This is a genomic window from Labrenzia sp. ATLA3 (assembly GCF_057180185.1).
Map to the genome: position 1 here is coordinate 1 of NZ_JBXUKV010000007.1, position 56,772 is coordinate 56,772.

A 56,772-nucleotide genomic window follows, 5' to 3' on the forward strand; every position below is an offset into this window, starting at 1 on the left:
GCAGGCAATCAATCAAAACCAACCCGACCAGCAGATGCAGACAGTAGCTTAATTTATGCCGAAAACTGTCCAATGATCGGGGAGTAGCTTACCGCTTCACCGCTCGGCAAGGTGCCGCTGCTAAAACTGGACGATGGACGCTATCTCTTTGAATCTGCCCCGATCGTCGAATTTCTGGATGAAACCCAACCCGGCCGGCTTCACCCGGACGACCCGGCAGACCGCGCCCGGCACCGGGCCTATGTGGAATTTGCCTCACAGATCCTGAATGGCATCGCCGCGCTCTACAATGCCAGGGACGACACCGGGTTTTATTCTGCCGGTGAAGCAGTTCGTGAAAAGTTTCGACATCTGGAAGGCGAACTTGATCCGAATGGCCCCTTCTTCGCCGGTAGATCCTTTTCACTTGTTGATGCGGCTTTCGCGCCGGTTTTCCGTTATTTCGATGTCTTTGACGGTTTTGCCGATCTCGGAACATTCGATGCCCTCGACCGGGTCATGGCCTGGCGCGCCAGCCTTTCGGCGAGACCTTCAGTCCAAAAAGCGGTCTCGAAAGACTATCCAAAGCTCCTCACCGTCTTTTTGCAAAAGCGCGGTAGCTGGATGTCCCATATGATTGATCTGCGCAGCCGAGAGAAGGCGCTCCAGGCTGCACACTAAAGTCTTTCGGCGCTGCCGGAGCCGCCCCGTCCACGTCAGGCGAAGGCAGCGCCCAGCTTGCTCAACTCGCCCTTCAGTTCAGCCCATTTGTTCGGCGTGGTCGTCAGCGTCGCCGGATCCCTGATTTCGACCTCATAGCCACGGTTCAACGCCCCCTTTGCGGTCAACTGCACGCAGTGGCAGGCATCAAGACCAACCAGAACCAGCCGGCCAATCCGTTTTTCCTCCAGCCAGGCTTCAAATTGTGGACTGGAAAAGCTGTCTCCAATCGATTTTTCGAAGACGGGGGCGCTGCCCACATCAACCGTCCGGTCGAGTTTCAGTCCGTCGCGCCCGGGTGTGCCGATACCGTCCGCAGCCATCTTCATCGCAGCGATAACCGGCCAGTCCCGAAAAACGTTCTTAATGAAAACCACCTGATGCCCCGCCATCCGATGCGCTTCTACCTGCCGGCTGATTTCAGCCAGTGCCGCATCTCTTTGTGCGGAATCGAATGCGTGTTTACCGCTGTTGCGGGTGAAGTCCTCTTGCACGTCAATCACCACGAGCGCCGTACCCGGCCGTATTGCCTTGTCGATGCGGGTGCCTTTTGTCGGCGTTCCTAGCCGCCTCAGGCAATAGACGACATAGGCAACAATGCCAGCGGCACAGAGACCGCTGACAATCCAGATACCGGTCATGTGACCTCTCCTGTTTGTGACATTATTCAAGCCCCCTGGGGCTGTCGGGGTCGTCCTCAAACGCGGCGAAATGATCCAGCATGGTGCACATGACGCGCTGCGTGGAGCGCAGATCGTCGTCCGAGAAGAGCTCGCAGACGGCATCGATCTCACTGTTCTCCCGCGCCCGGATCTCGCCGAACCTGTCGTGCCCCGCTTCGGTCAGGTCAAACAGCGGTGAGCGTTTGTGTGCCGGATTGGCGTGGCGCTCCACCAGCCCCTGCTCCTCCAGGGCGTTCATCAGAAGCTGGATCTGCTGGCGGGCGAGAAACAGCGCCCGGCCGATGTCAGGCACAGCCATGGGGCCTGCTTCCTCCAGCACTTCCATGACCGCGCGCATGCCAACGGTTACGCCCGTCCCATCCAGCTTCGCTTCCACCGCCCGCGCGAGGCGCCGGTGCACAGGACGTATCAGACGGATGATTTCGTAAAGCTCGACGGACTTCTTCATAGGCACCTCATTTGACAATTCTTATGTCATTTTGACATTTATATTGTCAATATGATTTTGAGTTGTCGACTGCGGAAGTGGCGCGAAAGCATTCGGTAAAGGTGCCGGCCACTTCCAGGTGAAGGGACAAATCGCATCCGTGTCTCTGCAAAAAGCGACGCGAAAACCCGCTCTTTGCTATCGCAGTCGAGCAGACGGTGAGCCGGGATGACGCACCGGTGGTTCGAAAAACAAAAACCCCGGCCGAAGCCGGGGTCTTCAAACACCTACCGATTGTCGCAAACGTTACTCGGCAGCTGCCGGGGTCACTTCGGCCGGAGCCGGTTCGGTCCACTTCAGGACCGGCTTGCGCGCGGCGCTGGTCTCATCCAGGCGGCGACGCGGAGCGAGATACGGCGCGCCGGAGAAGCGTTCCGTTTCACCGCGCTTGGCGCTCATGACGAGATCGCGCATGGTGGCCACGAAGAGGTCCAGCGCGGCCCGGCTTTCCGATTCAGTCGGCTCGATCAGCATTGCGCCGTGAACCACAAGCGGGAAGTACATGGTCATCGGGTGATAGCCCTCGTCGATCATCGCCTTGGCGAAGTCGAGCGTGGTAACGCCGGAGTCCTTCAGGAAGCTGTCGTCGAACAGCACTTCGTGCATGCACGGACGTTCGCCGAAAGGAAGGCTCATCAGGTCCTGCAGGCCGACGCGGACATAGTTCGCGTTCAGCACCGCATCTTCCGACGCCTGCCGCAGGCCGTCGGACCCGTGGCTCATCATGTAGGACAGCGCCCGCACATACATGCCCATCTGGCCATGGAAGGCGGTCATGCGGCCGAAGGGCTGCTCACCGTCCTTGGTAGCGGCTTCGGTTTCGACCAGTTCGAGGCCCTTGTCCGTCTTGCGGATGAAGGGCAGTGGCGCGAAGGGCGCCAGGCGCTCGGACAGGACCACCGGACCGGACCCCGGACCGCCGCCGCCGTGAGGCGTCGAGAAGGTCTTGTGCAGGTTGATGTGCATGGCGTCGACGCCGAGATCCCCCGGTCGGGCCTTGCCGACGATGGCGTTGAAGTTGGCGCCGTCGCAGTAGAAATAGGCGTCCGCCTTGTGGATCAGATCGGCAATCTGCTTCACGTCCCTTTCGAACAGCCCGCAGGTGTTCGGGTTGGTCAGCATGATGCCGGCAATATTGCCCTCGTGTTCGGCAATGGTCTTCTTCAGGGCTTCCAGATCGACAGTGCCGTCGTCCTTGGCCTCGATGCTGACGACCTTGTAGCCAAGCAGTGCCGCCGTTGCCGGGTTGGTGCCATGGGCGCTTTCGGGAACCAGCACGATCTTCGGATCGCGGCCGGCCGCCGTATGGGCCGCCTTGATCGCCATCATACCGCACAGTTCGCCATGAGCACCGGCCTTCGGGCTCATTGCAACAGCAGAGGTGTTGGTTGACACCATCAGCCAGTGGGCGAGCTCATCGATCAGGTCCAGCGCGCCGGGCACGGAGGAGACCGGCTGCAGCGGATGGATGTCGGCGAAACCCGGCAGGCGGGCCATCTTCTCGTTAAGGCGCGGATTGTGCTTCATGGTGCACGAGCCAAGCGGATAAAGACCGCTGTCGATGGCATAGTTGTTTCGCGACAGGCGCACGTAATGGCGCATGGCTTCCGGTTCGGCGAGACCCGCCAGACCGATCTCCGCGGTGCGCTTGAAGTCGCCAAGCTCAAACTCGGCGCTTTCGTCCTCGTCCAGATCGACACCGGTGGTTTCCAGCGAGCCGAATTCGAAGATCAGCGGCTCTTCCATGTCGAGACCACGGTTGCCGGTGAAGGTTTTCGGCCGGAAGGTCTCACCGACGTCGCCCGCTGCTGTCGGACGGCCTTGCGTGTTCATGCTCATGCCAGCACCTCCTTCAGCGCGTCCACAAAGGCCGCGCGGTCTTCATCCGTGTTGACTTCGGTCGATGCGACGACCAGCAGATTTGCCAGATCCTTGTTGCCCGGTTCCAGACGCGAAACCGGCAGGCCGGCGAGGATGCCGCGCTCGGCCAATTGCTCGACCACATCTTCCGCCACTTTCGGCAGGGCGATGGTGAACTCGTTGAAATAAGCAGAGTTCAGCACTTCAACACCGTGCACACCGGCAAGCAGTTTCTTCAGCTTCACCGCATTGCCGTGGTTGATGCGGGCGAGCTTGGTCAGCCCCGCCTGCCCCAGCAGCGACATGTGAATGGTAAAGGCAAGGCAGCAGAGGCCCGAGTTGGTGCAGATGTTCGACGTTGCCTTGTCGCGGCGGATATGCTGCTCGCGGGTGGACAGCGTCAGCACGAAACCGCGCTTGCCTTCCGCATCCACCGTCTCGCCGCAGAGCCGGCCTGGCATCTGGCGAACGTATTTCTGACGGGTGGCGAAAAGGCCGACATAAGGCCCGCCGAAATTGAGACCGTTGCCGATAGACTGACCTTCACCGACCACGATATCCGCGCCCTGCGTTCCCGCTGGTTCGATCAGGCCGAGCGAAACCACTTCGGTAAAGACGGCGATCAGCAGTGCCTTGTGCTGATGCGCCTTTTCCGCAATCGGCTTCAGATCGATCAGCTGGCCATAGAACGACGGCGACTGGACGACAACGCAGGACGTTTCGTCATCGATCTGGGACAGGATGTCTTCCGTGCCCGTCGGATCTGCCGGCAGGCTCACGACCCGGTCGCCCGCCATGTTGGACAGGCCTTCAACCACTTCGCGGTACTGCGGATGAAGCCCGCCGGAAAGCACGGCTTTGTTGCGCTTCGTCACCCGGTGCGCCATCAGCACGGCTTCACCGGTGCCGGTGGAGCCGTCATACATGGAAGCATTGGCGACATCCATGGCGGTGAGGCGCGCGACCTGGGTCTGGAATTCGAACAGGTACTGCAACGTGCCCTGCGTGATTTCCGGCTGGTACGGCGTATAGGAAGTCAGGAACTCCGATCGCTGGATCAGATGGTCGACCGTTGCCGGCACATGGTGCTTGTAGGCACCAGCTCCAACGAAAAACGGTACGGAACCGGCGGCCGTGTTTTTGGAGGCCATGGCGGAGAGCTTGCGCTCCACTTCCATTTCGCTGGCTCGTTTGGGAAGGTCGAGCAGACCTTTCATGCGAACGTCTTCGGGGATATCCGCAAAGAGTTCGTCGACAGATTTGACGCCGACGCGCGCAAGCATGTCGCTGCGGTCGGTATCGTTCAAAGGCAGGTAGCGCATCAGGCAGCTCCCAAGGGTTGATCTAAAAACGGACCGGCATGAACCACGATCTCATTTCATCATCCCGGGTGAAGGGAATGCGATCCTGGACCAGAGAGCCGACAGGCTCCCGGATACGGGTTCCCCGATCCCGGGTCGGCGCCATTGCGCCATCCGGGTGGACGGAGAAGAGAACTGGTTGCCATCCAGAGCATGGAACCGGCCACGACAGCGTGCGGCCGAGTCCGCAAATTCACGGTGCGACGAGGCGGAGCGGTTCGGGTTCCACAACGATCTCGCAGTTCACGGAGTTGGCGATGAAACAGACGTCATGCGCCTTTTCATGCAGATCCGTCAGCCAGGTCGGGTCCGGATTTTCAGCTGCAACCAACGTGATTGCAGGCCGCAGCACCACTTTCGAAATCGCCATCTTGCCCCGTGCCACGCGGCTCATCTGGCCCTGGGCCTGGTCGCTGTAGCTGGCGACGACGAAATTCGCCCGCCGCGCCAGATCCAGAAAGGACAGCATGTGGCAGGACGAGATAGCGGCGACGAAAGCCTCTTCCGGATCGACGGCGGCTTCTATGGCGTATGGCAGGGGCACGACTGTAGGCGACGCGCTTGCCGGGATCTCCAGACCACCGTCAAAACGCCAGATATGTCCTCTGGAATAAGCGTTTGCGGCATAGTCGCCGTCGCATGCCCATTCCACCTGTGCCGTGTAGTAGTGCCCTGCCATGAATTACAACGTCTCCACGTACGCCTTGTAGGCTGCCTCGTCCATGAGGTCGGACAGCTGATCCGAATTGCCGACGGTCATCTTGATGAACCATGCGGCGCCTTCCGGATCTTCGTTGACTTTGGCCGGTTCGTCCACCAGTGCCTCATTGGCTTCGACAACTTCGCCATCGATCGGCGCGTAGACTTCGCTGGCAGCCTTGACGGATTCGACGACTGCAGCTTCATCGCCCTGCGACAGTGCCTTGCCGGCTTCCGGCAGTTCCACGTAAACGACGTCGCCAAGCTGTTCCTGGGCGTAAGTCGTGATGCCGATGGTGGCGGAGCCGCCGTCAACGGCAATCCACTCGTGGTCTTTGGAATAATAGGTGGTCATTTTATGCGTCCGTTATCTGGAAAGAGTCATGCTTTGGGTTTGCGGTAATAGCGGTTCGGAACAAACGGCGTGTCCGCAACGGTGGCGGGCAGGCGCTTGCCTCTGACGATCAATTCAAGAGGCGTGCCGGTTTTGGAATGCTCAGTCGGCACATAGCCCATGGCAATCGGTGCGCCCACGGTCGGCGCGAAGCCGCCGGAGGTGACAGTGCCGACCACCGGCCCATCGGGCAACGCGATCTCGGCCCCTTCCCGCGCAGGTGCCTTGCCCTCGAGGCGCAGGCCGACGCGGACACGGCCCGGTCCGTTTTCAAGCTCTGCCTGAATGCGTTCGTCTCCGGGAAAGCCACCTTCTTCGCGCCGGCGTTTCTGCATGCAGAAAGTGATCGCGCCTTCGACCGGCGACGTCGTCTCGTCAATGTCGTGACCGTAAAGGCAAAGCCCGGCTTCCAGACGCAGACTGTCGCGGGCGCCAAGGCCAATCGGCTCGACCCTGTCGTCGGCCAGCAGCGCGCGGGCAATGGCTTCGGCGGCCCCGGCAGGCACGGACATCTCGACGCCGTCCTCGCCGGTATAGCCGGCACGGGCGACGTGACAGTCGATGCCGTCAAATTCCATCGGTGCCGCGGACATGAAGCCAAGGTCAGCCGCTTGTGGGGCATGTGCGGCGACGGCGGCGACGGCCTCCGGTCCCTGAACCGCAATCAGCGCACGGTCTTCAATCACGTCCAGTGTCACGTTTTCAGGCAATCTGTCGCGCAAATGGGCGTAGTCGACATCCTTGCGGGAGGCATTGACCACCAGCATCAGCTTGCCGTCCTCGTCTTCGGACAGCGGCCGGGTGACCATCAGATCGTCGATAATGCCGCCTTCGTCGTTCAGCAGCACCGTGTAGCGCTGACGGCCATGACCAAGTTCGACGAAGTTCGAAGGGGTAAGTGCTTCCAGCGCCCGGGCCGTCGTTTCGTGATCGGGGCCCGTCAGCAGGGCCTGGCCCATGTGGGAGACGTCAAAAAGGCCGGCCTTCGTGCGCGTCTGCTGGTGCTCGGCCATGATGCCGGCCTTGTATTGCACGGGCATGGAGTAGCCGGCGAACGGCACCATGCGTGCACCCAGTTCCACATGAAGGTCGTGAAGAGGCGTTTGTTTCAGATCTTCGTCTGCAACGGTTTCCGCCATGAACGGTCCTCGTATTCGGGGTTGCGCAGTCCCGAATCGGCCTCTGCAGGTCCTGATCCGTCTGCACCCCCTCTGTCCGAGTACCTGAGAGATTTCCCGCACGGCGCCTCAAGCACCTTGCGGTTACTCCTTCGGTGAGCAGTCCACAAACTCACTTGCGGAGCACTGCTTTCCAGAGCGTTGCAGTTCATGCGGTCCTTTTGCCTGAGAGTTTCCGGGGCGGTTGCTCCTTCGGCGCCAGGATCCTTTCACCCGGCCTCTCCCGCATAAACATTGACGTGTTTCCACGCCAATCGGGGGACGACCCCGATTAAGGCCGGATTGTGCGAGTCGGACATAGTCTTGTCAATATGCGACATGTGGCCCCCGCAATTTTGCCGGTGCAAATTTTAGGCACCGCCCTTCAGGCCACACGCGCCCGTCGACCCGCCGGTTTCAGACACCCGGGCGGGACCAGATCAAGCACCAGGGATGCGTGCGCTGTGCTGCCTTACCGGCGGCGGCCTTCATCAAAGCCAAAGATGACCTTGGCTTCCGCACCTGCCGGTATGGTGAATTTATCTTCGATCAGCGTCCAGGTTTCACTGGGGGAATTGGCCCCGAGCGTGACCGGAATTTTCAGGACCTCGGAACTGATCGGCTTCGCCCCGCTGCCACCGGGCACAATGGCGACACGGATCGGCAGGACCACTTCACCGCCTTTCCAGGCCGGACCGGACGTGACATCGCCGGACAGGCCCAGCTTCATGCGGCGGCTGCCGTCAGGCTGCTGCGTGCAGGTGTTGGCCCAATCCTTGACGGTTGCCTGGTACAGCAGCCCTTGAGGGTCGTTATCCTTGCCCCGGACATACTTGCGGATCAGATAGGTGTTGGATTGAAGCTGCAGCGAAGGACAGGTAACGGGCGGCGCGAACGTATCGGGCGAAATCTCGATCGGCTCCTGACCACCGGAAATCACTTTGCCCGCAACACCGTCAGCGGCGCTCATACACCCCGCCAGAGCCACGGCGGACAGGCCCACGGCCAGAATTGTCTTCAGGGTCTTGCCGGAGACGGCGTGAATCGCACTGATCATCTTCATTCCATAAAATGCAACACTTGTCGGCGGAGCTTCATAGCAGGTGCGGAATTGCTTGGCGAGGCTTGTCAAACGCAAACCTTCAAGCAGCTCATTGTGGCTGAATTGGTTCAGCTTGCCGCACATCCCTTGACACGACGCGACTGCAAGCCCTTATTGCGCTCAGAAACGTTCCTCGAAAGAGCATGATGACCGAGAGCAGACAGGAAAAAACACCGCTTGCCATTCACCTGTGCGCGCCCCGCGGGTTTTGCGCCGGCGTTGACCGCGCGATCCAGATCGTGGAACTCGCCCTGGAGAAATACGGCAGTCCGGTCTACGTCCGTCACGAAATCGTGCACAACAAGTTCGTCGTCGACGGGCTGAAGGCCAAAGGTGCTGTCTTCGTGGAAGAGCTGGAGGAAATTCCGGCCGGGGATAGAGACAGGCCGGTTATCTTCTCGGCGCACGGTGTGCCGAAATCCGTGCCGGAAGACGCCCAGAACCGCAAGATGTTCTACCTGGATGCCACCTGCCCGCTGGTGTCGAAAGTTCACAAGGAAGCGGAAATCCATTTCCGGCGGGACCGGGAGATTCTGCTTATCGGTCACGCAGGCCATCCCGAAGTGATCGGCACCATGGGCCAATTGCCGGAAGGCACCGTCAGCCTGATTGAGACAGAAGACGACGCGCGCGCCTTCACGCCGAAGACCGACCGCCCCCTCGCCTACATCACCCAGACCACCTTGTCCGTGGACGATACCGCCGGCATCGTCGCCGTGCTGCAGGATCGGTTTCCGCAGATTGTCGCTCCGCACAAGGAAGACATCTGCTACGCAACCACCAACCGGCAGGAAGCGGTCAAGCATGTGGCGCCCAAGGTTGATGCGATGATCGTTGTCGGTGCCCCGAATTCGTCAAACTCCCAGCGCCTGCGCGAAGTTGCGGAACGGGGCGGCTGCAAGACGGCCGTGCTGATCCAGCGCGCAAGCGACATTGACTGGCGGAACTTCGAAAACATCACCTCGTTGGGTCTGACAGCGGGTGCATCGGCCCCCGAGACTCTGGTAGAGGAAATCATCGCGGCCTTCGCCGACCGGTTCGACGTCAAGGTCGAGACGGTTCGCACTGCCGAAGAAACGATTTCCTTCAACCTGCCGCGGGAGCTGCGCGACATGATCGACGCCTCCCAGGCCGCCGCCGGATAACCCCATGGCTGTTTATACCGAAGTTACCGATGAGGAACTGAACGACTTCATCGGCAGCTATGATGTCGGGCGCCTGCTGTCCTTCAAGGGCATTGCCGAGGGTGTCGAGAACAGCAACTTCCTCGTCCACACCGATAAGGCGTCCTACATTCTGACGCTTTACGAAAAGCGCGTGAACCCGGACGATCTGCCGTATTTTCTGAACCTGTTGCAGCATCTGGCTGCAAAGGGTCTGTCCTGCCCGACCCCCGTCCCCTCAAGGGACGGCAAGCTTCTGGGCACGCTCGCCGGACGGCCGGCGGCACTCGTCACCTTTCTGGACGGCATGTGGGTCAAGCGGCCCAGGGTCGACCATTGTGCCGAGCTTGGCAGGGCCATGGCAGAACTGCATCTGGACGGCGCCGACTACGACGGCTTCCGCAAGAATGCGCTCGACGTCAGCGGCTGGCGTCCCCTTTTCGAGCAATGCGGTGTGCGCAGCGATACGGTTCATCCCGGACTCGGCATCGAGATCGCGAGCGAACTGGCTCATCTTGAGAAGGTCTGGCCGAAGGATCTTCCGGGTGGCGTGATCCATGCGGATCTGTTTCCGGACAACGTGTTCTTTCTCGGTAACGAGCTCTCCGGGCTGATCGATTTCTATTTCGCCTGCAACGACGCCTTCGCCTATGACATTGCCATCTGTCTGAACGCCTGGTGCTTCGAGCTGGACATGTCGTTCAACGTCACCAAGGCGAAGGCGCTGCTCAAGGGGTATTCCGCTGTGCGGCCGTTGAGTGAGGCCGAATATGATGCTCTACCAACCCTTTGCCGCGGCGCTGCACTGCGCTTTCTATTGACGCGGCTTTACGACTGGCTGAGCGTTCCGGAAGGGGCGCTGGTGACGCCGAAGGATCCGATGGAGTACCTGAAGAAGCTTCGCTTTCACCAGAGCGTTTCCTCCGCCGAAGCCTATGGGTTGGAGCGATGACGGAAAACACCAATCGGGTCACGATCTATACGGACGGCGCCTGCTCCGGCAATCCGGGGCCTGGTGGCTGGGGAGTGATCCTGCGGTTCGGGGAGCACGAGAAAGAGCTTTCCGGCGGCGAGGCGGAAACCACCAACAACCGCATGGAGCTGATGGCCGCCATCGAGGCACTGAATGCCCTCAAGCGCCCCTGCGCGGTCGACCTTTATACCGACAGCACCTATGTGCGCAGCGGCATCAAGGAATGGATGTATGGCTGGAAGCGCAAGAATTGGCGCACGGCTGCCAACAAACCGGTAAAGAACGCGGATCTCTGGCAAGCCCTTGACGCTGCGAGGGAACGTCACGACGTGACCTGGCATTGGGTCAAGGGACATGCCGGTCATCCGGACAATGAACGTGCGGATGAACTGGCGCGCGGCGGAATGGCTCCGTATAAGAACGGCGCATAAACAAATCCTGTCTCATGTGCAGAGGATTTTGAGTGAGACTTTTCGGGTGGTCCGGCGCAGCAGCAGTGCGCACAATGGTTCCGGATATGGCCGGAAAGGTGCTGATTATTGCCAATCCGACCTCGGGTGGCTACAACGCCGAGCTTCTGGATGACGTGCGTAACCGGCTGGAAGATCTCGGCTGCAAGACCGAGATCCGGCTGACCCGTCGCGCCGGTGAAATCGGCGACATCTGCTCCGATCCCTCATTGCCCGTGCAGACGCTTGTGGTCGCCGGAGGTGATGGCTCCGTCAACGAGGCATTGACCGGGTTTCAAAACCATCCCGCCCCGCCACAATTGGGCATCATCCCCTTTGGCACCGCCAACGTGCTGGCGCTGGAACTTGGCCTGCCACGCACCGCGAAAGCGATCGCTGCCTTGATCCGGCGCGGCAAGACCCGGCAACTGCATTACGGTCTCGCCAACGGCAGGCCTTTCGTCCTGATGGCGTCCGCCGGATTCGATGCGGAAGTCGTGCACGCCGTGCCGTTGTCGCTGAAGCGGCGTCTTGGCAAACTCGCCTATGTCATCACGGCCCTGCGCACCGGTTTCAAGCGCAAGAGCGCTTCGCTGAAAGTGGTCCTGGATGGCGAAGAGCTGACCGGCAAGCTGGCCGTTGCCAGCAATGCCCGCCACTACGGCGGCCCTTTCATCATTTGCCCCGGCGGGGCGACAGATCCGGGCCTTCATATGCTGGTTCTGGAAAGAGACGATCCCTGGTCGTCCTTCTGTTACGGCGTCGCGCTCCTGATGGGCCGCATTCACAAGGCGAAGGGTGCGCTGGTACGTCCCTTCACATCCGCATCCATTCTTGCAACAGGCGCCGTCGCCGCGCAGGTGGACGGCGATCCCTTCGGAGCGACGCCGCTGGAAATCCGCCAGACGGACAAGACAGTGCCCATTCTGGCACCTTGACGCGATAACCGCGCGGCAACGTGCCCTCGGCTTCCAAACCCCACAGTACCAAACCAACTCCGCCGTGATTGCAGGGCTTGACGCTGCTTATCCATCCCATGACCGCCCCTACCCGAGGCCTCAGCCAAGGGAGAGCCAATGGCATCAAGGAGCGAGCGGAATGCAGGTTCGCTCGCAATTGTTCCAGAAGGCACTATTACCCGAAGAAACAGATGCCGGGGAACATCAAGCCGTTTCGGCTTGCGCCGGCATCTTGCGCAGGATCTTGGTGGCTTCCGCCGCCGTTACCGCTTCACCGAAATAGAAGCCTTGAGCGTATTCGCAGCCGAGCTGGTAAAGCTCCAGCGCATCATTCTCGCTCTCCGCTCCTTCGGCGACAACCGACATGCCCAGGTCGTGGCCCATCGCGACGATTGTCCTGAGCAGCACGGGCCGCGCGGACGAGCCGTTCGGTTTCACGAAGGACTGGTCGATCTTGATCGTGTCGAACGGGAAACGCTGCAGATAGGACAGCGAGGAATGCCCGGTGCCGAAGTCGTCCAGCGACAAGCCCGCACCGAGCCCGCGCAGGCGCTCAAGCACCTTGGCGGAATATTCCGGATTGGACATGACCAGCGATTCCGTCAGTTCCAGCTTCAAGGTGCCCGGAGTAAGTGACGTCCTCGACAGGACCGCCTTCACGTCGTTGATCAGATCCTGCTTCAGCAGTTGGCGGGACGAGAGATTGACCGACGCAAACAGCGGCTGCGGCATCGGGAACTCGCGTTGCCAGAAGGCCAGCTGCTGCGCGCCCTTGTCGAGCATGTAGATGCCCAGCTCGTTGATGAGGCCGGACTGTTCGGCGACCGGAATGAACTCCGACGGCGAAATCTTGCCGCGCTTTGCGTGGTTCCAGCGCGCCAGCACCTCGAAACCGGCCACGGACTGGTCTTCCAGCCGGATGATCGGCTGGAAATAGACACCAAGCGTTTCCTTCTTGATCGCTTCACGCAGATCGGCTTCCAGATCGATGATGTTCTTGTCCAGCGGGCGGAGGATCGGACGGAACACTTCCTGGCGATCGCCCCCCAGACGCTTGGCGTGATTGAGCGCGATCTCCGCATTGGTGACCATGTCCTCCACCGCCTGCTTGCCGCCCTCGAAGAAGGCGATACCAACGGAGCAGGTCAGGAAGATTTCGCGGTCGCCGAAGGTGATCGGAGCACGGACTGCCTTGCGAAGCGAATCCGCCAGCGCGACGATCCGGTCCGGCTCCTGCTCGGACAGGAGAACAAGGCCATATTGGTCGCCGGACAGGCGGCCGAGCGTGTCCTGCTGACCGATGAGGCGGCCGAGCCGACGGGCGACCGTCAGCAGAATGCTGTCACCGGCGGACAGACCGATGCTGTCGTTGACCTGCTTGAACCGGTCCAGATTGAGCACGAGCAAGGTCGGCTTGGTGGTTTCCTCCGCTCGCGACCGGATGACGCTGGTGCGCAAACGGTCAACGAACAGCTCCCGGTTCGGCAGGCCGGTCAGATTGTCGTGGACGGCGTCGTGCAGCAGGCGTTCTTCCGCCGTGCGTTCCTCGGTCACGTCCAGCAGCGTGCCGACGCAGCGGATCACCTCGCCATCGGAGCCGATAATCGGACGGGCCCGCAGGCGGAACCAGCGGAAATGGCCGTCCTCGGAACGCAGGCGGAAGGTTTGCGTTACCTTGCCACGGCGCTGATCGATGACCGCGTCCAGCGTTGCCCGGAACCGGTCGCGATCCTGCGGATGGAGGATATCCAGCCAGTCGCGCGCAGGTCCTTCCAGGGTGCCACGCTTCAGGTTGAGCAGGTCCTCAACCTCATTGCCCGTGTAGATGCGGTCGCGGTCGATGTCCCAGTCCCAGATGATATCGCCAGCCCCAGTCAGGGCCAGGGCCTTGCGTTCGACATCGGAAATCAGGCCTTGCGCAATCGCACCACCGGCAAAGGCGTGCTGCATCACCGTGAAGCCGATCAGCAAGACGATAAGGACGAGTCCCCCGCCAAGGGCCGGCTGAACGATGTCGTTGGACAAATATCCGGTCACGGTCATCGCCGCCCCGACCAGCCAGGCCATCAGAAGGCACCAGGTTGGGATCAGAAGAATGGCGCGGTCGTACCGCTGGAAGGCAAGCACGGCGATGGTGACGAAGCCGAGAATGCCGATCACAGCGAGTGCCAGACGGGCGATACCGGCGGCAATCGACGGGTCCCAGACGGCGACGCCCAGCAGACCCAGAATCAGGATCAGCGTCGTCAGAGCCAGATGAGAGTAGTGAATGTTCCAGCGGTTGAGATTGAGATAAGCGTAGAGAAAGATGATCAAACTGGCCGCGAGCATGACCTCGGCACAGGCGCGCGCAAGCTGGCTGCCGCCTCCTTCCAGATTGAACACCATGCCCCAGAAGCCGAAATCAATGCACAGATAGGCCAGAACCGACCAGGCAAGCGCCGCGGTGGCCGGGAACATGACCGTGCCCTTGACCACGAACAAGATGGTGAGGAACAGGGCCAGAAGTCCGGAAATGCCCAGAATGATGCCCCGATAAAGCGTGTAGGCGTTGACGGTTTCCTCGTAAACGTCCGGTTCCCAGACCCTGATTTCCGGCAGGTTCGGCGTCGTCATTTCCGCAACGAAGGTGACGATGGACCCCGGGTCGAGCGTTACCAGGAAAACATCGGCTTCAAGACTTTTCTGGCGTTCCGGGGCGATGCCCTGGCTCGGTGTGATCGCCAGGATGCGCGAGGAGCCAAGGTCCGGCCAGAACAGGTCGGAGCCAACCAGCTTGTAGTTGGGGGCAACGATCAGCCGGTCGATCTGTTCATCGCTGGTATTGGCCAGCGCGAAAACCGCCCAGTTTGTGTTGGTGCCTTCACGCGATGGAACCTCGATGCGGCGTACGATGCCGTCCGCACCCGGCGCAGTCGACACCTGCAGGCGGGTTCCGGCCTCGCGATGCAGGTCGACGGAATTGGTAATATCCAGCGCTTCGACATCGATCGGAACAGGGATCGGCTCCAGCGCCCGCGCGGGCAGGCTGCCAAGCAACGTTGCAAACAACGCCAGAGCAATGACAAGGTTTCTGAACACGCTTCTTATCGGATCCGGTATCATAATCGACATGGGGCGAAGAAGTACCGGGTTGTGGCGCATGTCACAAGAATTCTTTCAAGATTCCCTCGACGCTCGGTGCCACCTTTTCAGGTCGTGACGCATGGTCTTCCGCCAAACAGGCAAACAGCAGGTGATCCTGCCAGGTCCCATTAATTAACAGATAGTTGCGTGCGTAGCCTTCCCGGTGGAACCCGGCATTTTCGAGCAGACGGATGGACGGCATGTTGATTGGCAGACAGGCCGCTTCAATACGATGAAGGTTCAAAACGTCGAAACAAAACGGCAAGATCATGGCAACAGCCGAGGACATATGTCCTTTTCCCGCGTGTCGTTCTCCCATCCAATAGCCGAGTGTCGCAGTCTGGCTGACGCCCCTGCGGATATTGCTGAGGGTCAGGCCGCCGAGGATCTCGTTTGTGCGGGCGCGGAACAGAAGAAAGGACAGGCTGCGGCCTTCCTTGCGATCCTTCGCGTAGCGGCGCAAGCGGCGGCGGAAACCGGTGCGGGTCAGGTCGTCGGATGGCCAGAGCGGTTCCCAGGGTTTCAGGAAGCCCCGGCTTTCGCTGCGAAGTTCCGCCCAGGGCTTGAAATCGTACATGATCGGCGGGCGGAGGTAATAGCCTCCCGCCTCGATCAGAAGTTCGGCGTCAGGTGATGCTCCCGGCCGTAACAGCGCCATGCCCCACTCTCCGCCTTGCTCTGCCTGCCTTACATGGACGCAGCCCGCAGGACCGGGCTTTGCTGAAGCCGTCCGGCGAGTTCGTCCGCAGTCATGATACCGTCTACCGGGCCAATCGCCGTCAGCGTCGGCACCGTGCCTACAAAGGTCTTGTGGGCGACCCTGCGGATATCGGCAGCCGTCACGGCTTCGATCTTCGAGGAAATCTCATCGGGAACGAGCACACGGTTGTGCACCAGGATCTGGCGGGCGATCTGTCCGGCCCGTGCAGCCGGGCTTTCCAGCGCCATCATCAGGCCGGCACGAATCTGCGCTCTGGAGCGGGCGACTTCGTCGTCGGTAATCGTCTGCGTCGCGGCGATCAGCTCTTCCACGATCATCGGCATCAAAGCTGCAAGGTCTTCCTGGCTGGTGGCCGCATGCAGACCGAACAAGCCGGTATCGGAGAACGCCCAGTGGAAGCTGTAGATGGCGTAGCACAGGCCGTGTTTCTCGCGGATTTCCTGAAACAGGCGAGACGACATGCCCCCGCCCAGAACGGACGCGAGGATCTGGATGGCGTAGTAGTCCTCGGATCTGTAAGGCTGGCCTTCGAAACCGATCAGGACCTGCGCTTCCATCAGATCCTTCGGCCGAAGGATTTCCCCGCCCCGGTACCGCGCTTCCGATTCCGGCGCCGCCGGTTCGGAACTGAAGCCGCCGAATTTTTCACGCGCCAGAGCCACGAGCTCGTCGTGATCGACCGCCCCGGCAGCGGCCAGAACCATGTCCGGCGCCCGGTAGCGATCTGCGAGATAGGCGTTGAGCGCGTCCCGATTGAACCCCTGCACCGTTTCCGGCGTTCCAAGGATCGGACGCCCGATCGCCTGCTCCGGCCAGGCGGTTTCCTGAAACAGATCGAATGCCTGATCGTCGGGTGAGTCGTTGGAGGCGCCGATTTCCTGAAGGATCACATGCTGTTCGCGCGTCAGTTCCTGGGCATCGAACGTGGAATTCTGCAGGATGTCGGCGAGAATATCGACCGCAAGCGGCGTGTCTTCGGCCAGGATACGCGCGTAGTAATTGGTGTGTTCGATGCTGGTGGAGGCGTTCAGCTCACCCCCGACGGCCTCGATCTCCTCGGCAATGCCGCGGGCCGTCCGGGACTTGGTTCCCTTGAAGGCCATATGCTCCAGCAGATGGGTTATCCCGTTCTGATGCACCGCTTCCGCACGCGAACCGGTGCGCACCCACACGCCAAGAGCCGCCGTTTTCAAATGAGGCATCTGGTCGGTGACGACCGTCATCCCGTTGTCGAGAATTGTTGTTTGTACTTTCATATGCTCACACCCCAGCAGTAACGGCCCGGGCGTGATCTTCGATGTATCGCTCCACCACGCCCTGTTCCGCCGCCAGAACCTGCTGGCGCTCCTCCGCATTCATCATGTCTTTCAGGTTGTCCGGCAGCTCCGGCCGGTTTCCTGATGCCTTTTCCACCGCATCCGGGAATTTGGCCGGATGGGCGGTGCCCAACACCACCATCGGTGTCTCGCCCGTATCCTGGCTTTTCGCCACATGAACGCCGATTGCCGTATGCGGGTCCAGAAGATAGCCAGCCTCGTTCCAGGTCTCGGCAATGGTCGCTGCCGTTTCGTCCTCGTTGCAGCGCCCAGCCCCGAAGATCGCACGCATCTCGCGGAGCGGGCCTTCTTCTATCTCGAAACTGCCGGACTGGTTCAACTGGTTCATCATCCGGCGAACAGTCCCACCATCGCGGCCGCAGACTTCGGCCAGAAGCCGTTCGAAATTGGAAGAGACCTGAATGTCCATCGACGGAGAAATGGTCGGTGTCACGCCGCGCTTTTCGTAGCGGCCGGTTTCAAGTGTCCGCGCCAGGATGTCGTTGACGTTGGTTGCCACCACCAGCTTTTCGACGGGAAGCCCCATCTTCATGGCGGCATAGCCGGCGAAGATATCGCCGAAGTTGCCGGTCGGCACCGTGAACGAGATCTTCCGGTGCGGCGCGCCAAGGGCAGCGCCTGCAACGAAGTAATAGACGATCTGCGCCAGAATACGCGCCCAGTTGATCGAATTGACACCGGACAGGGCCACCCTGTCGCGGAATGAAAAATGGTTGAACATGCCTTTCAGGATCGCTTGGCAATCGTCGAAATTGCCGTTCAGAGCCAGGGCATGGACATTCTTTTCCGCCGGTGTCGTCATCTGGCGGCGCTGCACGCTGGAAACGCGCCCGTCGGGGAACAGAATGAAGATATCGGTGCGCTCACGCCCGCGGAAGGCTTCGATGGCTGCACCGCCGGTATCGCCCGACGTCGCGCCGACGATGGTCGCCCGCAGGTCGCGTTTGCTCAGGACATAATCCATCATCCGGCCGAGCAACTGCATCGCAACGTCCTTGAACGCCAGCGTCGGCCCGTGGAAGAGTTCCAGAATGAAGGTGTTGGATGCCGTCTGGACCAGCGGTGTGACGGCCGGGTGGCGGAAGCCCTCATAGGCTTCTGCGATCATGGACTTCAGATCGTCTTCGGGAATGGCAGTGCCCACGAAAGGCGAAATGACCTGAAAGGCAACATCCTGATAGGGCTTTCCGGCGAAAGACGCGATGGTATCGGCATCAAATTGCGGCCAGGTTTCTGGTAAGTAAAGTCCGCCGTCGCGTGCGAGCCCCTGGAGCAGGACATCGGAAAATTCCAGAACTGGTGCTTCACCACGCGTACTGATGTATTTCACCGCGCAACGTTCCTCTTGCTTTTTTTTGTCGCGGGACGCCCGCGTCCCCTGCCTGCTTGCCAGACCTCTGATGCGAGAAAGATCAGCCTACTTGAATTCCAGCAAATTTGAAACAAACCATGCCATTGATGCGACTTACGCGCCATAACATTCAAGCGCAAGTCGCTTTTGGTTAAAATGATGACCTCGGAGAGACAGTTTCCCGAAACCGATCACGGGGCTGACGCGCTCAGGCGTGCCCGGCATCGGCGTAGAGCATGGCAGGGTCGATCCCCATGCTGGTAAGCGCGCGATGCCATTTCTTGTCGGAAGCCCGGTCGAACAGGATTTCGGGATCGGCCGGTGCAGTCAGCCAGCCGTTGGCCTGGATTTCGGTTTCAAGCTGCCCCGGCGCCCACCCGGCATAGCCGAGCGCCAGCATGGCCTGGGCCGGGCCCTCACCTTGTGCGAGCGCCCGCAGGATCTCCAGTGTGGCCGTCAGGCAAATGCCGTTGTCGATGGTCAGGGTCGACTGGTTCAGCATGAAATCGTCGCTATGAAGCACGAAGCCACGCTCGACCTCGACCGGCCCGCCCTTGTGCACGCTCATGTCGCGAACCTTCGGCGGCAGGCGAATGGCGCCGTCGTCGTTGACGATATCAAGCTGGATCAGAAGCTCTTCCAGAGAAAGGTGACGCGCCACCTGGTTCACCACGATGCCCATGGCACCCTGCTCGGAATGAGAGCACAGATAAATGACAGAGTGTTCGAACCGATTGTCTGACATGCCCGGCATTGCAATCAGAAACTGACCTTCAAGGGATTCTGTTGCTGCTGCTTCGGACATGCAAACCTCGTTTTCTGTTGACGCTCTTTGCCTTGGAAAAAAGCATAGCTCCTTTAAGAAGCTTTGTTAATGTCTGTTTGTGCCTCCGCATGGCGTCCGGCTCAACTCACCGTCACAAGGATATGACCTGAATTGCCCGCCCTGACCGATGACGCTTGCCTGAAACTCGTGTAGCAGAGAGGACATGAAACGCTCTGTCATCGCCTTTGCGCTCGCTCTTGCCGTCCTTGCCCCACCCGCCCATGCCGCCATGACCGGCTGGACGGAAGTCCAGGGAGGGGCCGTCAGGCTGATCGCATCCGGTCCCATGAAGGACGGCCACTATGAAGCCGGGCTGGAATTCATGCTCGAGCCGGGATGGCACACCTATTGGCGTTATCCCGGAGAAGCGGGCATTCCGCCGCAGATAGACACGTCGGCAAGCGCGAACCTCAAGTCAAAGGAAGTGCTCTTTCCCGTGCCGGAGCGATATGACGACGGTTTTTCGGAATCGATCGTCTATCATAACGGCATTGTTTTGCCGCTACGGATCGAACCGGAAGCCCCGGACCAGCCGGTGACGCTGTCGCTGGATGTCTTTTTCGGCATCTGCAACGAGATCTGCGTCCCCGGAGACGCGACCCTGACGCTGGATCTGGCACCCGATGGCGAGACCGACAGTCTTGCCCAGACGCTGATTGCGCGGGATCTTGACGCCGTACCAGACGCCGCCCCTTCAGAGGACCTTCAGATCAAGTCCGTCACGCTGTCAGCCGACGGCGATGCGCTGGACATTGAGGTTCAGGCACCTGAAAACACCTCTCCCGATCTTTTTGCAGCAGCTCCCGAGGGGTCCTACATCGGCCTGCCGAAACACACCGGGCAGAGCAGCGGCAGTCATGTCTGGCGCCTTTCGCTCAAAGGCATGAAAACGACGGATAGCGATGCCGACTTGCGCCTTGTGCTGTCTTCGGATGGCCGCGCGGTCGAGCAGCTTTTTGCAATAGACCCGGATTGGCTGAACTAGGCTTTGGTTCCTGGAACGTCCAAGGCACCTACTGCACCACCGAAACGCTTTTGCCCGAACCTCCCTCGACGGATGGCCTAACAAGCCCTATCTGTGTCGCGAGGCTGCCATGTCGTTGCAGCCGGACAATCAAGGGATATTCATTATGACACTTTCTGTTGGGGATCGTCTTCCTGAAGCAACGTTCAACATCATGACCGCGGACGGCCCCGGCGAAATGTCGACCGGCGACCTGACATCCGGCAAAACCGTTGTTCTTTTCGGTGTTCCCGGAGCCTTCACCCCGACCTGCCACATGAACCACCTGCCCGGTTTCATCGAGCATGCGGAAACCCTGAAGAACAAGGGCGTCGATACAATCGCGGTCCTGTCCGTCAACGATGTGTTCGTCATGGATGCGTGGAAGAAGGCCTCCAATGCCGGTGACAGCATCACCTTCCTGTCCGACACGGGCGCCGCTTTCGTGGAAGCTGCCGGTCTGGGCCTTGGCCCGGCACCGATTTTCGGTCACCTGCGTTCACAGCGCTTTGCGCTGATCGCAAAAGACGGCGTCGTGACCTTCATGGCCATCGAAGATGAACCGGGCGAAGCCGTGAAATCCGGCGCTGCCGCTATTCTGGAAGCACTTGGCTAAGCTTGTCGCAAGGCTTTCAAATGAAACGACGAAGGGCCCTGCGGGGCCCTTTTTTGCTTCCCCTCCTCAGCAGGCCATCCCGGACACAGCGACCTGGTGATCCGGTTTGACGACGGAGAGACTGGCTTTTCTCCAACCGCCGGAGCCGCATTCTTTCGCGTCAATACCCCACCAGCACCACCAACTTGGTCAACTTTTCACGCGCCTATCGTTTGCGCGGCCACAGGATGCTTGCAGCGTAGGTCAGGTAGACACCGATCAGCGTCGCGGCGAGACCGAACCAGGTCAGCGCGTAGCCAAGGTGGTCGTTCTTGAAGCGAACGATGGTTTCACCCGCCTGAGGCAGGCCGGAAGGCGGCGTGAAGGAAGCGTCGAGATCGATGCTGTAGGGCGCCAGTTTCGTCGGATCGAGCCCCAGTTCGGCAGCCATGGCGTCCGTGTCGCGCGCGAACCAGATACGATCTTCCTTGCCCGGTTCCGGCGTCGTCCAGTTGGGCTTTTCGCTTAGCCGCAGCAATCCCGTCAGCTCCCATGCGCCATCCGGCGGCACGATAGCCTGCTGGCGCAAGGACTTGTCGAGACCTTGCGGCAGGAACCCGCGGTTGACCAGGACAACCCACTCCTGATCCGTTTCAAAAGGTGCATAGACCATTACGCCCGGACCACCCACGGCTCCGGCCGGTTCGCTCAATGCGGTGTAATAAAAGACCGCACCTTCCAGGAAACGACCGCTGAGCCTGACGCGCTCATAGTCGTCCGAGGACGAAAGGTTCGCCCAGTTTTTGGGTTCGGGTGCGGGCTTCGGCGGGCTCGTGAGGCCGGCCTCTACCTGGTCGATCAGGTTTTCTTTCCAGGCCAGCCGGTCGAGCTGCCAGAAACCCAGATTGAGCAGAACCGCCAGTGCCGCGATGGCGGCAAGCGTCGGAATAATGAGTTTACGCATGGGATTGTCTTCCCGGGTCCAGCCCGGTCAGGTGTTGTCCTTGCCGTTGTCCAGTTGGCCTTCGGCGGCCTTGTGGCGGAACTGAAGCGCGATCATCAGGCCCTTCAAAGGCCGCAGCACGCCGCCGGCCAGAATGACCGTAAGCGGCAACCAGAGGATCAGGTGTACCCAGATCGGGGGCTGGTAGGACAGCTCAACGAAAAGCACCAGGCCTACGACGATGAAACCGACGATCATGATGACAAATACCGCCGGGCCATCGCCACTGTCGGCAAAGGAATAGTCAAGTCCGCAAGCCATGCAGGATTTCTTGACGCTGAGGAAACCGTCAAAAAGCTTGCCCTGGCCACAGCGCGGACACTTGCCCGACAGGCCTGCAGAAACCGGATTGACCGGTGGGAAATGCGCCTTGTCTTCCATGGTGTGCCTCAAGCTTCAGCGAAAATGGAAACGCCCGATCCGGGGACCGGATCGGGCGTTGTTCGTGCCGATCTGGCGCGAACCTAGTGAGCGGCCGGTGTGCCTGCGCCCCAGATATAGATGGAGACGAACAGGAACAGCCAGACGACGTCAACGAAGTGCCAGTACCAGGCAGCTGCTTCGAAACCGAAATGCTTCTGGACGGAGAACTGCCCGGCCAGAGCGCGGAACAGACAGACGGCCAGGAAGATGGTTCCGACAATCACGTGGAAACCATGGAACCCGGTCGCCATGAAGAAGGTCGCGCCATAGATGTTGCCGCCGAAGTCGAATGCAGCGTGAGTGTATTCGTAGACCTGGCAGATGGTGAAGAGAACGCCGAGCAGAACCGTGAAGGTCAGGCCCCATTTAAGACCTTCGCGGTCATCGTGAAGCAGGGCATGGTGCGCCCAGGTGACCGTGGTGCCGGAGCACAGCAGGATCAGCGTGTTGAGCAGCGGCAGGTGCCATGGGTCGAAAGTCTCGATACCCGCGGGCGGCCAATGACCGCCGGTCGCCTCAACGCGAGCATACTGGATGGCTTCGCCGGTGAAGAGCGAGGCATCGAAATAGGCCCAGAACCAGGCAACGAAGAACATCACTTCAGAAGCGATGAACAGCAGCATGCCGTAGCGCAGATGCAGCGAGACCACACGCGTGTGGTGACCCTGAGCGGATTCGCGAATGGTGTCGCGCCACCAGCCGAACATCACATAAAGGACGATCAGCAAACCGATGGCGAAAAGGCCCCAGCCGGTAAGATTCATGCCAAGCAGAACGAATTCGGTTCCCTGAGCATATTTCATGAAGCCGATGGCACCCAGCGCCATGACGAACGCACCGACAGATGCGATGAACGGCCACGGACTTGGTTCGACCAGGTGATAGTCGTGATTTTTGGTATGTGCCTCAGCCATCGGCAAGCTCCCCAAAGACATTCATTTCAGGCGCGGCTGCGCCAATCACTCAATTTTTGTTTCAGCTTCGGCCTTCTCGGCCTTTGCTGCAACAGGGCGTTCCGGTTGTTCTACCGGGAAGAAGGTATAGGACAAAGTGATTTCCTTCACGTGTTTCAGCTCAGGATCCTTGTCCATTTCCGGGTCGACAAAGAAGACGACCGGCATTTCGACAGTCTCGCCGCTTTCCAGCGCCTGCTCGGTGAAGCAGAAGCATTGCAGCTTGTTGAAATAGGCTCCGGCCGTCGGCGGCGACACGTTAAAGGTCGACGTTCCGACAGACCGCTCGGAACCCGTGTTGGTTGCCACATATTCGAGCTGGGCGGTTTCGCCCATCTGAAGCGTGACTGAGCGGTGCACCGGCTTGAACTTCCACGACAGCTCGTGATTGACGTTGCCGTCGAAGCGAATGGTGATCTTCCGGTCGAGAATCACGTCGCTTTCGGCTGTGGCAACCTGCGTGGTGCCGCCAAAACCGGTGACGCGGCAGAAAAGATTGTAGAGCGGCACAGCGGCGTAGGCCGCCCCGACCATGAACATGAACATGCCAACGCAGACCACCGCGACCTTGCGGTTGCTGCGTGACAGGTTGGAAGTGTCTTGTCCGTTGCTCACGCGATCTCCCTCAAAGCGCCCGGTTCAGAATATCGGGGCCCATTTTGACGATGGTCACGACATAGAACAGCACGACGAGGCCGCCGAGCACGCAGGCAATCGCAATCGACCGCGACCGGCGCTTCTTCTTCTGTTCTTCAGTGAGCGCAATGCCCTTTTCCTGCTCGGCCATCACGTCACGCTCCTGCGATCAGGCTTTCGCCCAGAAGAAGGGCAAACAGCATGAACAGGTAAAAGATCGAGAACTTGAATAGACGCCAGCAGGCAGCCTTGGCCGGGTCGCCTTCCCGCTTGCGCCAGACGTCGAACGACAGACCGACGAAGATGGCGCTCAGAACCGCTGCCGCCACCCCGTAAACGGGGCTGGCAAAGCCAAGAAGGTAAGGCGCGACACCGATAGGGGCCAGCAGAACGGCATAGGCAAGAATATGATGCCGTGTCACGGTCTCGCCAGCGACCACAGGCAGCATCGGGATCTTGGCGGCCTGATAGTCGCCATTCTTGACCAGTGCCAGCGCCCAGAAGTGCGGTGGCGTCCACATGAAGATAATCAGGAACAGCACGAAGCTTTCCAGGCTGACGCTGCCGGTAACCGATGCCCAGCCGATCATCGGAGGGAACGCGCCCGCAGCGCCGCCGATGACGATGTTCTGCGGCGTCGAGCGCTTCAGCCACATCGAATAGACGACCACGTAGAAGAAAATGGTGAAGGCCAGAAACGCCCCGGCAAACCAGTTGACCAGAAGGCCAAGCAAGACCACCGAACCGATGGACAGCGTCACACCGAAGGCCAGCGCTTCGTCGCGCGTGACCTTGCCGGCCGGGATCGGCCGCTTGCGGGTCCGCGTCATGACTTCATCGATGTCGGCGTCGTACCACATGTTGAGAGCGCCGGAAGCACCCGCACCGATAGCAATACACAGGATCGCGACAACCCCGAGCACCGGATGCACGGTTCCAGGTGCCAGCATCAGGCCGACAAAAGCGGTGAAGATAACCAGGGACATCACACGCGGCTTCAGGAGCGCCACATAGTCGCTCACCGATCCCATGCCACCGTTCCAGACGGCGGTTTCCTGGTTCATCATATCCTGGCGCTCAACGAGCGACATAGGCGCTTCCTTCAAGTTCTTGTTTTCGTCCGCGATCCCAGGATCGCGATTCCGGTTGCACATGGCCCGGCAGTTTTCCTGAAAGTGAGCACCGCGCCGGCAACCGGCGCGGTGCTGATCTTGACCGGGAGGCGAACCTCCCGCCGCGAATTACTTGATGCGCGGCAGAGTCTCGAACTGGTGGAACGGCGGCGGAGAAGACAGGGTCCACTCCAGGGTCGTTGCGCCTTCGCCCCACGGGTTGTTACCGGCAACGCGCTTCTTGGAGAACGCTTCGAAGATACCGAAGAGGAACACCAGAACCGCAAAGGCCGAGATGTAAGAACCGATGGACGATACGAAGTTCCAGCCGGCAAACGCATCCGGATAGTCGACATAGCGGCGCGGCATGCCGTTCAGACCCAGGAAGTGCTGCGGGAAGAACACCAGGTTCACGCCCACGAAGGTGATCCAGAAATGGGCCTTGCCGATCGTCTCGTTATACATGTAGCCGAACATTTTCGGGAACCAGTAGTACCAGGCCGCAAAGATTGCGAACACGGCCCCCAGCGACAACACGTAGTGGAAGTGAGCAACCACGTAGTAGGTGTCGTGGAACGAACGGTCGAGACCGGCGTTGGCAAGCTGCACACCCGTCACACCACCAACGGTGAACAGGAAGATGAAGCCGATTGCCCAGACCATCGGCGTGCGGAACTCGATGGCCCCACCCCACATGGTCGCAATCCAGGAGAAGATCTTCACGCCGGTCGGAACCGCGATCACCATGGTGGCAGCCACGAAGTAGGCCTGCGTCTCGGAAGACATGCCGACGGTGTACATGTGGTGCGCCCACACGATGAAGCCGACGACCCCGATGGCGACCATGGCGTAGGCCATGCCCAGGTAACCGAAGATCGGCTTGCGCGAGAACGTGGAAATGATGTGGCTGATGATGCCGAAGCCCGGCAGGATCAGAATGTACACTTCCGGGTGACCGAAGAACCAGAACAGGTGCTGGAACAGGATCGGGTCACCGCCACCGGCAGGTGCAAAGAACGTTGTGCCGAAGTTACGGTCGGTCAGCAGCATGGTGATGGCACCAGCCAGAACCGGCAGAGACAAGAGCAGCAGGAACGCGGTGATCAGCACGGACCAGGCAAACAGCGGCATCTTGTGCAGGGTCATGCCCGGCGCGCGCATGTTGAAGATGGTCGTGATGAAGTTGATGGCACCGAGGATCGAGGAAGCACCTGCGATATGCAGGGCCAGGATCGCCAGGTCCATTGCCGGTCCGGGCTGACCGGAGGTGGACAGCGGCGGATAGATGGTCCAGCCACCACCGACGCCGTTGGAACCCGGAGGACCTTCAACGAAGAGGGAAAGAAGGAGCAGCAGGAAGGCCGGCGGAAGCAGCCAGAAGGAAATGTTGTTCATCCGCGGGAACGCCATGTCCGGCGCACCGATCATGATCGGCACGAAGTAGTTGGCGTAACCGCCGATCATGGCCGGCATCACCATGAAGAAGATCATGATCAGGCCGTGAGCGGTGGTGAACACGTTGAACAGGTGCGGATCGCCGAAGATCTGCATCCCCGGTTCCTGAAGTTCCATCCGCATGCCGACGCTGAGCGCGCCGCCAACGATACCTGCCATAATAGCGAACATCAGGTACATGATACCGATGTCCTTGTGGTTGGTCGAATAGACCCAGCGGCGCCATCCGGTCGGATGGCCATGTGCCGCATGTGCTTCGGTCGCAGCCATTTTGGGCTCCCTCTTTCAGACTTTCTCAGCGGCGCTGCATGACATCGCGCGCATCGCCAAACAGGATCGCCGCCGCATTATCTCGCGGCGACAGAGATCTCTTCCACCTTGCCTGCGGCAGCCACTTTCTTCGCATCTTCAATCGACGCGTACAGCTGCTCGTTTGCAGTGTCCAGGTCGTCCTGAGCGGCACTTGCCCAGGTCTGGAACTGATCCTTGGAAACCACCCGGATCGCGATCGGCATGAAGGCGTGTGCCTTGCCGCACAGTTCTGAACACTGCCCGTAGTAGACACCTTCCTCGCGAGCGTGGAACCACGTCTCGTTCAGACGGCCCGGAATGGCATCGATCTTGACGCCGAAGGACGGCATCGCGAAAGAGTGGATCACGTCCTCGGAAGTCACCTGAACGCGGACCGTGGTGTCGACCGGAATGACAAGATCATAGTCGACAGCCAGCAGGCGCGGAACCTGTTTCAGCGTAACGCCACGAGCATCCGCAACTTCCTGACGATCTGCCAGATCCTTTGCAGGGTCGAGAGGATCTCCAACCATGAGGGAGTCAAAGGAGAGTTCGCCCATGTTTTCATCGGTGTACTCATAGCCCCAGTACCACTGGTAACCGGTTGCCTTGATCGTCATGTCGTATTCGGGAATGTCCAGTTCCTTGTAAAGCAACCGGAAAGACGGGATCGCAATCACGACCAGGATCAGGATCGGCGCAACCGTCCAGACCACTTCGATCATGGTGTTGTGCGAGGTCCTGGACGGAACCGGGTTCTTCTTCGCGCTGAAACGGGTCGCGCAAACGATCAGCAGCGCCAGCACGAACAGCGTGATTACGGTGATGATCACCAGGGTGAACCCATTGAACCAGGTAATGTCGTCCATTACATCGGTGACAGAGGACTGAAAACCCAACTGCCATTCCTTGATACCGGACTCCGCTGCCAGGGCCGCCGTCGACACTCCAGCAAAAGTTGCCGCCGCACCGGCCATAGTCATGAGACGCTTGAAGACTGCCTTCACGTCCGCGCTCCCTTCCCTCATCCGCCTTAAATGGCGGAAATGCTAAATTTCCGGACTCAGATCCGGTCCAATCCGCTGCGGCAGTAGAAGGCTTGGCGGAACCGCACAAGCCGAATCTGCTGCGTCCTGGCGTTGGACAAGGTCATGAGTTTGACCGGACTATAACCACAAACTCATATAAAGGGCGATGGCTACCATCGGGCATAGCGGCGATGTGCCGCATCAATCCACCGACACCTTTGTGCCGCACAAAAACCACAAGAAACGCCGGGCTGCAACGGAATTTCCAACTTTTCACAGCCCTCGGATGCGCCAGGCCTTTTGACACGGGTCAAAGACATACGAATTTTCGACAAGAATTGCGTTTATTCCTGCGCTTCCTGAGCCGCCGGACTGGAAACGTGCGCCGTCATGCGGCAATGTCTGGCCTTGAATTACACTTTGATTCGCCAAACGGGCCGCTTCTTTTTACCAAGATGGCCAGTAGCGAACCGGACAACGTTTGACTGGAGGATTTCTTGTCAACCCAATTGCCGCAGTCACCGGCTGCCCGCCCCAACGGTCGTTCCAGACTGTCTTTTTCCAAACTCGCGGCCATTGCCGGGATCGTCTGCAGCTCGTTGACATACGGAAATCTGCCCGCCGCGGCACAAGGCGAGGTCCGTTCGACTCACGGCGACTGGCAAATGCGATGCGACACGCCCCCCGGCTCCACCGGCGAGCAGTGCGCGCTGATCCAGAACGTCACCGCCGCCGACCGTGAAAACGTCGGCTTGTCGGTGATCATTCTGAAAACCGCCGACAAGCAGGCTCGCATTCTCAGGGTTCTGGCACCTCTTGGCGTGCTTCTGCCGTCAGGCCTCGGCCTGAGGGTCGACAATGCCGACATCGGCCGCGCCGGCTTCGTCCGCTGCCTGCCGAACGGCTGTATCGCCGAGGTTATTCTGGAAGAAGATCTTCTGAGCAAGTTGCAGGCCGGATCACAGGCCACCTTCATCATCTTCCAGACCCCGGAAGAAGGAATCGGCATTCCGATCTCGCTGAACGGTTTCTCTGCGGGCTTCGAAGCCCTGCCCTGACCGGGACCACCGCAGACAGCAAACATACAAAAGGCGCCCCTGCGGCGCCTTTCTTGTATCCAGGCACCGGCGCCGATGCGCCGCTGGAAGCTTATTCCGCGGCTGGCGCGTCGGGGGCCTTGGCCTCCAGTGTCCGGCGCGGTGTCACCTTGTGAAGTTTGTCCGCACCGGCAAACATGCCCTCGCGCAATTGCTGGGCAAGGCGCTCCTCGTCCCGGTCGCGCACGTCTTCCTCGATCTGGTCGATCCGGTCGAGCGGGGTTCCAAGGGCTTCCAGCGCCGCTCGGCCGAAGACGACACTTGATTCAAACGTCTCGCGAATCTGGAAATCCACGCCACGTTTGGTGAGATCCAGCATATGGGCGCGGTCTGTCGCACGGCAGAAGATCAGGGTATCGGGAAAGCCTTCGCGAACGAGATCGATTGCCTTGCCCATCACCTTGTCGTTTTCGATGCACATGGCAACAAGCGCCGCCTTGCCGGCACCGGCCGCCGCCAACACATCGGCCCGCGTGGCATCGCCGTAATACACCTTGTAGCCCTGCTTGCGGGCATAGGCGATCCGGTCCGGCCGGTTGTCGATTGCCGTGATCTCCAACCCCTCCGATGTCAGGATCTGGGCAACCACCATGCCGAAGCGGCCAAAGCCGATCACCAGCACAGTGGGCGTTGCTTCCTCGAAGGTTTCAATGGATGGATTTTCAACACCCCGTGCCTTGACCCTGGCGGCCAGCCGGTCCAGCCCGAGACAGGCGACCGGTGTCAGCAGCATGGTCAGGACAACTATCGCGTTCAGCTGGTTGACGTTCTGGTAGGTCAGCAGGCTTTCTCCAACGGCCGCGGTGAACAGCACGAAGGCGAATTCTCCCCCTTGAGGCAGGGTGACGGCAATGCGCATGGCGTCCGAATTCGGCGAGCCGGTGCCGCGCGACAGAGCCCAGAGAAAGATGCCCTTCACCCCCATGACGCTTAGGACGCCAATGGCGAGGATTTCCCAATCGTTCATCACCAGATAAAAATCCAGCGACATGCCGACAGCGACGAAAAACAGCCCCATCAGCAAAGAGCGGAAGGGCTCGATATCCGCTTCCAGCGTGTGCCGGAAACTCGATTCGGCCAGCAGCACACCGGCCAGGAAGGCCCCGAGTGCCATGGAAAGGCCGACCGCGTGCATGATGCCGGCGCTGCCGAGGGCGACCAGAAGCGCCGCCGTCAGCATGACTTCACGTGCCCGGCTTGCCGCCAGCAACAGAAAGATCGGCGAGACCAGATACCGGCCGGCAAGGATAACGGCCGCCACTGCCGCCAGAACGATCATGATTTCACTCAGGATCTGGGTGTAGGTGGACGGGCCCTCCCCCGGCGCCAGGATGGCGACCATCGCCAGAAGCGGCACGATGGCGATGTCCTGAAGCAACAGAATGCCGAACGCCCTCTGACCGTAGGAAGAGGACAGTTGGCCGCGTTCCTGCAGGATCTGCAACGCAAATGCCGTGGATGAGAGGGCAAGGCCGAAACCGGCCACCAGAGACGTCGTGAAGGAATAGCCGGCGAACCGCCCGATGGCATAAAGGCTGATACCTGTGAGCAGCACCTGGGCGGATCCAAGACCGAAGATATCACGCTTCATACGCCACAGTTTATGCGGATCAAGCTCCAGACCGATGACGAAGAGCAGCAGGACAACACCCAGTTCGGCGACATGAAGCACATCCTCGCCAGACCCCAGAAGCTGAAGACCGTGCGGGCCGATCACGGCTCCGGCGGCGAGATAACCGACCACCGAGCCAAGCCCCAGCCTTTTGGCGATCGGAACCGCGACAACCGTTGCCGCCAGAAACACGATCGACTCAGCGAAAAACGGAGGGGCTCCTTCTGCTGCCATTCCTTCTCCTTAGCCGTTAGATCCCGCCTGTTCGCCTGTTTCCGACCAGCAAATCAGGACCTTTTCAAACATATCAGAGAATACGCTCCATCCCTTCAACAAATCCAGCGCAGGCAACAGAAAAGTGCTTTATTTTCAATCAAAGCACGCCCCCATGCGCCAAGATCTGCTCAACTTGATTGCAAGCTGGAAATTTGCCGCTTAGCCTTGCGGGACAGGCGGTGAAACAGCTTGAAAGACAGTGAGCCCTCTGCGAGCTGGCGATTTTCACCTGCCCTCCAACAGGGACCTCACACACAGCATGTCCGGCCTGTTTGCCTCAATCGACGCTGCCCGCCTTGCCTGCGGGTTTCTGACCCTGTCTCAAATGATGGAGGTCCTTGAAGGAAATCACGTTCTGGATCCCTTTTCCACGCTGATATCGGCAGGTGTATCGGCCGGGAAACACAATATCTTTTACCCGGGCGTCACGCTGAAAGCCTTATCCGGGCATAAGATAACCCTTGCCGACGACAACTGCGTGCATTCGGGAAGCCATTTCGAAGCCGCGACCGGCAACATTCTGATTGGCAGCAACAACCAGTTTGGTGAAGGCGGGTTTACCGCCAAGGCCAACAGGCCCGGCGCGGAAATCCGGATCGGCAGTCATGGCCGCTACCTGAACAATCCGGCCTTGTTCGGCAGGTGCGTGTTAGGCGACGGCAGCCAGATCCTCGGCAGTATCACCGTCGATGGCTGTACGCTGGCGGACGGAGGCTCCTATGAGGAAGATGATCCGGACCTCAGGGCCGGACTGCTGAAAGGCAGCGGCATCGCCAGAAATCTGACCGTGGCCCGCGGCATGGTCATCGCCGGCAACGGGAGGTTCAGCGCGGACGACCTGCTGCCTCAGAGCCACTTTCACCCGAAACCCTGACAGGGCGGCCAGTCAGAGCAGCTTGCAAGCCCTCAAAAACGCTTCAAGGCCGTCGGCGGTCTTGTAGCGATGGCCGGTCAAGCCCGCGCTTTGCGCACCTTCCACATTTTCCTCACGGTCGTCGACAAACGCGCTTACTTCAGGATGGTAGCCATAGCGACTGCAGATGCGCTCATAGACGAGAGGATCGGGTTTACGGGCGCCAAACTCCGCCGAGACATGGGCCTTCTCGCCGAATATCTCGATAGTCTCCGGCGCGCAGACCGGCAAGGCATCCTTCAACAGCATGCCGTTGTTGGTGAGAAGCGCGATGTCCGCCGTCGTCTTCAAGCTGCTGACCAGCGACAGCACGTCCGGCCGTGCGCGCATCATTTGACGGCGCACATCCGCCCAGGTTTCGAAGTCGATCGGAAACCCGAGCAGCCTTGAAAACTGCTCCAGATAGGCTTCGGCCGTTGCAGGTTCCCCCGCCTCAGCCGCATTTTCATGCGGGCCACCCCAGACCGACTGGTCGATTTCGACAGCGGGCCGCCCCGTCAGCTCTTCAAGCAGCTTCAGGCGGATCTGGTGATCGTAGTCGTAGAGCACCAGATCCATATCGAAGATAACGAATTTGATTTCAGGCATAGGTCAACCGTCAGCCTTGTCAGACTGCCGTTCCGCCTATGGTCATGGCATTGATGCGCATGGACGGCTGGCCGACGCCGACTGGCACGCCCTGCCCCTGCTTGCCGCATGTGCCCATGCCGGGGTCGAGCTTCATGTCGTTGCCGATCATGGAAACGCGTGTCAGCGCATCCGGTCCGTTCCCGATCAGCATTGCCCCTTTCACCGGCGCGCCGACCTTGCCGTTCTGGACACGATAGGCCTCGGTGCAGGAGAACACGAATTTTCCGGAGGTGATGTCGACCTGACCGCCGCCGAAGGACACCGCGTAAATGCCGTCCTTGACTGACGCCAGGATCTCGTCCGGGTCCTTGTCACCGGCCATCATCACCGTGTTGGTCATGCGGGGCATGGGAATGTGGGCATAGGACTGCCGGCGTCCGTTTCCGGTCGGCTCCATGCCCATCAGACGCGCGTTCTGGCGGTCCTGCATGTAGCCTTTCAAAATGCCGTCTTCGATCAGCACTGTCCGGCTGGAAGGCGTGCCTTCATCGTCCACCGTCAGTGAACCGCGACGATCAGCAATGGTGCCATCGTCAACAATGGTCACGCCCGGTGAGGCAACGCGCTGGCCCATGAGGCCGGCGAACGCGGAGGTTTTCTTTCGGTTGAAGTCGCCCTCAAGGCCGTGGCCGACGGCTTCATGCAGCAGAATGCCCGGCCAGCCCGGCCCCAGCACGACATCGAAAGTGCCCGCGGGGGCGGGAACCGCTTCCAGATTGACGAGCGCCTGACGCAGCGCCTCATCGACGCCGCCCTGCCAGTTTTCCGTGGTGATGAATCGCTCGAAGCCTTCACGGCCACCGCAACCGAAAGAGCCGCTTTCCTGGCGTTCGTCATTGCCGGCGACGACGGAAATACTCAACCGCACCATCGGACGGACGTCGCGGACCAGATGACCGTCCGCGCGCAGGATCTCGACCACCTGCCAGGATCCGGCAAGCGACGCGGACACCTGCCGCACGCGCGGATCTTTCGCCCGTGCATAGGCATCGATTTCCTGCAGAAGCTTGACCTTGTCCTCGAAGCTCGGTCCGCCCAGCGGATTGGCATCCGTGTAGAGCGTCTGGTTGGTGCGTGCGGGGGCTGAGGCGTAGCTGCCCGAATAGCCCTTCTTGACGGCGCTGACCGCATCTGCGGCCCGTTTCAACGCCCCTTCGGAAATATCGCCAGCGTGAGCGTAGCCGGCAGCTTCGCCGGCAACCGCACGGAGCCCGAAGCCCTGCGCGGTGTCGTAATTGGCTCCCTTCAGACGACCGTTATCGAACACGAGCCCTTCGCTTTGCCGGTATTCGACAAAAAGCTCACCGTCATCCGCGCCATCAAGTGCGTCCTGGGTGATCCGCCTTGCCGTTTCGAGGCCCAGGCCTGAAGATTCGATAAGATCGGTCGTGGAAAGGGTCATCTGTCTGTCCTGATTTCGCCCGGATCGTCTGGCCGGTGGAGCTCACGCTGCCAGGCCGGGCAACTTGGTTGTTTCTTCCAACATAAGTGTTTTGGCGCGCAATTCATCCCATAAGCGGAGAATTCCACTTGCCAATTCCGCAAGTCCCCAAACTCTCTTGCGTTGCGATCATCAAGTGCCCTGCGGGCTTTCAGCCCGAAATGACTGCTATGGGACATGCGCCTGGCAAAGCTTTGACTTGCCCTCACCTGCCAGTCTGCCATAAATGCTACCAAGACATCCCGATGAACCGACAGCCAAACAGCAGATCATGAACCGTTACGAAAATCCGCGCATCCCGCACGAAGCCCGCGTCCGTTACCTGGACGGCGACTATCAGGTGGAAACACCGGGGACCTTCGTACGCTGCGCGGTGACCGGAACAGCGATTCCGCTGGACGAACTGAAATACTGGTCTGTCGCGCGGCAGGAAGCTTATGTCGATGCCAATGCATCCATGAAGCGGTATCTGGAAACGCGCTGAGCAGCTTCAGGCAAGGTGCAGCAACTTTATTTACCGAACTGACGCCGCCGCAGTTGTTCCTTGATGAGTGTGACGAGCCTGTCTTCGTCGTCGATTTCCATTCGCACTTCCAGAACGGCTGCGCTGGATGCGATCCAGTGGAACAGCTCTCCCGTTGTGGTTTCCAGCCGTGCCATGTCCTTTGACGTCGTCACCAGCTTGAACCCGGATGCCTCGGCTTCGGTCAACAGCGCGCGCACGTCGGCTTGCGTGTAGGGATGGTGATCGGGAAACTCCCGTGTTTTCTTCACGTCGTAACCAAGCGATTTCAGCGTATCGAAGAATTTCTGCGGCCGGCCGATACCGGCGAAGGCAAAGAGCCTCAATCCATCCAATTCGTCGTTCGGCTGCGGCCGCATATGTGCGTGCAGGATTGGCAGCCCCTTGCGCCCCGCCAGATGGATCGCTTCTTCAGCCGCATCGCCCTCGCCCACCAGAACCAGGCAGTCGGCCTTGACGATCTGCTTCGCCGCCGGAGCCCGCAAGGGCCCGGCAGGCAGGCATTTGCCGTTGCCGAAGCCCACACTACAATCGACCAGCACCAGGCTGAGGTCTTTCTCCAGAGCCGGGTTCTGAAATCCGTCATCCATCAAAAGAACATCGATCGGCTGCTGTTCGGCAAGCCGAGCGCCTGCAGGCCTGTCGGCAGAAATCACGGTTGGACCGTATCTGGCCAGCAACAAGGCTTCGTCACCAACCACATCGGCATCGTGGAGACCGGCATCGACGAGCAGCGGCCCCTTGGCCTTGCCGCCATATCCGCGCAGAAGAAAACCGGGGTGCAGGCCCTCTTCCTGCAAACGGTAGAACAGCTCAATGGCAAAGGGCGTCTTGCCGGTGCCACCGACCACGAAATTGCCGACACAGATGACGGGCAAACGGCTGCCGGCTTTCGGTTTCTTCAACATGCGCCGTCCAGAGACGAGGCCATAGATCCAGCCCACCGGCGATAACAACCAGCTTGCCAGCGTCGATCCCGGCTTCCACCAGAAGTCAGGCGCCGTCTTCATGCACGTTCTCGAGACAGTGGATTATCGGGCGCCGGGCCAGATTTTCCGAGCATGGGTTGAAGCACCCTCAGGGTTTCGACCAACGCACCGCGTCCGGCCTCAACCAGGGCTCTGGCTGTTTCCGCTTGCACCCTTGCTTTTTCCGGGTTGCGCAGGAGACTGCCGATGCGCTCCGCCAGATTTTCCGGCAGCTCCGCCTTCAGCGAAGCCTGCCGGCTCCAGAAATCCTTGTAGACGGCCCGAGCGTTTGCCACGCGCGGCCCAGTGACCAGCGCCGAGCCCGAAAGCGCGGCTTCCACCGGGTTATGACCGCCTGCATCGTTGAAAGAACCACCCAAAAACGTCACCGGTGCCAATCTATAAAAAAGTCCCATCTCACCCAGTGTATCACCGAGATAGACATCTGTGTCTGTTTCGATTGCCTGTTCCAGACTTCTGCGTGCCGTGCGAAGGCCCCGGTTTTCGATGAGGCCTGCAATATCATCTGCACGGGCAGGATGGCGCGGCACCAGAATGAGCAACAGTTCCGGAAATTCCTCGCACAGGCGGCCATGGGCCTCCAGCACGATTTCGTCCTCGCCGGGGTGCGTCAAAGCGGCGAGCCAGACCGGACGCCCTGCTGTCTGCGCCCTCAAGGCGGCTGCCTGGTCATCATCCACTGCCGGCTCCGGTGCGTCATATTTCAGGTTACCGGGCGTTGAAACGTTGCCGCAGCCCAGAAGACGGAACCGCTCACCATCGGCGGCGCTTTGCGCCAGAACCAGATCGAGGCACCGAAACAGATATCCCGAAATACGCGGAAACCGCGCCCAGCTTCGGTAGGACCTGTCCGACAGGCGGCCGTTCAGCAGAACGAAGGGCGTTTGGCGCGCGCGCATTTCGTCAAACAGGCAAGGCCAGATTTCGGATTCGACCACCATCGCCAGATCCGGTGCCCAATGGTCGAGAAACCGGGAAACCGGGCCGGGTGCGTCGAATGGCATGAACTGGTGGAGCGCACCCCGGGGCAACCGGCTGTGCGCCAGTTCCGCCGCCGTCACGGTGACAGTGGTCAGCAGCACCTGTTGCCCGGATGCTGTGAGGTCCTCGACCAGCGGCAGCACGGACATGGTTTCGCCGACACTGGCGGCGTGGATCCAGACAAGTGATCCAATGGGGCGGCCTGTAGCCGTCCGGCCAAAGCGCTCGCCCTTTCGGGCCGGCACTTCCTTGCCGGACCGGCTGCGAAACCAGAAGAGAAGATTGAACAGAGGCGTCAGGGCCCGGGCAAGCCCTCTGTAGAGAGTGAAGACGAGAGGGCGCCGGTCAGCCATCCGCCCTTCCGACCAGCTCATACGCCCGTTTCGTCGCCTGATTGAGCCCTTCCTCGACCTTGAGGCGATAATCCTCAAGGGTTTCGTCGTCCGCATCGGCGGGCACCCAGATAAGATCATTTACCGCGATGCTGCCACGGCCGAAAGGCAGGTTGACGCTGGCCTTGTCCCAACTGTTGAGCTCTATGCTGCGGCTGGTGGCCACGGCCACCGGCAGCACCGGGCGGCCCGAATGCTTGGCCAGCTGAACGATGCCGACGCCGGACTTGCGGGCCGGGCCTTTGGGCACGTCCGCCGTCATTGCGATGGAATAGCCTTCCTTCAGCGCGCGCAGCGCCTCGATGAAACCGCGCATGCCGCCGCGCTTCTTGATCTGGCGGGCATTCTTGCCGCCGGAGGCACGGATCAGACCCAGGCCGAGCTTGCGAGCCGCAATTGCGTTCACCTCACCATCGGCGGAGCGGGAGATCATCACCTTGGCCGGCCAGTGGGCCGGCTTGGCGAAAGGCACCATGAAGTGCTGCCCGTGCCACATGGCCACGATCACCGGCAGATCCTTTTCGGACTGTTCGTGGACGCCCTCCGGCTCGATGACGAACCGATTGGTGCGATAGACCAGCTTGAGGTAAGCGGCCATCAAGGTGCCGATAGTGGACAGAACCCAGGGCTGGCGTCCGAGGCGTTTGATCATTTGGTGTTGTCGCCTGAAAGAGCTGCGCCGCCTTAAGAAGCCGATTCCGGATCAAGCAAGCGGTGCATGTGGACGATGAAGTAGCGCATATGCGCATTGTCGACCGTTGCCTGTGCCTTGGATTTCCAGGCTTTGTAGGCTTCGGCATAATTCGGATAGATCCCGACGATATCCAGATCGTCCAGGTCCCGGAACGTCAGCCCTTCCGGTGAATCCAGCTCGCCGCCGAACACAAGATGAAGGAGCTGTTTCGGAGTATCGGTGTCACTCATGAATATCCTCGCTTTCGTCGCTGCGGTCGTGCCGCTAACCGATTAGATCGTCGAGCACGTCGCGCACAGGCCCGATCAGCGCAACAGGAGCTGCGATCAGGGCCGGGTGGCCGGTCTTGGCGCGGTTGTAGATCAGGTTCCGGCCCGACAGGTCGGTCAGTATACCGCCCGCTTCCTGCACCAAAAGATCCGCCGCTGCAAGGTCCCAATCGCTCGGGCCTCCCCGCGCGGCGCCGACATCGACCCGTCCTGCAGCAACGACGGCCAGCCGATAGGCCAGTGAGCGCAGGATTTCCGCACCGACAAATCCTGCATCCACAACGTCCCGATTGGCGACGATGGAATGTGGCCCCGTCAGCGTCGCGCCGGAAAGGTCTGTCCGGTCCGATACCGCCAGTCGAGATCCATTGAGCCAGGCTCCGCCGCCTGCGCGGGCCAGGAACATCTCGTCCCGGCGCGGACAGAAAACCGAACCGGCAATGGGCCGGCCGGCCTCAACCACGGCAATTGCCACGGTCCATTCGTCTCCCCCTGCCAGGAAGGCGCGTGTGCCGTCAATCGGATCGACAATAAAGACGCGCTCGTGGTTGAGGCGGCTGCGGTCGTCTGCCGTTTCCTCCGACAGCCAGCCATAGTCTGGACGGGCAGAACGCAGATAATCGGCGAGAAACCGATCCACTGCCAGATCGGCCTCTGACACCGGCGACATGCCCGCCTTGCCCTTGAACCAGGTCTCGGGATCCTGACCGAAGAAGCCCAGCGCGATATCGCCAGCCTGGCGCGCGGCCGTTTCCAGCAGGCGCAGATCTGCGTCCCGCCCCGCTTCGTCCAGTTTGATGTCGGCCGATCCCTTGTCAGCTTCCGGCAAGGGCCATTCCTTCGATCATCACCGACGGGGTGGCAGCAGAGTAGCGATTGTCCAGATCGCTGCCGGGAACCAGCCGTGCGAACATGTCCTTCAGATTGCCTGCAATGGTGATTTCGCTGACGGCTTCGACAATCTGTCCGTTCTCGAACCAGAAGCCGGCTGCGCCGCGGGAATAGTCCCCGGTGAGGCCATTCACGCCGTGACCGATCAGATCGGTGACCAGCAGACCCTGCCCGGCGTCCGCCATCAGTTCCTCCAGCGATTTTTCGCCCGGCATCAACGTGATGTTGGTTGCCCCTGGGGATGTACCGCTGCCGCTGCGGTGGGCCCGGCCGTTTGGCGTCAGCCCCAATTCACGGGCGGAAGCCCCATCCAGGAACCAGTGGCGCAGGATACCGTCTTCAATGACATCGAGACGTTCCGCGCGTGTTCCTTCTCCATCGAACGGGCGTGTTGCGGCACCCCGGCGCTTGAACGGGTCATCCACCACCTGAATGCCCGGAGCAAAAACGGCCTCGCCCATCCGGTCCCTCAGGAAACTGGTCTTGCGCGCAATCGCCGCCCCGTTGATAGCCCCGACAAGGTGGCCGAGAATACTGCGGGCGGCGCGTGATTCATAAATGACGTTGGCGGTGCGGGTCGACAGTTTGCTCGGGTTCAGGCGGCGAACCGTTCTTTCGCCTGCCCTGCGGCCGATTTCCGCCGGCGCTTCCAGATCCTCGAAGAAGGTGCGGCTGTCGAAGTCGTAATCCCGCTCCATGCCGGTGCCTTCGCCGGCAACGGCTGTCATGGACATGCCATAGCGGGACGACATATAGGAGCCTTCAAACCCGTGGCTGGTCGCCAGGACAACCCCGGCAAGGCGCCAGGAAGCCCCCGCGCCACCAGACTTGGTGACACCTTCGACGTCCAGACCGGCGGCTTCCGCTTCCAGCGCGATCTGCGTCAGATCCTCAGCGGTCATTTCCCTGGTGTCCAGAAGTTCAAGGTCCGGGAATTCCTTCACGAGAAGATCCTGGTCGGCGAGGCCGGCATAAGGATCTTCCGGGGCGACCTTCGCCATTGCGACGGCGCGTTCGGCGAGGCTTGCTGGATCGTCGAGCCGGTTGGCGGATACAGCCGCGGTGCGCTTGCCGACGAACACCCTCAGGGTCACGTCATCGCCTTCAGCGCGCTCGGTTTCCTCTACCTTGCCTTCGCGGACATCGACCGACAGCGAAACCCCGGTAACCGCAATCGCATCGCAGGCGTCAGCTCCGGCCTTGCGGGCTGCTTCCACCAGACGGGCCGCCCGGGATTGCAGTTCGCTTTGATCAATCAGTTCCGACATCGTGTCCGCTCTCTCGTCTTCTGGTTCGGCAGTTGTTTACGCTCCGCACGGCTGTGCTGCAACTGCCGGGGCTGTTTGCGGGCAATCCGGCTGCTGCAGGACGTGCAAGCCACGGGAGTTTTCCCCTGACCGGCTGCAAATGGGATTTTGCATCCGTATCGGCAAGAGGTTGCAATGCCGCAACCCTGCGACGGGTTTTCGTAATGATGACGGCAGGATAGGCGAGATCGGGACAAAGCGCGAAATTCAGTCTCAGGTTGTATTTCGCCACTTCTGCCACACGACTGAACAAGATGTTACCTGCGTGCTTACATTCCAGTAACCCTCTTATAAATCAGACTTTTTTAACTCTGTATCTTAAGTGGTTCACGACTTTTGTTCCGTACATTGAAACACATCGAGAGACCAAAAAGGTCCGACCTAAAGGTCCGGTGGAGAGTCATTTGAGACGTCAAACAGAAATACAGGAAATGGTAGCAACCGGGGCCGGCACGAATACGATGCCGCACCCCGGTTGCCTTCCGGCCCACTTCGAGCAACGCCTTGAAAACCGGCCGGGCACTCCTTCCCTGCCAGCCGAAATTTTTCTGGATCGCGACAGGGCAGTCATCAAGCGGCGGGTAGCCGGTGTTCCGGTGACGGTGGTGGTGCCTGCACAAGGTTTCGACGGTGTCATGGTCCGGATTGTTCCGGGGGCAGTGCCAGGCGAAATCGTTGCGGCCCTGATCCTGAAACATCCCGACAGCGCGCTGTCGATCACCCTTGCGGAAACAGAGAAATCCGACGACCTGGCTGTTCTTTGGAGCCGCTGGGCCCAGGTTTTCAACCTGCCGATGCTGGTGTGCGACCTTGGTGGCAAGGTGAAGCCGATCGAAGCCTATAGCGCCGTACCGGCGTCCAAACCTGCGCCCCGGCGCAAGCTTCGCCTTTTGACCGGCCGCCGGCCACGCTTCCTGAACCGCCGTCTTCCCGGCAGACAGCAGCCTGCGGCAACCGTTCATGTCAACGAGCGCGAGATTATTGCCCGCACCTGATGGTGCGGACAAAGATTTCTTGAAAGGCCCCGTCGTGCGGGGCTTTTTTCGTTACAGCGCGCCGATCATTGCGTCGGCGACGAAGCCGAAAAACAGGATCCAGCCATAGGTGGCGTTGGAACGGAACAGCTGCAGGCACTGATCGCCATCGTCAATATCCAGTACCGCGATCTGCCATCCAAGATGCACAACGCCGGCCAGAATGCCGACAAAGGCGGCCGGACCGGCATCAGCAAACATCGCCGCCATGAAAAACAGGACCGTTGCGCAACTGTAGAGCCCGATGAGGGCCAGCTTGGTGTGCTCACCAAAGAGACGGGCCGTCGACTTCACCCCTACAAGGGCATCGTCTTCCTTGTCCTGATGGGCGTAGATGGTGTCGTAGCCGATCGTCCAGCAGATGCCGCCGGCGTAAAGAAACACGGGTGACCAGGACAGCGAGCCGAAAGCGGCTGCCCACCCCATGAACGCCCCCCAGGAAAAGGCAAAGCCCAGAAACAACTGCGGCCAGTTGGTGATGCGCTTCATGAATGGGTAGATCGCGACCGGCAGAAGCGAGGCAATGCCGAGCCAGATCGTGAAGGTGTTGAACTGCAGCAGCACCGCCAGTCCAACCAGGGCCTGCACCACCAGAAAGATCTTTGCCTGAAGCTTGCTGACCTGCCCCGCCGGGATCGGCCGTGAGCGGGTCCGCTCTACCTTTGAATCGATATCGACGTCGACAACGTCGTTATAGGTGCAGCCTGCACCGCGCATGGCGACCGCGCCGATGAAAAACAGCACCATATGCCAAAGGTCCGGCCAGGCCTTTCCGCCGGCAATTGCCGCCAGTGCCGCCGACCAGAAACAGGGCCACAGCAACAGCCACCAGCCGATTGGACGTTCCCAGCGGGCCAGGCGGGCATAGGGGCGCAAGCCAGCGGGCAACCGCGTATCCACCCAGTGCTGTTTGACCGCATCCGCAACCGGCCCCGTGTCGTTCGTGGAAAACACTTTCGATCCGTCCATTTGTCGATTGTCCGGCGGAAACGCTTCCGTTTTCCGCTCTTCTCCGGTTCTTTTAGCGACATTCGGCAGGAAATTCATCCCGCAAGACGTCACAGAGGCGCTATCGCGAACCTGTCATTAGGGCGAGCGAGCATCTGGGGATACGGATCTGAAGAAGGACATCATTGCCTAATGCCGCGTCACGGCGGCATGCTGACCGGCGGAAACGTGCCATTGCCTGCACCGCCAATTGCGGTATGCGACCCTCCGTGTTAGGTGACGGCCCTCCTGCTTCCATCTTTACGAAGAGACTGCCCGTTTATGAAACTTCTCCTGATCGGATCCGGCGGCCGCGAACACGCGCTTGCTTGGGCGCTGGCAAAATCTCCAAAACTGACCAAGCTCTACGCAGCACCCGGCAATGCCGGCATTGCCGAGGTCGCCGAGCTTTGCAACCTGGACACCGCGGATCATCAGGCGGTGGTCGGTTTCTGTCGTGACCATGACATCGACTTCGTCGTCGTCGGCCCCGAAGCCCCGCTTGTGGCTGGCCTCGTTGACGATCTGGAAGCAGCCGGCCTCAAGGCTTTCGGCCCGTCGAAAGCGGCAGCCCAGCTGGAAGGCTCCAAAGCCTTCACCAAGGGTGTCTGCGACGAAGCGGATATTCCGACAGCCGGATACGGTCGCTTCGACACCGCAGAAGATGCACTTGCCTACGTTCGCGAACAGGGCGCTCCGATTGTCGTCAAGGCGGACGGGCTCGCGGCCGGCAAAGGTGTCGTGGTCGCCATGACCCTGAAAGAAGCCGAGGACGCGGTGACGGCCTGTTTCGAGGGGTCCTTCGGAGAGGCCGGTGCGGAAGTCGTCATCGAGGAATTCCTGGATGGCGAGGAAGCAAGTTTCTTTGTGCTGTCCGATGGCACCAATGCACTGCCGCTGGCCACCGCCCAGGACCACAAACGCGCCTTTGATGGCGACGAAGGTCCGAATACCGGCGGCATGGGCGCCTATTCGCCAGCGCCCGTTCTGACGGATGCGCTGATTGCCGAGGTCATGCGCACCATCATCGAACCGACCATCGCAACGCTTGCCAAACGCGGTACGCCCTTCAAGGGCGTTCTCTACGCGGGTCTGATGATCGGCGAGAACGGCCCGAAGCTGATCGAATACAATACCCGTTTCGGCGATCCGGAATGTCAGGTGATGATGATGCGCCTGAAAAGCGATCTCCTGGAGCTGTTGCTTGCCAGCGCCGAAGGCCGGCTCGACCAGACGACAGCCGACTGGCGCGACGAAGCCGCATTGACCGTCGTCATGGCCGCCAAGGGCTACCCGGGCAGCTACGACAAGGGCACAGAGATTCGCGGTCTCGAAACGGCCGCGACGGACGACGTTGCCGTTTTCCATGCCGGCACCAAACGCGACGGTGCGCAGATCCTTGCCAACGGCGGACGTGTCCTGAACGTCACGGCCGTCGGCGCCACCGTTCGCGAGGCGCAGCAGCGTGCCTATGAGCGCATCCGCGGCATCGACTGGCCGGAAGGGTTTTGCCGAAGCGACATCGGCTGGCGCGCCATCGCGCGGGAAAGCGAAGGCTGACGCAGGCCGTTTTCCCGAATTTACGGCATTTGCGCTTCCGGGACTTGGCGCGCGCGTAATATCAAAGCTAATCTCCTCTCCAGCGCAGGCTGGGGAGGCAAACGTGGAAAACGACTTGCCGGATCTTTTTCCGGAGTTCGACAGCATCACTGTCGACGTCAATGACATGCGCCTGTTCTGCCGGACTGGCGGATCCGGGCCACCGCTGCTCTTGCTGCACGGATATCCGCAATCGCATGTCTGCTGGCACAAGGTGGCCCCGCAGCTTGCCGAACATTTCACGGTCATCATGCCGGACCTGCCGGGGTATGGCCGGTCGTCCGTCCCGCCGTTGTCGGCCGATCATGTTGCTTATTCCAAGCGAAACATGGCAGCGGCCATGGTCGAACTCATGAAGGCTCTGGGCCATGCGACTTTCATGCTGGCCGGACACGACCGCGGTGGCCGCGTGGCTTACCGACTGGCGCTCGATCATCCCGACGTGCTCACGAAGGTTGCCGTTCTCGACATTCTGCCAACCTGCGACTACTGGGACCGGATAGACAGGCTGTTCGGCCTGAAGATCTATCACTGGATGTTTCTGGCCCAGGCGGCACCTTTCCCGGAAGAGATGATTTCTGCCGCGCCTGTGGCGTTTCTCGATCACACGCTGGCAAGCTGGACCGCCGCCAAGGATCTTTCCTGCTTCTCCAAAGAGGCCATGACACACAATCGCGACTGGTTCGGCGAACCGGACCGGGTGTCAGCCACCTGCGAGGATTACCGCGCAGGGGCGACAATCGATTACGAGCATGATCGTGCAGACCTCAAGGCTGGAAAAAAAATTCAGCCTCCGCTGCTTTCCCTGTGGGGAAGCAGAGGCATCGCCACCAGCGTCGATGATCCGCTTGAGGTCTGGCGAAGCTGGTCCGCGAGCGCGACCGGCGAAGCTCTTGGCTGCGGGCATTTCCTCCCTGAAGAAGCCCCACGGGAAACGGCCGGAGCCTTGATCGCGTTTTTCAAAAACACGCCAAGCAGGTCTTGAAATTGCTTACCTATTTAGGATTGCCACTCCACTTAACGTAACGGGAGTGCATTGTACGGTGACATGGATAGAGATGATCACCGAACAACATTTAAACTATTTCCACTCGCACCTTTTTCATCAGTTCACGAACGAATACAGCTCAGAACAAGACAGTGAAATCGCAATTTCTCATCGTTTTTTCTTAATGCCCTTTAACAGACACATTTAAAACAATTTAACTAATAAGGCCTATTGAGAAAATTGGCAGTGATTGTTTACCTAATAACACCGTACCGGGTGGCCATAACAAAAAGTGAACTGTCCTTGCCGAGAAAAGAGGAGCTGCGGCTGCTCGGGGGAACAGATGCAACGCGTGGGCAAGCAAAAGTCATGGCCAGGGACGGACTCAGGCGACGAGGCATCGCGCATGCATGCGCGTGGCCAAGGCCCGAGTGCCCTTGTTGACCGGCTTCTCGCCCGCTGGTGCAAGGATGAAACCCGCTTTGAAAAACCGCTTCGCGCCGTCTTTCTGTCGTTTCTCTGCCTGACGGTTGCTGTCCTCACCTTTCAGAACGTTGTCACGGAATATCGCACGCTGAGCGAACCACAGGATCTGATCGTGCGCACCACCAAGCGGCTGCTGATGCACCAACGGTCGCTGGGGGAGCAAGCGCTGGATCAGGCAGTCAGCGTTGTCAGCGCCGACACCGACTTGCAGACCGCCATTCGCAAGAGAGATGCGGCCAACATCAAGGCCGTTGCCGACAGGGTTTTTGCCGGGAAGGCAGCAGATCTCCACATAGCGGAGTTGACCATTTTCTCCGCCAACCAGGAGATCATCTATCGCGCTCAGAGCAACGTTTCCACAGTCCGGAACGCCGGCACTTTTGAAACCGAGTTGAACTCCAGAAGGTTCCGGGATGTCGATGCAATCGAACTCGGCCCGGATAACGAATTTGTCGTCAGTGTGTTCAAACCATGGCACGTCGACGGTACCCGGATCGGATATCTGAAGCTTGCGATCAACATCGAACAATCGCTGGCGCTGGCCAGCTCCGCGGTGAATGCACAGATCGTCAAGGCTTTCGAGGTCCTCGATGCCGATGACACCAGCGCCGTTCACTACAAGGTTCTAGGCGATCTGGCGCCGACCGGCTTCGACTTCGACAAAGTCACGTCCCACGGTCATTTCGACGGCTTCAGCAGTTTCACGCTTCAGGACAGCAAGGTCTTCATGGTTCGAGACCTGCCGATTACGATCGTCAGTCCGAACCATGACGTGAAACTTCTGCTGGTGAAGGACATCACCAACAACATCTGGGCATTTGCCAAGGGGACCTCGCTGTCGCTGATGGCGGGTGTCGGCCTGGCACTGCTTGCCTGGACCGTGGTATTCCGCCTGCTGTCCCGTCTTCAGTCTTCCGTCCAACTGACACGTTCCCGTCTTGAGGCAGAGGTTCAGGAGAATACCCGCAAGCTGGAAAGCAGCTCGCAGCAGCTTATCGAAGCGCAGCGGATCGCCCATGTTGGCAGTTGGGAACTGGACATCACGGCAAACGAAATTCTGGGATCCGAGGAATTCTATCGGGTCATGAAGATTCCGCCGGGCCTTCCGGCTAACGAAATCCAGCGCTTTGTGTTTTCCCGCATTCCCGAAGCGGAACGACAGACAACCCTGGACACAGTCACGACCGCCCTGAAGACCTGCGGTGAATTCGACATCGAACACTCCATGGTGCATGACGACGGCAGTACCCAGTATGTGCACGTTCTCGGTTACGTTTTTTCAGGCCCTGGTGGCAAGGCTGCCAAGCTGATCGGCACCATTCACGACATCACAGATCGCTGTCTGGCCGAGCGCAAGAACCATCTGCTGGCACATATTCTGGAGTCTTCGCTCAACGAGATCTACATTCTGGACTCGTCAACGCTGCAGATCGAATATGCCAACCGCTGCGCCCTTACCAACCTCGGCTACACTCTGGAAGAGCTCAAGCTCCAGAAAATCGGTGATATCGATCCCGTTTACGATCAGGACACGGTCCGCCTGCATGTCGCACGTCTGCTGAAGGGCCACAAAGACAATCTGTCGGTCGAAAGCGTTCACCGGCGCAAGGATGGCAGCGAGTATCCGGTCGACCTCAAGGTGCAGGTTCTCCGGGACCAGGACCGTGATCTGCTTGTGGCGATTGCCAATGACGTGTCGGAACGGGTGCAGCGGGAAAACGAAACCCGTGACGCCAAGATACGGGCCGAACGTCTCGCCTATTTCGATCCCCTGACGAAACTGTCCAACCGCGCCGGCTGCCAGCGCGATGCGAAGGAACGCTTTGCTCGTCGTGAAAAGCCGGCCTTCCTGATTCATGTCGACATGGACGGGTTCAAGCGGGTCAACGATACGCTCGGTCATCTTGCGGGCGATCAATGTCTGGAAGAAACCGGGCGCCGGCTTCGCGAAGTCTGCCGGGGGCTGGGCACAGCCTATCGCTGGGGCGGAGACGAGTTCGTCATCCTGGCGGAACAGGGCACGTCGGACCCGAACGAGCTCTTCGAACGGGCTCGCCGCATCATGCGGATGCCGATGGAATTCAACGGCAGCAGGTTCTGGCCGACTGTCAGCATGGGGCTGGCACTCTGCCCGGACGATGGCCACGACTTCGACACGCTTCTGGTCAATGCGGACCTTGCCCTTTATCAGTCCAAGGAAAACGGCAAGGATCGCTATACATTCTTCCGGCCGGACATGCGCACCGACAGCGAAACGGAAGCGCAGATCGAACTGGAACTGAGGGACGCGGTCAAGAACGATCAGTTCTTCCTCGAGTTCCAGCCGCAGGTCAATCTGCGCACCCAGGCCGTCACAGGCGTCGAGGCGCTTGTGCGCTGGCAGCATCCCGAGCGCGGCACCGTCTCCCCCGGGGACTTCCTGCCTGTGGTGGAAAAATCCGGGCTGGCTCCGATCCTGGGCGAGATTGTCATCGACAAGGCCTTTGCCGCCGCCCGAAGCTGGATCGACCGGGGGATCGACTTCGGCCGCATATCCGTGAACGTCTCGCCCTCGCATCTCTCGTCCGGACTGCTGCTCGAGCACTTCAAGGCCGGTATGGAAAAACACAACATCGGACCGGACCGGATCACCGCCGAGGTGCTTGAATCGGTGTTCTTGAACGACAACCGTTCCGGACACCTGGCGGCGCTGCGGGAACTTTTCGAACTCGGTGTCCATATCGAGCTCGACGACTTCGGAACCGGGTATGCATCGCTTTCCCATGTCTCCGATCTGCCGATCAACGGGCTCAAGATCGACCGCTCCTTCACCCGCCAGATGCTGCAGGACTCGAAAAAGGAAGTGATCGTCAACCAGCTCATCCACCTGGCCAGATCGCTGGATATCGGTATCGTCTGTGAAGGCGTGGAGACCGATGCCCAATACGACCGTTTGAGGATGATGGGCGATTTTTCGATCCAGGGTTTCCTGATCGCCCGGCCAATGCCGTTCCAGCAGGCGACGGACTGGATGTCGGAAGCCACGGATGACCTGTATTTCGTGATCTGATAGTGCCTGGCACCGCGTGGCTGTTTCGCGACGGAATGAACTTTGCCGACGGCCATAAGGTTGGAAAGTTGCGTTGCAACACCCATGTGCAGTACCTGAAACACTCACTGCCGGATCCGGAACATGCTCTCCACCTCTTCTCCCAAAATCGGCCTGGCCCTTGGCGGCGGCGGCGCACGTGGCCTTGCTCACATCCCCGTTCTGGAAGCGCTTGACGACCTGGGCATAAAGCCAGTGCGGATCAACGGCACGTCAATCGGCGCGCTGATGGGCGCCGCCTATGCCAGCGGCCGCAGTGGCCAGGAAATACGAGACATCGCGCTGGAGATCTTCGCGGATCGCAACAGCGTTTTGTCGCGCCTCTGGCAGCTGAGACCCCGCAAGCTCGCTGACATGTTCCGGGGCGGCCCGGTGCAGTTTGACCCGTTGCGGGTGCTGGAAGTGTTTGTTTCCGACTATCTGTCCGAAACTTTCGAGGATCTGGAAATCCCGCTGCGCATGCTTGCGACGGATTTCTACCGCTGCGAAGAAGTCGATTTCGAAAGCGGTCCGTTGTTGCCCGCTCTGGCAGCCTCGATCGCGATTCCCGCTGTTTTCAGACCTGTGCGCTATGACGACCGGTTTCTGATCGACGGTGGTGTTGTCAATCCACTGCCTTTTGACGGTCTCAGGGCGAATTGCGATATCGTGATTGCCGTTGATGTCGTTGGGGCGCCGGTTCCACGAGAAAACAAGGACGACATCAGCATGCTGGACTCCCTGTTTGGGTCCTCCCAGATTCTCATGCAAACCATCACGAAGCAAAAACTTAAGTCAGATCAACCGGATATCCTGGTCAGCCCGCCTCATGACTCAGTCCGTGTGCTGGACTTCATGAAAGCGGAAAGCATTCTGGATAAGGCAGAGTCCTTGCGTACAGTTACAAGGGAACAACTGGAGAAACTGATAAAAGAAACAATGGCAGTTACTTGATAGCAACAACCACTGATAAATACGTATTATCCCTTTTTATTGAAACAATCTTTGCCTTTAACACATCATTAATCTTACTCCTAAATACTTTTCTTAATCTATTAGGAGAGGGTCAATGCGGCCATCAGGATCAACAGATTTGGAAGCCTGTCCGGTATCGGACGATTTGCTGAAACGCTTACTGGACGCAACGTTGAACGCTGTAACGGATGTTGGGCAACAACTGCCGGAACAGCAGCGTGCTGCGCTTGCCGTCTACTGCTACCGCCGGGCCCACTTCCGCCGGCTGGGCCTGTCACTGGCGTCCCTCTGCAGCCAGCAGGCTCTTGTCATGGAGGCCGGGCATGCAGGCGACCTGATCCACCGGCAGGCAAGCAGCGTCTCGACCGAGGGCGATGCGATCAGCCGGACTGCGAAGTCCGGAAAGCCACCGGTCAGTCTGTACGTGGTTTGAAAGTCCATTCCGGGGCTGGTTCTTCCTCCCACCCGCCCCCACCTTAGGCAACCGCCCTTGCAGCTATCAGCGCGGGCCGGTTGCCTTTTCTTTTGGCATCGCCTTTCAAAACGTCGCAAGTTTCGGGCAAACGGCCCTCAAGGCCGTGGTGACGTCTTGCCGTTGCCGGTCCGCCCCCTACTATTTGCAACAGGTGTGGTTCTCGGGATGGTTCGACATGGCGATATTCAGTTTCCCATTTCACGGGCGGCGACAGAAGGCGGGCGGGCTCTTGCGAATTGTTCCCCTGCTGCTCGGGATACTGATTTCAGCGATGCTGACCGGGCAGGCCTTCGCGATCTGCCAACTGGTCGCCGAAGCGCCGTTCAGAGCACCGGGGCCGGATGAAGTTCGGATATGGCGCGCGTCGTTGCAGGCCAACGAAGTACAGATCCGCTATATCGGCCACTCCACATTCGAACTCGAAACGCCCAAGGGCGTGCGGATCGCGACCGATTACAACGACAGCGTCCGTCCGCTGCTGCCACCCGATGTTGCAACGATGAACGGCGCCCACAGCACGCATTACTCCGTCAGCCCGGACCCGAACATCGAGCATCTGCTTTACGGCTGGGACCCGAAGGGCGGACCGCTGGATCATGATGTGCGGGTTGGCGATGTCCGCATCCGCAACATTCAGACCAACATCCGCGGCTGGGACGGTGCGGAGCGCCGGCTCGGCAACTCGATTTTCATCTTCGAGGTCGCCGACATGTGCATTGCCCATCTGGGCCACCTGCATCATCGGCTGACACAGGAAGATCTGATACGCCTTGGCCAGATCGACATCGTGTTTGCGGCAATCGACAATTCGTCGACACTCCGGCTGGAAAGCCTGATGGACGTGCTGGAAAGCATCGGTCCTGCAGTAGTCATCCCGATGCATTTTCATTTCCACGGCGCCTTGCAGGCTTTCGTCGGCCGTGCCGAGGAGGCAGGGTACGACATCGTGCGAGCGAAAACGCCCGCGCTGATTGTCAGCCGGTCCAGCCTGCCCACACGGAAAACCGCCTACATCATGATGCCGGGTGGTTCTTGACGCGCCAGATAGCCTCCTGAAGGCATTCGGACACCAGACAAAAGCTCTGATAGCAGACCGAAAGAGGCTTCAGGCTTCAGGCTTCAGGCTTCAAACCTGAGGAACAGGACCTGGCTGTCGCCCGCCTGGCGGCGGTCGAGTTCTTCAAAGCCTTCCGGAATGTCGACCTGGGCCGAAGACCTTTCTTCCAGGACACACAAGCCCCCTGGCTTCAGCCAGCCTCCCCCTGCGGCAGAGTCCAGGGCTTTTTCGCCCAGTTTCCTGTCGTAAGGCGGATCGGCGAAAACCAGGTCGAAAGGTTCAATAGTGCCGGCGCTGCCGAGCCGTGTGGCATCGCGCCGAAAGATCTTGGCGGCACCATTGAGGCCGAGAGCTTCCATGTTCCGGCGAATGATGCCGCGTGCCTCTGTCCCCTCTTCGATGAAGGTACAGTGACGCGCGCCCCGACTGATCGCTTCAAAGCCCAGCGCGCCGGTTCCGGCAAAAAGATCCAGAACTCTTGCGCCCTCAAGATCAACATCCAGGCCATGTGCCAGGATGTTGAAAATGGTTTCCCGAAGCCGGTCACTGGTCGGGCGGGTGTCGTGCGATTTCGGCGCGGCAAGGGCCGTTCCCTTGAAACGCCCGGCAACTATTCTCAAGACCGGTCTCCGCGCCTCGGCGGACGGCCACCCTTGGGAGGTCCGCGCCGGTCGTCCTTGTCACGGTTGGACCGGCTTTCCTGCTGCTTGTCTTCCACCTTGCCTTCCTCACCCCAGATGCGGCGCGGGGGCGGGGAAAACCGATCTTCACTGAAATCCTTGCGCGGTTTCGGCTCGGAGGTCAGGCGGAAACGGGAACGCGGCGAGACTTTTACTTTTTCCTGGCGCGGTCCGGAATTCTTTCGCGGTCCCTGGCCGGATGCCTTCTTGCGATCTTCCCGCTGTTCGTTGCGTTCGTTCTTGGCTGCCCGCTTGCGGTCGGTTTCGCTGCGGCCTTCGCGCGCCGTCATCCAGCGGCCCTGGCTGGCCTCGCGTCGGCCACCCTCCCGGCCACCACCGTCTCGGCCAGCTCCGTCTCGGTTGCCACCATCTCGGGCGCCACGGTCACGGCCGCCATCCCGGCCACCGCCTTCCCTGCCGCCGCCGCGCTTTGCGCCTGCGGGCTTCTTTTCGGCTTCAGGCTTGGGAGCATGAAAGATCGGAGCGTCGAAATCGGCGCCGGCTTCCTCGGCCAAGGCATCGCCCAACTGGTCACGCAGAACGCGGCCACGAATTTCGCGGACGTCACCTTCCGGCAGATCCATCAACTGGAAGGGGCCATAGGACAAACGGATCAGCCGGTTCACGGCAAGGCCCAGATGCTCCAGAACCCGTTTGACCTCACGGTTCTTGCCTTCGCGCAGCCCCACCGTCATCCAGACGTTGTTGCCCTGCTCCTTGTCGAGCGTTGCCTCGATGGCGCCGTAGAGCACGCCCTCAATCGCAATGCCGTCCTTCAGAGTGTCGAGATCCGGCTGGGTCACCTTGCCGAAGGCGCGTACGCGGTAACGGCGCAACCAGCCGGTGGCCGGCAATTCCAGAACGCGCGCCAGTCCGCCATCGTTGGTCAGGAGCAGCAAGCCTTCAGTGTTGATGTCGAGCCGGCCCACGGTCAGGACACGCGGCAGATCATCGGGCAGGCGTTCGAACACGGTCGGACGGCCTTCCGGATCCTTGTTGGTGGTCACCAGACCGCGCGGCTTGTGGTAGAGCCAGAGCCGCGTGCGCTCACGCATCGGCAGCGGTTCGCCGTCAACCACTACCTTGTCGTTGGGTGTGACCGTGACGGCGGGCGTGGTCAACAGTTTGCCGTTGAGCTCAACCCGGCCGTTTTCGATCCATACTTCCGCTTCGCGGCGGGAACACAGGCCGACACGCGCCATCACCTTGGCAATGCGCTCGCCCCGGTCATTGGCTTCGCCTGCCAGCGGTGCAGTCGCCGGTTTCGGCGCCCGTTTTTCGAAGCCGCCCTTCTTGGGGCCGGCTTTCGATTTGTCGTTCGGTGCAGCCCGGCGTTTTTCCGGTGCACGCTTGTCGCGTCCCCGGCCTTTTGCGGGACCCGGGCGCTCGGAAGAGAATTTTCTTGTCGTCATGCGCGCGTCATAGCAGAGCTTGAGCCTTTCGGGAATCGCTTGTTTTCTGCATAAACCGCAGAGGCGCCGTGTTCCGCACGCATGACGGAGCCTTTTGCCGCCTGCAAAGGCCATCGTCGGGGCTGACGGCCACGGCATTTGCGGGTAAACAGGACCTATCGGAGGCCTTCAGATCAAGGCTGTCTGCACTCCTGCGCTCCAACCCATCCAGCCCGATGCCCACAGCTTTCACCAATCAGACATCTTTCATGGATCTCGCGCTTGAAGAAGCCGGTAAGGCGGCGGATCGTGGGGAAGTGCCTGTCGGTGCCGTGCTGGTTCGCGGTGGACACGTGATTGCCCGGGACGGGAACCGGACACTTGAGTTGAACGATCCGACCGCCCACGCGGAAGTGCTCGTGATCCGCACCGCGTGTGCATTGGCGGGCTCTCAACGCCTGCCGGACTGCGATCTTTATGTGACGCTCGAACCCTGCCCCATGTGCGCGGGGGCGATTTCCTTTGCGCGGATCCGCCGGCTTTATTACGGCGCAGGTGATGAAAAGGGCGGAGCTGTCGATCACGGCACCCGATTCTTTTGCCAGCCTACCTGCCATCATGCACCGGACGTTTATTCCGGCATCGGCGAGACGCGGGCAGCCGCGCTGCTGAAAGCCTTCTTCCAGGCGAAACGCCAGGGCGTGGCCCCATAGCTCGTTTCTCGTGCAGATTGACCGGATTGCACGTTGCCCAATAGCAACAGCGACCACCAAACACGCACAGAGGCGGGTTTCGTTACTTCGCGAAGCTGAAAGTTTCTTCTAGGAACAGCATACTGTTCGCAGGGCATTTGCGCACTTCATCGGAGCATCACATGACTCGAAATACTGTTCTCGGAGCAATCGCCGGACTTTTTCTGGCTGCAAGCCCGGCCCTTTCCGCGGACCTGCCGGTGGCTCCGGAACCTGTCGATTACGTCCGGATCTGTGACGCTTATGGCGCTCGCTTCTACTATATTCCCGGCACCGAAACGTGCCTGCGCGTCGGGAGCCGTGTGCGGACCGAGTTCCGCGTCCGCAACTTCGGCAAGGCGGAAAATACCTGGGGCGACCGGGACACCGACGGCTACCAGTGGCGCTCACGCGGCTATCTCTACCTTGATGCACGCACAGCCACCGAATTCGGCACCCTGCGCGCCTATATCGAATCCTACATCACGCTGACCAACGGCTCGAACGCAGCCACGCTGGACAAGGCGTATATCCAGTGGGGCGGCTTGCTGGCCGGCCGCAACGGGTCGAATTTCGACTTCTTCACCGGTTATGCCTTCAACGCCCAGATCGAAAGCTATTCCGACCGCAAGGTCGACCAGATCGCGTACACCATGGCATTCGGCAACGGCTTCAATGCAACGCTTGCACTGGAAGACCGGTCGGGCCGCGAACAGAACATTGCAATCAACGGCACCAACCAGACCTATGGCGGCACCCGCGCACCCGACTTCGTCGCGGCTCTCGGCGTGAACCAGGGCTGGGGCCAGGCGCAGATCATGGGTGCCCTGCACCAGGTTTATCCGAACGCCACATACAACGGCCTTGCTGGCCGGACCGAAGATGAACTCGGCTGGGCTGCGGGCGCTGGCGTAACCGTCAACTTCGGCGGCTTTGCCAAGGGCGGTGCCGTTTCCCTGCAGGCGGTCTATACCGATGGCGCCAGCGGCTTCGGGTCCACGGGCTGGAACAGCCGCATCACCGACGCGGTGTGGAACGGCAGCAGCACCGAGACCACCAGGACGCTGAACATCTTCGGCGGTGTGACGCTCGGCGTGACCGATACCGTCCAGGTGAATGTCGAAGGCGGCTATCATGATGTCGACGGCGGCACCAGCGCCTATGACTTCACCCAGTGGGACGCGACTGCCAACGTGGTCTGGGAACCTGTCTCCGGCTTCCTGATGGGGCCGGAACTCCAGTATCGCGACCTCGACTACAGCCGCTCCTCCGGCATCGACGACACTTACGAGCTTTACGGCACGTTCCGTCTGCAACGCACGTTTTAAAAAGCCGGCAATCAGACAAACAAAAACCCCGGGTCCTTACCCGGGGTTTTCTGCTTTTAGAGCTCTGGCACTTCCATATCAGGCGCCTTCATTCCTGCCGCTGTGCCCAGGCAGAAAGAACGGTGTTCCAAAGTCCGTTTGACCACAGAGTGCTGTGACCGCCACCTTCGACGATCACAAGCTGCTTCGGGTTGTTCGCGAATTCAAAAAGACGCCTGCCGTGCTCCACCGGAATGAGACTGTCTTCCGTTCCGTGCACGATCAGAACCGGGGCGGCAATCCTTCCGATGCGGTCCCGCGTCGGCATCGGGTCCTTCATCAGGAGCCCGACGGGCAACCAGGGATAGCGCTTCGTGGCCATGTCGATCAGCGCCGTATAGGGCGCTTCCAACACTACGAGATCTGTTTGCGGACGTTCTGCGGCAACCGCCGCTGCAACACCCGAGCCAAGGCTTTCTCCGTGGATGATAAGCGGCGTTCCCGATTCCGCCAGCCGGTCGAAATGTTCCAGCCCGTCCGAAATCAGCGCCTGTTCCGATGGACTGCCTTCGCTGCCGGGATAGCCCCGGTAACTTGACGCATAAAGGCCGAAGCCACTGTCCAGAATTTGTTTGAAGCGCTTCCAGCGGGAAGACACATTGGCTGAATTGCCCTGAAAATAGAGCACCGTCGGAGCGCCCCTGGCAGAAGGTTCCGCACGCCAGACAGTCACGTTGGTGCCATCGGACATGGAAACCGTTTCGACGGAAACACCCGAAAGCCCTTTTTCCTCCGGCGTGCTCAATTCACCGCTTGGAATGAAGATGAAACTGCGCTGATTGAAATACATGTAACCGGCAGCCATGGCGTAGGCGATGCCGACAATGACGGCCACGCGCAACAGGGCCTTCCAAAGCAAGCGCCCTGGCCTGCCGGTCTTGTTCATCGCCTCGCCCGCGCCACCTGAGCTGGTTTCCGTCATATGACTGTCTCCCATCGCTGCGGTGTCTACGCACCGCAACGGAAGGCCGATCAGGGTGCCGGGTTATTTGCGGCCGAACAGCTTTTCGATATCGCCGAGTTTCAGCTCCACCCAGGTTGGCCGGCCGTGATTGCACTGGCCGGAGAGCGGCGTCGCTTCCATATCGCGCAACAGTGCATCCATTTCTTCCGGGCGCATGCGCCTGCCCGCCCGCACGGAACCGTGGCAGGCCATCGTCGCGGCAACATGGTCCAGCTTTTCCTTTAGGCCTTCGGCCGTATCCCATTCGGCAAGTTCGTCGGCCAGATTGCGGACCATGCCCTGGATGTCCATGTCACCCAGGATTGCCGGTGTTTCGCGCACGGCTATGGCGCCTGGACCGAAGGCCTCCAGCGACAGTCCGACCTTTTCAAGATCTTCTGCGCGATCGGCAAGCCGGATGGCGTCTTCTTCCGGAAGCTCGACGATCTCGGGAATCAGCAGGATCTGGCGAGCCACGTCCTTCTTTGCCAGTGCTTCCTTCAATCGTTCGTAGACGAGCCGCTCGTGCGCAGCGTGCTGGTCAACGATGACGACGCCGTCCTCGGTCTGGGCGATGATGTAGGTCTCGTGAACCTGCGCTCGGGCGGCGCCCAGCGGCAGGCGGGTCTTTTCAGTCTCGACCGGAACGTCATTCGCGCGGGCATCGGCAGATGGCGCGGCAAAGTCGGCAAAACCGTTCTGCCGTTCGAAGGCCGGCTGCGGTGCTTCGGCAAAGCCTGTTGCCGGGGCTTCGTCCATCTGGAGCGGGCGAAAAGCTTCCGGTGCCCAGTGAGGCGCCGCAGAGGTTCGGGCAAAGGAACCGCCGCTGTAGCCTCCGGTACCAGCCGGAGCTGACGGCGTATAGCCCGGTTGCGCGAACCCGGCCGATTGCGCCCTGATGGCATCCAGTGCAACAGCCGCATTGGATGTCGATGACCGGTGGCCGGACTGAACCAGCGCATGCTTGATGGCCCCCACCAGAAGTCCGCGCACAAGCTGGCTGTCACGAAAGCGCACGTCGGCCTTGGCCGGATGCACGTTGACATCCACCAGCGCCGGGTCGAGTTCGATGAACAAAACCACGACCGGATGCCGGTCGCGGGCAAGGACGTCCGCATAGGCACCGCGCAA

Annotated in this window: 54 protein-coding genes, 1 pseudogene and 1 riboswitch (1 of these 56 only partly in view); of the genes and pseudogenes, 20 read left to right on the forward strand and 35 right to left on the reverse strand. The window is 60.2% G+C overall.

Annotation, left to right across the window (positions count from 1 at the left end; all coding sequences use genetic code 11):
* Positions 1–105 precede the first annotated feature (105 nt).
* Positions 106–186 (forward strand): annotated as a pseudogene (locus AC2A6O_RS19155) (glutathione S-transferase N-terminal domain-containing protein); the annotation flags it as partial.
* A 57-nt stretch (positions 187–243) separates the two neighbouring features.
* On the forward strand, positions 244–660 hold the full coding sequence (locus AC2A6O_RS19160) for a glutathione S-transferase family protein (RefSeq protein ID WP_498930145.1): 417 nt from the start codon (positions 244–246) through the stop codon (positions 658–660).
* A 35-nt stretch (positions 661–695) separates the two neighbouring features.
* Here AC2A6O_RS19160 and AC2A6O_RS19165 read toward each other — a convergent pair whose 3' ends face one another.
* The 8 genes from AC2A6O_RS19165 to AC2A6O_RS19200 all read right to left on the reverse strand — a co-directional run bounded on the left by AC2A6O_RS19165 (position 696) and on the right by AC2A6O_RS19200 (position 8,397).
* Entirely contained in the window at positions 696–1,340 is a 645-nt protein-coding gene (locus AC2A6O_RS19165; RefSeq protein ID WP_498929478.1) for a cysteine hydrolase family protein, read from the reverse strand.
* A 22-nt stretch (positions 1,341–1,362) separates the two neighbouring features.
* The gene (locus tag AC2A6O_RS19170) at positions 1,363–1,830 is read right to left on the reverse strand and encodes a MarR family winged helix-turn-helix transcriptional regulator (protein ID WP_498929480.1); all 468 of its coding nucleotides are present in this window, start codon (positions 1,828–1,830) and stop codon (positions 1,363–1,365) included.
* Between the two features lie 285 nt (positions 1,831–2,115).
* Positions 2,116–3,708, reverse strand: coding sequence for an aminomethyl-transferring glycine dehydrogenase subunit GcvPB (gene gcvPB, locus AC2A6O_RS19175; RefSeq protein ID WP_498929482.1), 1,593 nt, complete (start codon positions 3,706–3,708; stop codon positions 2,116–2,118).
* On the reverse strand, positions 3,705–5,051 hold the full coding sequence (gene gcvPA / locus AC2A6O_RS19180) for an aminomethyl-transferring glycine dehydrogenase subunit GcvPA (protein WP_498929484.1): 1,347 nt from the start codon (positions 5,049–5,051) through the stop codon (positions 3,705–3,707). Before gcvPA ends, gcvPB begins: the two co-directional genes overlap by 4 nt.
* A gap of 232 nt (positions 5,052–5,283) precedes the next feature.
* Positions 5,284–5,769, reverse strand: a complete 486-nt coding sequence (locus tag AC2A6O_RS19185) for an OsmC family protein (RefSeq protein WP_498929486.1) — start codon at positions 5,767–5,769, stop codon at positions 5,284–5,286.
* A 3-nt stretch (positions 5,770–5,772) separates the two neighbouring features.
* Positions 5,773–6,144 (reverse strand): glycine cleavage system protein GcvH, encoded by a 372-nt coding sequence (gene gcvH / locus AC2A6O_RS19190; protein ID WP_498929488.1) that lies wholly within the window; start codon positions 6,142–6,144, stop codon positions 5,773–5,775.
* A gap of 26 nt (positions 6,145–6,170) precedes the next feature.
* Positions 6,171–7,322, reverse strand: a complete 1,152-nt coding sequence (gcvT, locus tag AC2A6O_RS19195) for a glycine cleavage system aminomethyltransferase GcvT (RefSeq protein ID WP_498929490.1) — start codon at positions 7,320–7,322, stop codon at positions 6,171–6,173.
* A 182-nt stretch (positions 7,323–7,504) separates the two neighbouring features.
* Positions 7,505–7,597, reverse strand: a riboswitch (glycine riboswitch).
* 215 nt (positions 7,598–7,812) lie between these two features.
* Positions 7,813–8,397, reverse strand: a complete 585-nt coding sequence (locus AC2A6O_RS19200; RefSeq protein WP_209001144.1) for a hypothetical protein — start codon at positions 8,395–8,397, stop codon at positions 7,813–7,815.
* 188 nt (positions 8,398–8,585) lie between these two features.
* Here AC2A6O_RS19200 and ispH point away from each other — a divergent pair, with 188 nt between their 5' ends.
* From ispH to AC2A6O_RS19220, 4 genes are read left to right on the forward strand one after another with little or no spacing between them, the layout of a single operon-like run.
* Positions 8,586–9,587, forward strand: a complete 1,002-nt coding sequence (ispH, locus tag AC2A6O_RS19205) for a 4-hydroxy-3-methylbut-2-enyl diphosphate reductase (RefSeq protein ID WP_498929492.1) — start codon at positions 8,586–8,588, stop codon at positions 9,585–9,587.
* Between the two features lie 4 nt (positions 9,588–9,591).
* A complete protein-coding gene (thrB, locus tag AC2A6O_RS19210; protein WP_498929494.1) occupies positions 9,592–10,557 on the forward strand; it encodes a homoserine kinase in 966 nt (321 codons plus the stop codon).
* The gene (gene rnhA / locus AC2A6O_RS19215; RefSeq protein WP_148585213.1) at positions 10,554–11,009 is read left to right on the forward strand and encodes a ribonuclease HI; all 456 of its coding nucleotides are present in this window, start codon (positions 10,554–10,556) and stop codon (positions 11,007–11,009) included. The genes thrB and rnhA overlap by 4 nt, the downstream gene beginning before the upstream one ends.
* 32 nt (positions 11,010–11,041) lie before the next feature.
* Complete coding sequence (locus tag AC2A6O_RS19220; protein ID WP_209001145.1) at positions 11,042–11,965, forward strand: diacylglycerol/lipid kinase family protein; 924 nt, start codon at positions 11,042–11,044, stop codon at positions 11,963–11,965.
* Between the two features lie 225 nt (positions 11,966–12,190).
* Here AC2A6O_RS19220 and AC2A6O_RS19225 read toward each other — a convergent pair whose 3' ends face one another.
* The 5 genes from AC2A6O_RS19225 to AC2A6O_RS19245 form a co-directional block, all read right to left on the reverse strand.
* Entirely contained in the window at positions 12,191–15,100 is a 2,910-nt protein-coding gene (locus tag AC2A6O_RS19225) for an EAL domain-containing protein (RefSeq protein WP_498929496.1), read from the reverse strand.
* A gap of 31 nt (positions 15,101–15,131) precedes the next feature.
* On the reverse strand, positions 15,132–15,770 hold the full coding sequence (locus tag AC2A6O_RS19230; protein WP_148585215.1) for a GNAT family N-acetyltransferase: 639 nt from the start codon (positions 15,768–15,770) through the stop codon (positions 15,132–15,134).
* Positions 15,771–15,799: 29 nt separating this feature from the next.
* Positions 15,800–17,089 (reverse strand): M16 family metallopeptidase, encoded by a 1,290-nt coding sequence (locus AC2A6O_RS19235; RefSeq protein ID WP_148585216.1) that lies wholly within the window; start codon positions 17,087–17,089, stop codon positions 15,800–15,802.
* A gap of 4 nt (positions 17,090–17,093) precedes the next feature.
* Positions 17,094–18,500: a threonine synthase gene (gene thrC / locus AC2A6O_RS19240; protein ID WP_148585217.1), complete on the reverse strand. Its 1,407-nt coding sequence runs from the start codon at positions 18,498–18,500 to the stop codon at positions 17,094–17,096.
* Positions 18,501–18,729: 229 nt separating this feature from the next.
* Positions 18,730–19,326, reverse strand: a complete 597-nt coding sequence (locus tag AC2A6O_RS19245) for a YqgE/AlgH family protein (RefSeq protein ID WP_498929500.1) — start codon at positions 19,324–19,326, stop codon at positions 18,730–18,732.
* 184 nt (positions 19,327–19,510) lie between these two features.
* On the opposite strand from AC2A6O_RS19245, the gene AC2A6O_RS19250 reads away from it, so the two are divergent.
* Together AC2A6O_RS19250 and AC2A6O_RS19255 are read left to right on the forward strand one after the other, a co-directional pair.
* The gene (locus AC2A6O_RS19250) at positions 19,511–20,332 is read left to right on the forward strand and encodes a protein-disulfide reductase DsbD domain-containing protein (RefSeq protein ID WP_498929502.1); all 822 of its coding nucleotides are present in this window, start codon (positions 19,511–19,513) and stop codon (positions 20,330–20,332) included.
* A 145-nt stretch (positions 20,333–20,477) separates the two neighbouring features.
* Positions 20,478–20,966, forward strand: a complete 489-nt coding sequence (locus AC2A6O_RS19255) for a peroxiredoxin (protein WP_148585220.1) — start codon at positions 20,478–20,480, stop codon at positions 20,964–20,966.
* A 205-nt stretch (positions 20,967–21,171) separates the two neighbouring features.
* Here the strand turns inward: AC2A6O_RS19255 and AC2A6O_RS19260 are convergent, their stop codons facing one another.
* The 8 genes from AC2A6O_RS19260 to coxB form a co-directional block, all read right to left on the reverse strand.
* On the reverse strand, positions 21,172–21,909 hold the full coding sequence (locus AC2A6O_RS19260) for an SURF1 family protein (protein WP_148585221.1): 738 nt from the start codon (positions 21,907–21,909) through the stop codon (positions 21,172–21,174).
* A gap of 27 nt (positions 21,910–21,936) precedes the next feature.
* Entirely contained in the window at positions 21,937–22,329 is a 393-nt protein-coding gene (locus AC2A6O_RS19265) for a DUF983 domain-containing protein (RefSeq protein WP_148585222.1), read from the reverse strand.
* Between the two features lie 83 nt (positions 22,330–22,412).
* Entirely contained in the window at positions 22,413–23,285 is an 873-nt protein-coding gene (locus AC2A6O_RS19270) for a cytochrome c oxidase subunit 3 (RefSeq protein ID WP_148585223.1), read from the reverse strand.
* A gap of 45 nt (positions 23,286–23,330) precedes the next feature.
* Positions 23,331–23,939 carry a cytochrome c oxidase assembly protein gene (locus tag AC2A6O_RS19275; protein ID WP_498929505.1) on the reverse strand — a complete coding sequence of 203 codons (609 nt, stop codon included), beginning with the start codon at positions 23,937–23,939 and terminating at the stop codon, positions 23,331–23,333.
* A 10-nt stretch (positions 23,940–23,949) separates the two neighbouring features.
* A complete protein-coding gene (locus tag AC2A6O_RS19280) occupies positions 23,950–24,111 on the reverse strand; it encodes a cytochrome c oxidase system small membrane protein (protein WP_162855043.1) in 162 nt (53 codons plus the stop codon).
* 4 nt (positions 24,112–24,115) lie between these two features.
* Positions 24,116–25,051, reverse strand: coding sequence for a heme o synthase (locus tag AC2A6O_RS19285; protein WP_498929508.1), 936 nt, complete (start codon positions 25,049–25,051; stop codon positions 24,116–24,118).
* Between the two features lie 150 nt (positions 25,052–25,201).
* Complete coding sequence (gene ctaD / locus AC2A6O_RS19290) at positions 25,202–26,797, reverse strand: cytochrome c oxidase subunit I (RefSeq protein WP_148585225.1); 1,596 nt, start codon at positions 26,795–26,797, stop codon at positions 25,202–25,204.
* Positions 26,798–26,874: 77 nt separating this feature from the next.
* The gene (gene coxB, locus AC2A6O_RS19295; protein ID WP_148585226.1) at positions 26,875–27,846 is read right to left on the reverse strand and encodes a cytochrome c oxidase subunit II; all 972 of its coding nucleotides are present in this window, start codon (positions 27,844–27,846) and stop codon (positions 26,875–26,877) included.
* A gap of 575 nt (positions 27,847–28,421) precedes the next feature.
* Between coxB and AC2A6O_RS19300 the strand changes: the two genes are divergently transcribed.
* On the forward strand, positions 28,422–28,904 hold the full coding sequence (locus AC2A6O_RS19300) for an invasion associated locus B family protein (RefSeq protein WP_286192691.1): 483 nt from the start codon (positions 28,422–28,424) through the stop codon (positions 28,902–28,904).
* 91 nt (positions 28,905–28,995) lie between these two features.
* Here AC2A6O_RS19300 and AC2A6O_RS19305 read toward each other — a convergent pair whose 3' ends face one another.
* Entirely contained in the window at positions 28,996–30,789 is a 1,794-nt protein-coding gene (locus AC2A6O_RS19305; RefSeq protein WP_148585227.1) for a monovalent cation:proton antiporter-2 (CPA2) family protein, read from the reverse strand.
* A 301-nt stretch (positions 30,790–31,090) separates the two neighbouring features.
* On the opposite strand from AC2A6O_RS19305, the gene AC2A6O_RS19310 reads away from it, so the two are divergent.
* On the forward strand, positions 31,091–31,705 hold the full coding sequence (locus AC2A6O_RS19310) for an AraC family transcriptional regulator (protein ID WP_498929511.1): 615 nt from the start codon (positions 31,091–31,093) through the stop codon (positions 31,703–31,705).
* 12 nt (positions 31,706–31,717) lie between these two features.
* On the opposite strand, the gene AC2A6O_RS19315 is transcribed toward AC2A6O_RS19310, so the two are convergent.
* On the reverse strand, positions 31,718–32,332 hold the full coding sequence (locus tag AC2A6O_RS19315) for an HAD family hydrolase (RefSeq protein WP_498929513.1): 615 nt from the start codon (positions 32,330–32,332) through the stop codon (positions 31,718–31,720).
* 19 nt (positions 32,333–32,351) lie between these two features.
* Positions 32,352–33,776: a metalloprotease TldD gene (tldD, locus tag AC2A6O_RS19320; RefSeq protein ID WP_148585229.1), complete on the reverse strand. Its 1,425-nt coding sequence runs from the start codon at positions 33,774–33,776 to the stop codon at positions 32,352–32,354.
* Between the two features lie 307 nt (positions 33,777–34,083).
* Here tldD and AC2A6O_RS19325 point away from each other — a divergent pair, with 307 nt between their 5' ends.
* The gene (locus tag AC2A6O_RS19325; RefSeq protein ID WP_162530072.1) at positions 34,084–34,299 is read left to right on the forward strand and encodes a DUF2093 domain-containing protein; all 216 of its coding nucleotides are present in this window, start codon (positions 34,084–34,086) and stop codon (positions 34,297–34,299) included.
* Between the two features lie 26 nt (positions 34,300–34,325).
* Here the strand turns inward: AC2A6O_RS19325 and lpxK are convergent, their stop codons facing one another.
* Genes lpxK through AC2A6O_RS19355 form a run of 6 tightly spaced genes read right to left on the reverse strand, consistent with a single transcriptional unit; the run spans position 34,326 to position 39,822 of the window.
* Positions 34,326–35,348 carry a tetraacyldisaccharide 4'-kinase gene (gene lpxK / locus AC2A6O_RS19330; protein ID WP_498929515.1) on the reverse strand — a complete coding sequence of 341 codons (1,023 nt, stop codon included), beginning with the start codon at positions 35,346–35,348 and terminating at the stop codon, positions 34,326–34,328.
* Positions 35,345–36,661, reverse strand: a complete 1,317-nt coding sequence (locus tag AC2A6O_RS19335; protein ID WP_498929517.1) for a 3-deoxy-D-manno-octulosonic acid transferase — start codon at positions 36,659–36,661, stop codon at positions 35,345–35,347. Before AC2A6O_RS19335 ends, lpxK begins: the two co-directional genes overlap by 4 nt.
* Entirely contained in the window at positions 36,654–37,352 is a 699-nt protein-coding gene (locus tag AC2A6O_RS19340; protein WP_148585233.1) for a lysophospholipid acyltransferase family protein, read from the reverse strand. The genes AC2A6O_RS19335 and AC2A6O_RS19340 overlap by 8 nt, the downstream gene beginning before the upstream one ends.
* 32 nt (positions 37,353–37,384) lie before the next feature.
* Positions 37,385–37,624 (reverse strand): DUF4170 domain-containing protein, encoded by a 240-nt coding sequence (locus AC2A6O_RS19345; RefSeq protein ID WP_148585234.1) that lies wholly within the window; start codon positions 37,622–37,624, stop codon positions 37,385–37,387.
* Positions 37,625–37,658: 34 nt separating this feature from the next.
* On the reverse strand, positions 37,659–38,492 hold the full coding sequence (locus tag AC2A6O_RS19350; protein ID WP_148585235.1) for a 3'(2'),5'-bisphosphate nucleotidase CysQ: 834 nt from the start codon (positions 38,490–38,492) through the stop codon (positions 37,659–37,661).
* Positions 38,479–39,822 (reverse strand): TldD/PmbA family protein, encoded by a 1,344-nt coding sequence (locus tag AC2A6O_RS19355; protein WP_148585236.1) that lies wholly within the window; start codon positions 39,820–39,822, stop codon positions 38,479–38,481. The genes AC2A6O_RS19350 and AC2A6O_RS19355 overlap by 14 nt, the downstream gene beginning before the upstream one ends.
* A 443-nt stretch (positions 39,823–40,265) precedes the next feature.
* On the opposite strand from AC2A6O_RS19355, the gene AC2A6O_RS19360 reads away from it, so the two are divergent.
* Entirely contained in the window at positions 40,266–40,856 is a 591-nt protein-coding gene (locus AC2A6O_RS19360; protein ID WP_498929520.1) for a DUF6101 family protein, read from the forward strand.
* A 51-nt stretch (positions 40,857–40,907) separates the two neighbouring features.
* Here the strand turns inward: AC2A6O_RS19360 and ubiA are convergent, their stop codons facing one another.
* Positions 40,908–41,864, reverse strand: a complete 957-nt coding sequence (gene ubiA / locus AC2A6O_RS19365) for a 4-hydroxybenzoate octaprenyltransferase (RefSeq protein WP_148585237.1) — start codon at positions 41,862–41,864, stop codon at positions 40,908–40,910.
* Positions 41,865–42,164: 300 nt separating this feature from the next.
* Between ubiA and purD the strand changes: the two genes are divergently transcribed.
* From purD to AC2A6O_RS19395, 6 genes are all read left to right on the forward strand, one after another.
* Positions 42,165–43,442 (forward strand): phosphoribosylamine--glycine ligase, encoded by a 1,278-nt coding sequence (gene purD / locus AC2A6O_RS19370; protein WP_498929522.1) that lies wholly within the window; start codon positions 42,165–42,167, stop codon positions 43,440–43,442.
* Positions 43,443–43,545: 103 nt separating this feature from the next.
* Entirely contained in the window at positions 43,546–44,466 is a 921-nt protein-coding gene (locus tag AC2A6O_RS19375) for an alpha/beta fold hydrolase (RefSeq protein WP_498929524.1), read from the forward strand.
* 409 nt (positions 44,467–44,875) lie between these two features.
* Positions 44,876–48,004: a sensor domain-containing protein gene (locus tag AC2A6O_RS19380; RefSeq protein ID WP_498929526.1), complete on the forward strand. Its 3,129-nt coding sequence runs from the start codon at positions 44,876–44,878 to the stop codon at positions 48,002–48,004.
* A gap of 123 nt (positions 48,005–48,127) precedes the next feature.
* The gene (locus tag AC2A6O_RS19385) at positions 48,128–48,976 is read left to right on the forward strand and encodes a patatin-like phospholipase family protein (protein WP_498929528.1); all 849 of its coding nucleotides are present in this window, start codon (positions 48,128–48,130) and stop codon (positions 48,974–48,976) included.
* A 193-nt stretch (positions 48,977–49,169) separates the two neighbouring features.
* Positions 49,170–49,430, forward strand: coding sequence for a hypothetical protein (locus AC2A6O_RS19390; RefSeq protein ID WP_209001148.1), 261 nt, complete (start codon positions 49,170–49,172; stop codon positions 49,428–49,430).
* A gap of 217 nt (positions 49,431–49,647) precedes the next feature.
* Positions 49,648–50,508, forward strand: coding sequence for an MBL fold metallo-hydrolase (locus AC2A6O_RS19395; protein ID WP_498929531.1), 861 nt, complete (start codon positions 49,648–49,650; stop codon positions 50,506–50,508).
* 83 nt (positions 50,509–50,591) lie between these two features.
* Here AC2A6O_RS19395 and rsmD read toward each other — a convergent pair whose 3' ends face one another.
* Positions 50,592–51,149: a 16S rRNA (guanine(966)-N(2))-methyltransferase RsmD gene (gene rsmD, locus AC2A6O_RS19400; RefSeq protein WP_498929533.1), complete on the reverse strand. Its 558-nt coding sequence runs from the start codon at positions 51,147–51,149 to the stop codon at positions 50,592–50,594.
* Positions 51,146–52,621: a pseudouridine synthase gene (locus AC2A6O_RS19405; RefSeq protein WP_498929536.1), complete on the reverse strand. Its 1,476-nt coding sequence runs from the start codon at positions 52,619–52,621 to the stop codon at positions 51,146–51,148. The genes rsmD and AC2A6O_RS19405 overlap by 4 nt, the downstream gene beginning before the upstream one ends.
* Positions 52,622–52,836: 215 nt before the next feature.
* Between AC2A6O_RS19405 and AC2A6O_RS19410 the strand changes: the two genes are divergently transcribed.
* Positions 52,837–53,313 (forward strand): nucleoside deaminase, encoded by a 477-nt coding sequence (locus tag AC2A6O_RS19410; protein ID WP_498930147.1) that lies wholly within the window; start codon positions 52,837–52,839, stop codon positions 53,311–53,313.
* A gap of 161 nt (positions 53,314–53,474) precedes the next feature.
* Entirely contained in the window at positions 53,475–54,659 is a 1,185-nt protein-coding gene (locus tag AC2A6O_RS19415) for a porin (RefSeq protein ID WP_498929538.1), read from the forward strand.
* Positions 54,660–54,747: 88 nt separating this feature from the next.
* Here the strand turns inward: AC2A6O_RS19415 and AC2A6O_RS19420 are convergent, their stop codons facing one another.
* Together AC2A6O_RS19420 and mutL are read right to left on the reverse strand one after the other, a co-directional pair.
* A complete protein-coding gene (locus tag AC2A6O_RS19420) occupies positions 54,748–55,620 on the reverse strand; it encodes an alpha/beta hydrolase (protein WP_498929540.1) in 873 nt (290 codons plus the stop codon).
* A gap of 63 nt (positions 55,621–55,683) precedes the next feature.
* Positions 55,684–56,772 carry the 3' portion of a DNA mismatch repair endonuclease MutL gene (gene mutL / locus AC2A6O_RS19425; protein WP_498929542.1) on the reverse strand. Its footprint extends 804 nt past the window's final position, so only the last 1,089 of its 1,893 coding nucleotides appear in the window; its start codon lies off the right edge, out of view; it ends in the stop codon at positions 55,684–55,686.

Excerpts from the sequence above, each read along its gene's own strand:
- AC2A6O_RS19165 (WP_498929478.1), bottom strand. The coding sequence starts at position 1,340 with ATGACCGGTATCTGGATTGTCAGCGGTCTCTGTGCCGCTGGCATTGTT.
- AC2A6O_RS19170 (WP_498929480.1), bottom strand. The coding sequence starts at position 1,830 with ATGAAGAAGTCCGTCGAGCTTTACGAAATCATCCGTCTGATACGTCCT.
- gcvPB (WP_498929482.1), bottom strand. The coding sequence starts at position 3,708 with ATGAGCATGAACACGCAAGGCCGTCCGACAGCAGCGGGCGACGTCGGT.
- gcvPA (WP_498929484.1), bottom strand. The coding sequence starts at position 5,051 with ATGCGCTACCTGCCTTTGAACGATACCGACCGCAGCGACATGCTTGCG.
- AC2A6O_RS19185 (WP_498929486.1), bottom strand. The coding sequence starts at position 5,769 with ATGGCAGGGCACTACTACACGGCACAGGTGGAATGGGCATGCGACGGC.
- gcvH (WP_498929488.1), bottom strand. The coding sequence starts at position 6,144 with ATGACCACCTATTATTCCAAAGACCACGAGTGGATTGCCGTTGACGGC.
- gcvT (WP_498929490.1), bottom strand. The coding sequence starts at position 7,322 with ATGGCGGAAACCGTTGCAGACGAAGATCTGAAACAAACGCCTCTTCAC.
- AC2A6O_RS19200 (WP_209001144.1), bottom strand. The coding sequence starts at position 8,397 with ATGATCAGTGCGATTCACGCCGTCTCCGGCAAGACCCTGAAGACAATT.
- ispH (WP_498929492.1), top strand. The coding sequence starts at position 8,586 with ATGATGACCGAGAGCAGACAGGAAAAAACACCGCTTGCCATTCACCTG.
- thrB (WP_498929494.1), top strand. The coding sequence starts at position 9,592 with ATGGCTGTTTATACCGAAGTTACCGATGAGGAACTGAACGACTTCATC.
- rnhA (WP_148585213.1), top strand. The coding sequence starts at position 10,554 with ATGACGGAAAACACCAATCGGGTCACGATCTATACGGACGGCGCCTGC.
- AC2A6O_RS19225 (WP_498929496.1), bottom strand. The coding sequence starts at position 15,100 with ATGTCGATTATGATACCGGATCCGATAAGAAGCGTGTTCAGAAACCTT.
- AC2A6O_RS19230 (WP_148585215.1), bottom strand. The coding sequence starts at position 15,770 with ATGGCGCTGTTACGGCCGGGAGCATCACCTGACGCCGAACTTCTGATC.
- AC2A6O_RS19235 (WP_148585216.1), bottom strand. The coding sequence starts at position 17,089 with ATGAAAGTACAAACAACAATTCTCGACAACGGGATGACGGTCGTCACC.
- AC2A6O_RS19245 (WP_498929500.1), bottom strand. The coding sequence starts at position 19,326 with ATGTCCGAAGCAGCAGCAACAGAATCCCTTGAAGGTCAGTTTCTGATT.
- AC2A6O_RS19250 (WP_498929502.1), top strand. The coding sequence starts at position 19,511 with ATGAAACGCTCTGTCATCGCCTTTGCGCTCGCTCTTGCCGTCCTTGCC.
- AC2A6O_RS19255 (WP_148585220.1), top strand. The coding sequence starts at position 20,478 with ATGACACTTTCTGTTGGGGATCGTCTTCCTGAAGCAACGTTCAACATC.
- AC2A6O_RS19260 (WP_148585221.1), bottom strand. The coding sequence starts at position 21,909 with ATGCGTAAACTCATTATTCCGACGCTTGCCGCCATCGCGGCACTGGCG.
- AC2A6O_RS19265 (WP_148585222.1), bottom strand. The coding sequence starts at position 22,329 with ATGGAAGACAAGGCGCATTTCCCACCGGTCAATCCGGTTTCTGCAGGC.
- AC2A6O_RS19270 (WP_148585223.1), bottom strand. The coding sequence starts at position 23,285 with ATGGCTGAGGCACATACCAAAAATCACGACTATCACCTGGTCGAACCA.
- AC2A6O_RS19280 (WP_162855043.1), bottom strand. The coding sequence starts at position 24,111 with ATGGCCGAGCAGGAAAAGGGCATTGCGCTCACTGAAGAACAGAAGAAG.
- AC2A6O_RS19285 (WP_498929508.1), bottom strand. The coding sequence starts at position 25,051 with ATGTCGCTCGTTGAGCGCCAGGATATGATGAACCAGGAAACCGCCGTC.
- ctaD (WP_148585225.1), bottom strand. The coding sequence starts at position 26,797 with ATGGCTGCGACCGAAGCACATGCGGCACATGGCCATCCGACCGGATGG.
- coxB (WP_148585226.1), bottom strand. The coding sequence starts at position 27,846 with ATGAGGGAAGGGAGCGCGGACGTGAAGGCAGTCTTCAAGCGTCTCATG.
- AC2A6O_RS19305 (WP_148585227.1), bottom strand. The coding sequence starts at position 30,789 with ATGGCAGCAGAAGGAGCCCCTCCGTTTTTCGCTGAGTCGATCGTGTTT.
- AC2A6O_RS19310 (WP_498929511.1), top strand. The coding sequence starts at position 31,091 with ATGTCCGGCCTGTTTGCCTCAATCGACGCTGCCCGCCTTGCCTGCGGG.
- AC2A6O_RS19315 (WP_498929513.1), bottom strand. The coding sequence starts at position 32,332 with ATGCCTGAAATCAAATTCGTTATCTTCGATATGGATCTGGTGCTCTAC.
- tldD (WP_148585229.1), bottom strand. The coding sequence starts at position 33,776 with ATGACCCTTTCCACGACCGATCTTATCGAATCTTCAGGCCTGGGCCTC.
- lpxK (WP_498929515.1), bottom strand. The coding sequence starts at position 35,348 with ATGAAGACGGCGCCTGACTTCTGGTGGAAGCCGGGATCGACGCTGGCA.
- AC2A6O_RS19335 (WP_498929517.1), bottom strand. The coding sequence starts at position 36,661 with ATGGCTGACCGGCGCCCTCTCGTCTTCACTCTCTACAGAGGGCTTGCC.
- AC2A6O_RS19340 (WP_148585233.1), bottom strand. The coding sequence starts at position 37,352 with ATGATCAAACGCCTCGGACGCCAGCCCTGGGTTCTGTCCACTATCGGC.
- AC2A6O_RS19345 (WP_148585234.1), bottom strand. The coding sequence starts at position 37,624 with ATGAGTGACACCGATACTCCGAAACAGCTCCTTCATCTTGTGTTCGGC.
- AC2A6O_RS19355 (WP_148585236.1), bottom strand. The coding sequence starts at position 39,822 with ATGTCGGAACTGATTGATCAAAGCGAACTGCAATCCCGGGCGGCCCGT.
- ubiA (WP_148585237.1), bottom strand. The coding sequence starts at position 41,864 with ATGGACGGATCGAAAGTGTTTTCCACGAACGACACGGGGCCGGTTGCG.
- purD (WP_498929522.1), top strand. The coding sequence starts at position 42,165 with ATGAAACTTCTCCTGATCGGATCCGGCGGCCGCGAACACGCGCTTGCT.
- AC2A6O_RS19380 (WP_498929526.1), top strand. The coding sequence starts at position 44,876 with ATGCATGCGCGTGGCCAAGGCCCGAGTGCCCTTGTTGACCGGCTTCTC.
- AC2A6O_RS19385 (WP_498929528.1), top strand. The coding sequence starts at position 48,128 with ATGCTCTCCACCTCTTCTCCCAAAATCGGCCTGGCCCTTGGCGGCGGC.
- AC2A6O_RS19395 (WP_498929531.1), top strand. The coding sequence starts at position 49,648 with ATGGCGATATTCAGTTTCCCATTTCACGGGCGGCGACAGAAGGCGGGC.
- AC2A6O_RS19405 (WP_498929536.1), bottom strand. The coding sequence starts at position 52,621 with ATGACGACAAGAAAATTCTCTTCCGAGCGCCCGGGTCCCGCAAAAGGC.
- AC2A6O_RS19410 (WP_498930147.1), top strand. The coding sequence starts at position 52,837 with ATGCCCACAGCTTTCACCAATCAGACATCTTTCATGGATCTCGCGCTT.
- AC2A6O_RS19415 (WP_498929538.1), top strand. The coding sequence starts at position 53,475 with ATGACTCGAAATACTGTTCTCGGAGCAATCGCCGGACTTTTTCTGGCT.
- AC2A6O_RS19420 (WP_498929540.1), bottom strand. The coding sequence starts at position 55,620 with ATGACGGAAACCAGCTCAGGTGGCGCGGGCGAGGCGATGAACAAGACC.